Source organism: Pseudomonas sp. P42, from assembly GCF_017973755.1.
Taxonomy (GTDB): domain Bacteria; phylum Pseudomonadota; class Gammaproteobacteria; order Pseudomonadales; family Pseudomonadaceae; genus Aquipseudomonas; species Aquipseudomonas iridis.
The window spans coordinates 624,249-681,919 of record NZ_JACOPU010000001.1; the positions used below are offsets into that span (position 1 = coordinate 624,249).

Genomic DNA, 57,671 nt, shown 5'->3' on the forward strand with positions numbered 1-57,671 from the left:
AGTCGACGATCACTGTTTTGTGGCCGCGCAGAGCGAGGCCGGTACCGATAGCGGCGCTGGTGGTGGTCTTACCCACACCACCCTTGCCGGATGTAACCACGAGAATCTTGGCCAAGGTGTTTCACCCCTAAGGAAGAAGGACTGTTTAGCCCCTGAAAAACATCTCTTGAAAACTACTGCAGTCGGACAGCCTTGGCTGGAATTTGGCTTTTGGCCTTTTTCCTACTTCGTTTGAGCCGTTTTCGCTACGTTTTAGAGATGCTTGGAAAATGCGGCAGTATCCGTTAAAGCCGAATGATGTTCAACACGTCGCCCGACAGGCTGACCTGTACGCCCGAGCCCCACATGGGGTCGCGACGCAAATCTTCGGAAACCTTGTAATGACCGGCGATGGAGATCAGTTCAGCGCTCAATTGCTGACAGAAAATCCGTGCCTTGGTATCGCCCTTCACGCCGGCCAGCGCCCGGCCACGCATTGGGCCGTATACATGGATGTTGCCATCGGCGAGAAGTTCCGCGCCCGGACTGACCGACGAAACCACAACCAGATCGCCACCCTGGGCATATATCTGTTGGCCACCACGCACTGGCGTCGTGATGACACGGGTCGGCTTGATGGTCGGCTCTGGCGGTTTTTCCGGCTTCTTTTTGACTTCGACTTCCGGGGTTTCCAGCGGTCGTTCACGGGCGCCGGACGGCGGCAGCACCGGGATGTCGATGGCGATGGCGGCGGCGATGTCTTCGATGCGGCTGGCGCGAATCGCCAGGGTGCGCAGGCCATGTTGACGGCATATGCGCATCAGCCCTGGCAGATCGACGGCGCCTTCGCCGGGCGGCAGTTTGTCCAGCGCCAGGACCAGCGGTGCATTGCTGAAAAAATTTGGCGCCTGTGCGACTTTGGCGGCCAGTTGCCGATCAAGGCTTTCGAGATCGTTGCGGGACAGCTCCAGCACGGTAATGGCCAGCATGCTGCCCTTCAACTGGAACACGGGATCTTGGTCTGGCGATTGGATTTGGCTCATATCGGCATACAACGGCTTGTCACTAAAAGTGCCGAGACTTATAACGAGAACGCCCGCGAGCCGCAAGCCGGGTCGAACGATGTAGAATGCGCGGCCACTGTATTTACGGAAGCTTTAATGGATCGCCCGCGTTTTCGAAAAGCATTTCTTGCTCCACGCTTCTGGCCGCTCTGGTGCGGTCTGGGGCTTTTGTGGCTGATTGTGCAGTTGCCGTATCCGGCACTGCTGACCATCGGTCGAGTTTTGGGCGCGTTGATGTATCGCGTGGCCGGCGACCGGCGGCGCATCGCCAAACGCAATCTGGAATTGTGCTTCCCGGAAAAGTCCGCCGCCGAGCGCAAGCGTCTGCTCAAGGAAAACTTTGCCTCAACCGGTATCGCTTTTTTTGAAATGGCGATGAGCTGGTGGTGGTCCCGCGAGCGCCTGGCAAAACTGGCGCACATCGAAGGTCTTGAGCATTTGCAGCAGGCTCAGCGCGAAGGTAAAGGCGTGATCCTGATGGCGGCGCACTTCACCACCCTGGAAATCGGCGCGGCGCTGCTCGGCCAGCAACACACCATCGACGGCATGTACCGCGAACACAAGAATCCGCTGTTCGATTTTGTTCAGCGTCGTGGGCGCGAGCGGCACAATCTCGATTCGCTGGCGGTGGAGCGCGACGACGTGCGCGGCATGCTCAAGTTGCTGCGTTCAGGTCGGGCTATCTGGTACGCACCGGATCAGGACTACGGCGCCAAGCAGAGCATCTTCGTGCCGCTGTTCGGCATTCAGGCCGCCACCGTGACCGCGACCAGCAAGTTTGCACGGTTGGGCAAGGCGTTGGTGGTGCCGTTTACTCAGGAGCGTCTGGCCGACGGCAGCGGTTACCGCATGGTCATCCATCCGCCGCTGGAAGGTTTCCCCGGTGAGACCGAAGAGGCCGACTGCATCCGCATCAATCAGTGGGTCGAGAGCGCGCTGCGGGACTGCCCCGAGCAATACCTGTGGGCGCATCGCCGCTTCAAGAGCCGTCCGCCGGGCGAGCCGAAGTTGTACGCCAAACGCGGTTGATTGACCCATCCCCCTAAGCACCATGGAGTGTTGCGATGAGCCCTGTTGAACCGGTCACAGGTTTGATTCTTTCCGGCGGCGGGGCTCGGGCGGCCTATCAGGTAGGGGTGTTGGCGGCGATTGCAGAGTTGCTGCCATTGGGTGCGGACAATCCTTTTCCAGTGATCGTCGGCACCTCGGCCGGGGCGATCAATGCGGTCAGCCTGGCCAGCGGCGCCACCGATTTTCGCGCCGCCATCGAACGCCTCACACTGTTCTGGCAGGGCTTTCGCAGCCATCGCGTGCTGCGCAGTGACTGGCCTGGCGTGATCCATCAGGCCAGTCGGTTTGTCAGCCATAGCTTGCTCGGCATCGGTCGACAAATGCCGGTGGCGCTGCTCAACAGTTCGCCACTGCGCGATCTGCTCAATGAAAAACTGCACCTGCCCGGCATCGCCGAATCCATCGCTCAAAAGCAATTGCGCGCCGTGGCGGTGACCGCGTTCGGCTACGAATCGGGGCAAGCGGTGACGTTCTACCAGGGCGGCGGCGTGATCGATGCGTGGCTGCGTCATCGGCGCATTGGCGTGCCGACGCAGTTGTCGGTGGAGCATCTGTTGGCCAGTTCGGCGATTCCGTTGCTGTTCGCGCCGGTGAAGATTGGCGAGGAGTATTTCGGTGACGGCGCGGTGCGCCAATCGGCGCCGATCAGCCCGGCGCTGCACCTGGGCGCGACTCGCGTGCTGGTGGTGGGCGTCAGCGGCAACCCGCGCGGGGTTGATCCGCAGCAGCCGCTGGAACGCACCTACACCGGTCAGCAGCCGACGCTGGCGCAGATCGGCGGGCACATGCTCAACAGCACGTTCATTGACAGTCTGGAGAGCGACATCGAGTTGCTTCAGCGCTTGAACCAGTTCAGCCATTTGATGCCCGATGGCACGCCGACCCGCGCATTGGGCGTGGCGCCAGTGGAGGTGCTGGTGATTTCGCCAAGTCAGCCGATCGATGAGATCGCGGCGCGGCATCGCCAGGAATTGCCGGCGGCGTTGCGGTTGTTTTTGCGTGGACCGGGTGCGACCAGGACGAGTGGGGCAGGGGTGTTGAGTTACCTGCTGTTCGAGGCGGGGTATTGCAGCGAGCTGATTGATTTGGGGCGGCGGGATGCGTTGGCCAAGCGTGAGGAGCTGTGCCGGTTTCTGGGGCTGTCCGAAGCGGTGGTTCCAGCCTGAGATCGGTGGTGCGGCAATCGCTGGCAAGCCAGCTCCCACAGGGCTTTGCGTCGTAAACAGATTTTGTCTACGCCAAAGAACTTGTGGGAGCTGGCTTGCCAGCGATGGCGTCCTTGCAGACGCCACTTATACCCGCATCAGAAGTGGAACTTCACCAGGAAGTTGGTCACGCTCTGATTGGTCTTGAACGCACCGGTGTCGTCGATCCCGTACTTGTCTTTCCAGTAATCGTATTCAACACCCACATACAACTGCTTCTCGCCATAACTCAACGCCTTGCCCAAGTCGTATTTGACCTGTGGGTTGAAGTGCAGGTTGGCGTGGTAGTCGCCTTTGGAGTTGGAATCGTTGTCGGTCACCCAGTCCATGTAGCCGTCGATCAGGATGTTCGAATTGCCCACCGGCACGGTGTAGGACCACACCGGCGTGATCTGCCAGACGTTGTCACCGGCGCGCGAGCCTTCGGTGTGACGCTGGTAGAAGTTCAGCTGGAAGTAGTCGAAGCCCGGGATGGCCAGGTCGAAGCCCGGACCGATCAGGTAGGACTCGGTGTCACCCTCGCCGAACTCGTAAGTCATCGCCAGCAGGACATCTTTGATCGGGCCGAACTCGATCTTCTGGTCGAGAACCTTGCCCAGCGAGATGCGTGGCTGGAACTCGCCGTAGTAGGTGTTCGGACCGTTGTTGAAGTCCTTTTCACCGTTGTAGAAGATCTTGTCGAGGAAGAAGAAGTTGTCCCCGTACTTCCATCCGTCAGCGTGCTCAAAGGTGACGGTCTGCTGGATGCGCGGGTTGACCTGGAAGTCCTTGCCATAGAGGTAAGTCAGGCTGTTGTCCTGCCATTGCAAGAGGCCTTCGGCCATGGCCTGCCCCCCGGCCAGCAAGGATCCCGCAAGCATCAGGCTGGTGCACATACGTTTCATTCGGTTGCTCCCAAAGTAGGTGTTCCACGTTTATTTTTTTGATCGGCGCTCTGGTGTGGCGCCTTTTTTCGTTGCTGCAAAAAGTCATCCGATCGGTCAGCTTGTTTGCTGTTAGCAAGAGCTGAGCCAAGGCTTTTCGAAAAGCAAAAAAACGCCCGTCGGCTGATGAAAAACAGTCGATTGAGCGTGTTTTCGGGGTGCCTCGGTACTGACCGGGGCCGGGATAAGTTGGCCCGCTGGTCAGGAATTAAATTCGGGCTTTTTTTTAGACCGAATTCAAGAGGCCGCGGAGAATACTGACTCGCAGGCCTCGTCTCAAGTGCCCCGCAACAGAGCACCGACGACAGGCGTGGGGCACGGTTGCGGGCCATCTTAGAAGTGCACCTTCACCAGCAGGCTGGCGGTGTTCTGATTGGTGTCGAAGTTATGGCTGTTTTCGACGCCGTATTTGTTCTTCCAGTAGCTGTATTCGGTGCCGACATACAGCTGCTTCTGACTCCAGCCCAGGGCTTTGCCCAGGTCATATTTGATCTGCGGATTGATGTGCAGATTGGCGTGGTAGGTGCCGCGCGAGTTCTCGTCGTTGTCGACCACCCAATCCAGATAACCATCGATCAGCAGGTCGGAATTGCCCACCGCAATGCTGTAGGACCAGCCGGGCGTGATCTGCCAGACGCCATCGCCGGGGCGTGGGCCTTCGGTCTGGCGGCGGAAGATGTTCAGGGTGACGTAATTGAAGCCAGGCACTTTGAGATCGAAGCCGGGGCCGATCAGGTAGGCCTCGCTTTCACCTTCGCCGTATTCGTAGGTCATCGCCAGCAGCACGTCCTTGATCGGGCCGAACTCGATTTTCTGGTCGAAGATCTTGCCGAAGGAGAAGCGCGGGGTGAATTCACCGTAGAAGGTGTGCGGGCCTTTGTTGCGGTCTTCCTGGCCGTTGTAGAAGATTTTGTCGACGAACAGAAAGTTGTCGCCGTACTTCCACTTGTCGGCGTGCTCGAAGGTCACCGTCTGCTGGATCGACGGGTTGATCGCGAAGTTCTTGCCGTACAGGTAGCTGAGGCTGTTGGTCTGCCAGAGCAATAAATCGCCGGCCATGGCCTGGGATGCGGCGAGCAGGCCGCCGCTCAATAGCAAACTCGATTGCGTGCGAATCATCTGTTGCTCCCTCTTGTTCTTATTTTTCAGGCGCAGAGCTGCTTTCCCCTGTGGGAGCGAGCCTGCTCGCGAAAGCGGTGTATCAGTCAACGAGAGTGTTGAAGCTGATGACGTCTTCGCGAGCAGGCTCGCTCCCGCAGGTTTTGTGGAGACTTCGTTTAGTGCGAGTGCGCGTTACAGTCGTTGATCGCGGCGCGCTCGGCGCCGCCAAGAATGTTGAACAGCAGATTCAGCGTCAGCGCGCTGAGCGTTGCCATGGCGATGCCGCTGTGGGTGATCGGGCTCATCCACATCGGCAGATGTGCGAAGAACTCCGGCCGCACCACCGGGATCAGGCCCATGCCGATGCTCACCGCCACCAGCAACTGGTTGCGCCGGTCACCGATATCGGCTTCCTGAAGGATCTTGATCCCGGTCGCGGCGACCATGCCGAACATCGCAATCGCTGCGCCGCCGAGTACCGCTGAAGGAATCGATGCCACCAGGAACGCGGCTTTGGGCAGCAGGCTCAGGACGATCAGCAAGCCGCCGGCAACGATGGTCACCGAACGGCAGCGCACACCGGTCATCTGCACCAGGCCGATGTTCTGTGCGAATGATGAGTGGGTGAAGGTGTTGAAGAAACCGGCGAAGAACGAGGCGCCGGCATCGCACAGCAAACCGCGACGCAGCATGCGCGGGCAGACTTCCTGACCGGTGATTTTGCCCAGTGCGAGGAACATCCCGGTGGACTCCACGAAGATGATCACCACCACCAGACACATCGACAGGATCGGTGCGAGTTCGAACTTCGGCATGCCGAAATGCAGCGGAGTGACGAACTGAACCCACGGCGCAGCGGCCATGCCGCTGAGGTCGACCATGCCGATCGCGCCGCAAAGCACGTAGCCCAGGCACATGCCGATCAACACGGAGATGTTCACCCAGAAACCGCGCATGAAACGGTGGACCAGCAGGATGGTGGCCAGCACCAGTGCGGCAATGGCCAGATAAATCGGTGAACCGAATTGTTCGGCATCAACGCCGCCACCGGCCCAGTTTACGGCCACGGGGAACAGCGACAAACCGATCGAGGTGATGACGGTGCCCGTCACCAGCGGCGGGAAGAAGCGCACGACCTTGGACATGAACGGCGCGATGATCATGCCGAAGAATCCGGCGGCGATCGTCGCACCGAAGATGCCTTGCAGACCGATACCGGGCATGCCGGCCATGGCGACCATGCTGCCGACAGCGGCAAAACTGGCGCCCATCATCACCGGCATGCGAATGCCCATCGGGCCGATACCGAGCGACTGCACGATGGTGGCGATACCGGCGACCAGCAGGTCGGCGTTGATCAGGAAGGCGATTTCTTCACGACTCAGGCCAGCGGCCTGTCCAATGATCAGCGGCACCGCAATGGCACCACCGTACATCAGCAGAACATGTTGCAAACCGACCAGAATCAGTTGCAAAAGGGGCAAACGCTGAATGGCGGGTGCGTCGGGGATGCGCGCTTTGGACAGCTCGGACATGCAACACCTCGGATCTTTTTATTCTTGTGATTAACAGCTGCCGGGTGGCTCACAGCTGTTTCTTTGCATCAGGTCAATCACGTTGCGGCGAATCGCTGGCAAGCCAGCTCCCACACAGGCAGTGCAAAACCCTGTGGGAGGTGGCTTGCCAGCGATGCTTTCAACGGTTAGTTGGTCTGAGCTCCCTGGGCGATCCATGCACCGATCAGGTCACGTTCCTGCTGGGTCATCTGTGTGATGTTGCCCAGTGGCATGATCTGCGTGGTGATGGCCTGCGCCTGGATCCGCGCCGCGTTCTGGCGGATCTGCTCAGGGGTGTCGAGCATCACACCGGCCGGAGCTGCGCTGAACAACGGGCTGGTTGGTTTGGCCGAGTGACAAACTGTGCAACGCTCTTGAATCACGTTGTGCACTTTGTCGAAGCCTGGGCCGGCGTTGGAGGCTTGCGCTGGTGCTGCTGCAGGTTCGGCAGGTGCAGCAGGTTGCGCCGCTTCAGCCGGTTTCAAGCCACCGCCCACTGCAGTTTCCGGCAATGGCTGGTACTCGATTTTCGCTGGAGCCTTGGCCACTTCCGGTGCGGTAGACATCGGCGCAGGGCCGGTGACGTACGCCAGAGTGATCATGCCCACCGCTGCAACAGGCAGCGTCCAGGCAAACTTGTGGCTGTCGTGACGGGTGTTGAAGTAGTGACGCACCAACACTGCAAACACCGCGATTCCGGCCAGGATCAACCAGTTGTACTGGCTGCCATACGTGCTCGGGAAGTGGTTGCTGATCATGATGAACAGCACCGGCAGGGTGAAGTAGTTGTTGTGACGCGAACGCAGCAGGCCTTTGGCCGGCAGCGCCGGATCCGGCGTGCGGTTCTCGGCAATCGCCGCTACCAGTGCCCGTTGCGCCGGCATGATGATGCGGAACACGTTTCCGACCATGATGGTGCCGATGATCGCGCCAACGTGCAGGTATGCACCACGACCGCTGAACACCTTGCTGAAGCCATACGCCGCGCCGATGATCAGCACGAACAGGATGAAGCCGAGCAGGGCAGGGCGTTTGCCCAGCGCCGAGTCGCAAAGGAAGGAGTAGACGAACCAGCCGACGAACAGAGAGCCAATGCCCAATGCAACGCCTTCAGGGCCGGTAAGGCTGCTGCCCGGTGCCAGCAGGTACAGCGTCGGGTTGTAGTAGAAGACTACGCACAGCAGCGCGATCCCCGACAGCCAGGTGAAGTAGGCTTCCCATTTGAACCAGTGCAGGTTGTCCGGCATGGTCGGGGGAGCCAGTTTGTATTTTTCCAGGTGATAGATGCCGCCACCGTGGATCGCCCACAGATCACCGGCCAGACCGGTTTTCGGGTTGACGCGGTTGAGGTTGTTCTCCAGCCAGACGAAATAGAACGACGCACCGATCCAGGCCACGCCAGTAATCATGTGAACCCAGCGCACGCTCAGGTTCAGCCATTCCAACAGATGTGCTTCCACAGTCTTTACCTCTCGCCTGTCACTCTGTTGTCGAGTGATCAGACCTTCTCTTATTGGTGGGGGGCGAGGATCAAACGCTCATCCTCTTTGAAAAAATGCTCATCGCAGTTATTGCCTGTGCCACTGCGATCAACCACCAGGAAGTCATCCCGCTTTTCGATCGTCAGCACCGGATGGTGCCAAACGCCGCGATGGTAATTAATGCCCTGCCTGCCGTTGGTGACGAAGGCGCGGACCAAGCCTGATACAGGTTCATCGCCAATGGGCGCGACCACGATCAGAAAGGGGTTGCCGAGCAGCGGAATGAAAGCCTGGCTGCCCAGCGGATGGCGTTCCAGCATGCAAACGGTCAGCGGCATGTCCTGCGCGTCGGCGCGGAAGATGCTGATGATCGCGTTGTCCTCCGGCGTGGCCGTTTCGACCGTCGCCAGTTTATGGAAGCGCATGGTCGAACCGTTGTTGATCATGAAGTGATCGCTGCCGTCGGTTTCGATCACGTCACCGAAAGGGGCGAAGGCTTCTTTGCTCAGCGGTTCAATCGTCAGTGTGCGCATGCTGTTCTTCTTATCCGAATTCTGTGTTGTTCAACTTGTCAGTGCGTCTTGCGCGATCCCTGTAGGAGCTGGCGAAGCCTGCGATCTTTTGATTTTGTTTTTAAGATCAAAAGATCGCAGCCTGCGGCAGCTCCTACAGGCTCAGCATTACTTCGCGACCTTGCCCAGTACGCGCAGGCGACTCACACCACCATCCGGGAACACGTTCAGGCGAATGTGGGTGATTGGGCCCAGAGCCTTGATCTGCTCGACGAAGGTGTGTTCGGCGTGCATTTCCAGTTTCTGGCTTGGCAGCAGATCGCGCCAGAACAGCGACTGGGTTTCGATCTGGCTGTCAGTACCGCCCTTGACGAACGCACCCTGAATCGAGCAAGTGTCCGGGTAGTTGCCCTTGAAGTGCAGGGTGTCGACGATGATTTTTTCGATCTCGCCCGGGTGGCCCAGTGCGACGATCACCCAGTCATTGCCCGGCGTGCGACGACGTGCAGTTTCCCAGCCGTCGCCCATGTTGATGCCACGGCCCGGGTTGAGGATGTTGCTCATGCGGCCGAAGTGTTCGTCGGAGCAGGCGAGGGCGCGGCCACCGTTAAGGGCTGCTGCCAGGTCGATTTGCTCGTTGTCGCCAACGGCCGACCAGTCGCGATGCGGCACACCGTACACGCGCAGACGGGCAACACCGCCGTCCGGGTAGATGTTGAAGCGCAGGTGGCTAAACGCTTTGTCGTTGCTGATTTCGTGGTAGTGGTGGCTGTTGCCTTGCAGCTCGACGGCCGACAGCACTTCAGTCCACTGGGTGTTTTCGTCAGGCTCGCCCGACGCCAGGAAGCACGCTTCCAGAGAGGCCGATGGCGGGAAGTTGCCGGTGAAGAATGAAGTGTCGATGTCCACGCCTTTGATCGAACCCGGAACGCCCAGGCGAATCACGGCGCTGTCGAAGCCTTCGAAGCGCTTGCGGCGCGATTCCCAGCCGTCCATCCACTTGCCGTTGTCATCGAACACGCCCTCCTTCCATACGGCCGGGGTCGGTTGGAACAGACGATTGGCGTCTGCGAACCAGTCATCGGTGACCGAGATGATTTTGGTGCCCAGACGGGCATCGGCCAGGTTGACGAACTTCTCGAAAGGTACGGCGTAAGCTTTCATTCTTCTTGTCTGCCTTTAAATAAGTTGGCTGGGGATGCTTGCAAGACCCTGGGCATTCTCCGCGTCTGACATGCTCGGGTCAGGCTTCGCTAGAGGGTCAGTAAACGGAACAGGGCGATCTTGTTGATCTCCGCCAGCGCGCATTTGAATTCGGCTTCCACCGAATTGTGAATACGCGTTTCGAACGCCGCGAGGATCTGATGCCGGTTGCTGCCTTTTACCGCCATGATGAAGGGAAACTTGAACTTGGCTTTGTAGGCGTCGTTCAGCTCGGTGAAGCGCTGGAACTCTTCGGCCGTGCATTGGTGAATACCGGCGCCAGCCTGTTCATTGGTGCTGGCTTCGGTCAGTTCGCCCTGGACGGCGGCTTTGCCGGCCAGGTCCGGGTGAGCGTTGATCAGTGCCAGTTGACTGGCGTGATCGGCGCTCAACAGGATGTCGCTCATGCGCTGGTGCAGGGTTTCGATCTCGTCGATCGAAGCGTCTGCGCCCAGGTCGTAGGCCTTCTCGGCCACCCATGGCGAATGCTCGTAGATGTCGGCGAAGGCTTTGACGAAGGCGTCGCGGCTCAGGGTCGACGGTTGCAGGGTTTGAAAGCGGCTCATTTGGCGGCCTCTTGGTGCGGGTGGGTTTCGTGCCAGTGACGCGCGATGTCGACGCGACGGCTGAACCACACCTGTTCATGGCTTTTGGCGTATTCGATAAAACGCTTGAGCGAAGCGATGCGACCCGGGCGGCCGATGAGGCGGCAGTGCAGACCGATCGAGAGCATCTTCGGCGCTTCAGCACCTTCGGCGTAGAGCACGTCGAACGCGTCTTTGAGGTATTCGAAGAAGTCGTCGCCCTTGTTGAAACCCTGCACCTGAGTGAAGCGCATGTCATTGGTGTCGAGGGTGTACGGGATCACCAGGTGCGGCTTGCCGGTCGGGTTGTTCGGTTCCCAGTAGGGCAGGTCGTCGTCGTAGGTGTCGCAGTCGTAGAGGAAACCACCTTCTTCCATGACCAGGCGACGAGTATTCGGGCCGGTGCGACCGGTGTACCAGCCCAACGGGCGCTCGCCGGTGAGTTCGGTGAGGATGCGGATGGCTTCGAGCATGTGCTCGCGTTCCTGCGCCTCGTCCATGTACTGGTAGTCGATCCAGCGGTAGCCGTGGCTGCAGATCTCGTGACCGGCCTCGACCATCGCGCGGATCACGTCCGGGTGGCGCTGGGCGGCCATCGCGACGGCGAAGATGGTCAGCGGAATATCGAATTCCTTGAACAGCTTGAGGATCCGCCAGACGCCCGCACGGCTGCCATACTCGTAAAGCGATTCCATGCTCATGTTGCGCTCGCCTTGCAGTGGCTGGGCAGCAACCATTTCAGAGAGGAACGCTTCGGATTCTTTGTCACCGTGCAGAATATTGCGCTCGCCGCCTTCTTCGTAATTGAGCACGAAAGACAGGGCTACACGGGCATTGCCCGGCCAGTGTGGGTGAGGAGGGTTACTGCCGTAACCGATCAGGTCGCGTGGGTAGTCAGCGCTCACTGCAGTCTTCCTTCTTGTTCATGACTTATTCAAAGTCGGGATTACGTGGCTGCCTGGCGATGAGATTGCAGGCTGGCGTCACAGCGATGGGCTGATTGTATACAACTTTAATCGCACTTTGTAAGCCTGAATTTTCGCATTTTTCACCGACTGTCATCTTTTGCTGCTATTGGCGTGAGCGTGCAAGAAACCTGCCTGACTAGTCAGTTAATGGATGTAAGGTGCAATGTTCATGCGCTTGCGGGGTAGACCGGGAGAAAAGCCCGGGATGGCGGGGACAAAGCAAAAAATGTCGTTTTTATTGTGTACAATTTTTTTGAAAAGTGTCTTAATCAGTCGCTCGCCGCAGCTTTTCGTGCTCCGAATCGGTGCGGTCTCCTTTTCAACTGACTTCGGGAGGCGCGAAGTCTGACTGCTCCATGCAGGCAGGCGCGCAGAATCAATGGGACGTTTGACTACACACGTTTTGGACGCTGCACACGGTTGCCCGGGCAGCTCGATCAAGGTCGAGTTATACCGCGTTGAAGGTTCGCAGCTGGAATTGGTCGCCAGCGCGACAACCAATAGCGATGGCCGGGTCGATGCGCCGCTGTTGCAGGGCGATGACTACCGTACCGGGGTTTATCAGGTTCAATTCCACGCTGGCGATTACTACCGCGCCCGTGGTGTGCAACTGCCGGAGCCGGCGTTTCTGGATGTGGTAGTGCTGCGGTTCGGCATCTCTGCCGAACAGGATCACTACCACGTTCCATTGCTGATCTCGCCTTACAGCTACTCCACGTATCGGGGCAGCTGACCCCCAAGCGGCTGCCCCTGCCGGGAAGCGACTGCGCATATAGCTTCTTTGGTCTTTCGCCCGCTCACACTGCGGGCTTTTTTTCGTCTGCGAATCGGCCTGCCATGTTCGGTCGCGCGCGCTCAAGGCTCAGACCGGGCAAAGTGCTCATGCCTTCGCCAGTTGGTGCTCGCAGCGATTGAGCACAAGCAAATCTGAATAGCTGATGTCGCGAGACGGGTCGCTGCTCAAGGTCCATTTGCGTTGCGCCATGTTGTACTTCAAGTGGCCTGCGCTGCCATCGGCCATGATCATGTGGCTGACGCGCATTTCCTTGTCGGCAATCCCGGCGAATGCTTCCGGCCAGGGTGATTGGTCATCTTTGGGCGGCTCGAAATATCTCCCGTCCAGACCACCGGGATACACCATGTCAAAGATCAGGTCGACGGTATAAATAATCCCGTGGGCATCGATGACGAAGATCTGGTCCACGAGGTCTTCGCCGCTGTATTCGGGCACATGAATGGTGGTTGAGCCCAGATACAAGCGCGTTCCAAGCAACTCGATGGTGAACTTGCCGAGCTCCCGGGCATCGAGCTCCCACGTGGATGAATAGTCCAGCCTGTGGACGGCATTTGCGAGGCCACCGGGAGTGGACAGGCGGAATATCATTTTTTCGCACAGGTGCACCAGGTAGGTTCCGCCGCTGCCCTCGATGCTGGTGATACGCGATTGCCCAGGAATGTAGGTCAACAGGCTGCAAGAGTTTCTGTCGCCGAGTTCATAAGGTGCCTGTTCAGGCAGCCGGAAGAAGTAGGTGTCGGGTTTCATCTTCAATGGCAGGGCAACGGGGGCGAAGGAGCGCGAGTTGCGTGCGAGACGATACAAGTCTGTTCTCGGCGCCGCAGCCATTTCTTTGGTCAGGGTGACGGTGTGGACCTTGCCGTCCCTGAAGACGAGAGAGTAGCCATGGTTGATCTGGTTATTCACGATCTTCTGCAGCGCGTCTTCCAGCGTCATGGCCTTGTGAGTGGCAAACTTGCTGATCTCCAGAACTTTATCTTCGAAATGGAAATAGTAACTGCAGGTGATGTTGATCTTGTCACTCGGCGATGAATGTTCCCAGTCGATCTCTGTGTCAAAAAAGATGTTCACCGAGGTCAATTCGCTACTGTCGAAATCGAGAAATATACGCGAACCGTAAAGGGCCGCGCTTTGGCCGGAAATGATTGAACTGTGCCGGGTATGACGCTGGACGTAGTAATCGGTGAATGTATTGGCCGGGACATTGCGGGCCAACCGTGCATCGAGGATGGTGACAGGTTCCTGCCCACCTTCACGGGTGACGATTGCCTTGATCTCAACGGATTCGGCTTCAGTAATTTGTTCAGGCAGATCGGGTTTGAGGTGGAACCTGTCCCGAGTGACAACGGTAATTCTGTTATTGATCAACACTCGCACGCCATCTGTCTGTCGGTACACATCGTGGATGTACAGCTTGCTGCGACGAGCGTCATCAAAGTCGAACTTCAATGTGATCTCGAGCGTGGTTTTGACGATTCGCCATGTTTCGATGAGATCCATTCTCCAGTCGAGAACGATCGCGCTTTCTTCAACACCGTCTTCTGTAATTGACAGGTTGTTGGCGGTTTGCGGGAGGTTGTAGATATCCTGTCCCGACCCGCCGAAGGCTGCGGCGCCTTCCTTGTGCAGATGGATCGTGTCGTCACCGTCGCCCGCGTGGATCGTATCCTTTCCTCGCGACACAATGATATCGGCGTCCTTTGAGCCGGTAACGATCGTCGTGCCGTTGCTCAGTGTATGAATCTCGTTGATACGCTCCAGCAGCGCTTTGAAGGAGTACCTGTTGCCCTCTTCGGACGCGGCATCCGGGGTGAAGACATGCAAGGTCCCGGCGGACAGGTCCAGGTCATAGCCGCGGCCCCCAGCCTGCGATGTCTGCGTACCGTCGAACTCCAGCGAATTGCGACCGCCACCCCCTCTGAGGATGGAATGCCGGGTATCGTCGGGGTCAGAGTTGTCGAGCACCTGGGCCGCGTTCTGCATAATGAACCGGTCATTCTCGGCGCCCCCGGTGAGGACTTTCTTGCCGTTCGTGAAGTAGAAAACATTGGGTTTGTTTTCCACGCCTGTGATCGTGTCATTCCCGCCGCCCAGCAGCCACAAAATGTTTTTGCCGTTGTCGGCGCTGCCCAGTTCGGCGCCGGGTGTTTGCGTGGTGACGCCATCCCGCGCGTCTATCAGATCGTCTGCATCGCTGAGGTGCGGGATGTAGACGATTTTCGAGGTTTTCAGACCCCACTGTGTGACGTACTCGCGCCGGGGAAGCAGCGTGACCTCGAATGCACCGTTAACCACCGCCTCCGTGGTGTCTTTCATGGTCTCGTCGAGGTACTTCCTGGCCGTTGTTTTCAATTGGTGAGCATGTTCGGCCCGAGCCTTGGCGCTTTCATAGCGATTGAGAATGTCCTGGTCGGGCTCCATGAATACGAACTTGAACCAGCCGGTACGCCAGCGCTCCTCCAGCGTGAGTTCAATGTAGTCATCGATGTCATCGACCAGGCGCACCGCGCCGTAGATCTGCGCGCCGATGGCCATCATCGCGCCGGCGGCCAGGCCAACCGGACCGGCGAACGAAAATCCTGCCATGGCCGCCGACCCCAGGACTACCGTCATCGCGGCACTGGCGATGTTCAAACCGGCGCCTACATAGTGGTCTGCCGCTTCTTTTCCGGATCGTGCCTCGGCAGACTTCAACTCCCTCACCGCACTCATGATGTCGAAAGGCAAGGTCAGTGCCCCCCCGACGATTCCGCCGGTACGCGACCATCTGAGTCCGGCCCGGGTTTTGGCGAAGTCCTTGAAAGCATTGTTGCCGGCTTCGATCATGCCCTTGCCGATGCGCGTCGTGGCCACGTCGAAAGCGATCGATGCGCCTTCCGTCACCACCCCCAGGCCATTGAAAATGGCCTCGCCTCCATTGTTGACCTGGAGGGCGTCGTGGACTCCGCGCAGGCCCATCAATATGCCGAACAGTTGCAGGCCGACGCTCGCGCCGAGGGTGCCATATTGTCTGATCAGCGCCCAGCGAGGGTAGTTGGCCTTGCCGTCACTGATCAGGCGCAGATCGATCTTCTGGGCTGCATTCAAAAGCTGGATGGTTTTTTTGCGATAGCCACTTTCGTCCAGCGGTGGATTGGCTTCTTCCCTGATGATCGCAAGCGCGTCGGCGGGGCGTGCGATCGCCATTTCGTAGAGAAAGGTTGGAAGCAGGTAGTTGTCGCCGAAGGAGGTGATCTTGATGCGTTTCTCGATTTCGCTGTAATTGAATTGCAGCGAATTGATGAAAGAGCGGCGGGGGTTACGAAACAGCGTGTTATCGCCCGTCAGCGGTTCGCCGTTAACCGTGGCGCCCAGGGCATCGAGTGATCTTCGTGTGATCGAGTAGGCGCCAATCTTCATCGGACCGAATAAAGCGTCGAGGTCTTTTAATTGATTGGGCTTGCGTTGGGTATGGGATGTCTCGTTGTCAGTGGCGGTGTCACGGTCAAAATCAATCGTTGATTCCGTGTAGGGGTTGGCATGATCGCCAAACTCTGTAACAACCACAGCATCCTGCATTGGAAACGGATGTTTCACGGGGCCAGTCATTTGAACTTCCTTGTTCAGTTGCGTTGGGTGTGCGCCGCCATGCTAATTGCAAGTTTTTCAGGTGTATATCGGCGGGAAGTTACCGCCCATTGCGGCAAACTGCTGTCGGTTATTTATTAAAAGGCATGCCAGTTGGAGCAGCATAAGGCTGCTCCAGTTATCTCTGATTCAGTGTTTACCAAGCTTGTTTAAATGAGAGGGTCAACTTTCACGCACGATATAGAGCGCGGGCGACGTACCCGTCAGTTCAATGCCACCCACCAGGTAGATGATTTTCATCTCGCTGACTAGCGTAAGCAGCCTCAGGTACGCCGCCTCGCCCACTACGGCGCGAAATTGCGGGTTGGTAATCTCGAACCCCGGAAGCGTGGCACGGTGCAACAGGTTGTGCGGATCATCCGGAATTTTCAGCACAAACACGGCATCGAGTCCTTCACGGTGAAACACCACGGCGTTCTCGTTGAGTGCCCGACTGCTGGCATACAGGCTGTAGCCATTGTGCTGCAGGACGGTTTTGAACAGGGTCTGCAGGCTGGCGCTGTCAGGGGCCGTCAGATAGGCGCTCCACTCGGGCAGGCGCGAGGGGTCAAAGTTCAGGCGCTGGAACTCGCCGGCAGTGCGGGTCGGGAGTTGGATCCTCCAGTGAGGTGCGGTCGCGCCAAATGTGGTGGGCAGCGTTGGCAGCATCATCAGTGGATCGCTCAGATCGCGACGGGGTGAAAAGGTTTTGGCCCTGTCGCTCCAATGCCGGAAAGTCTGATTGAGTCGCGCCAGTCCGTTGCCGTCAATTGCCCTTTGATAGGCTGCCCGGTCAAATACTTCCCTGGCAATGGCGCTTGCCGAGTCGGGCGCCATGTAATTGAACGAGTTGGCGACTTGCTGCGTCAGCGGTGTCGCGAACGGCATGCGATTTTCCATCACGGCCCAGCCACTCTCGCGCTTGACGGCCCATATCGGTTGCAGCGCAGGTTCTTCCACCAGCATTCGCTCAAATGCGTCAAAACGACCTGGCGAAAATCGTGGGTTTTGCAGATAGACCAGACGTGGATTGGCCTGCAGCGGCTGCGGCACGATCGGATAATGAAGCCCGGCTATTTCTATTGAGGCCTGCGCCGGTTTTTGCGGTTTGCCCCAGTTGCGCCAGTAGCCGGTGGACAGGTTCAATGCGCCGCTGGCATCGAGCAGCAGACGGTCAGCGAACAGGTCCGTATCCGGGGTGAGTCGCTCTTCAGCCTCCAGCCGGGGACGCTTGCTCGGGCCCGGTTCCGGCGAGTCAGGCCTGACAGCGCGCTGATCGACGTCTGGCCGCGAGTGCGCCTGTTCGGCTGTCGTCGCCCGGGGAATTTCTCGCCAGAGTCGGGTGCCTGGAATCTGTTCGACCAGCGGCCCCGAGGGCGTGCGCTCTCCCGCATGGCATTGTTGATAGATGCCATCGGAATTTCTGCGCACCTGGACCGTATTGCTCAGGTTTGAATCTGCCGGTTGCGGGTCTTGCATGTCGACGTACGTGCGTTTTTTTCGGTCAAAGCGAAGTCCCAGGCTCGAGTCGTCCGGATGGGTCAACGTCTCTGCCATTTGCCGTGAAAGGAACAGCGGCGTGGCAGGCCTGGCAGGCGCGCCAGCCGTGGGCGATGAGTCAGAGGGTGGGGCGCGCATCCAGTCTGGCGCCTCGATGCGCCACAGCGCCTGCCCGTCGACTCTTCTGAGCGTCGGGCCGGGCAAATGCGGGGTGGCGAGTAAAGGCACCTGATACTCGCCGACCGCGTTGCGCTCTGCCAGAAAGTAGGTGCCTTCGCCAAGGTGGGCATACGTTCTTGCGTCCTCGCTCGTGAACAGCCCCGGTTCGTTGTCAATGGTGCGCAACGTGGCCACCTGCTCCGGGCGCAACGTAATCATGGCCATGGCTGCCGCCACTCGCTCGGGCGTTGCCCCAGGGAGCGGATTGACGACAACGGCGCTTTCCCGAGGGGTTTCACTGGCGGTGGCTTCGACCGCGTGTTCATCGGTGCCGGGGGCTCGGGTTTGCCTGCTTGATCCCGGCCCGCTCATGACTGCAATGGCATCGGGCCCTTGCGCGGCAGTCGAGCGGGTGGGCAAAGTGGAGCCGTCCGGGGAGGTCGAAGAAGAGGGGATTTTGCGTGGAGGTTTGGCCATGGTTATGTACCGCTGATGATTGAAATCCCATCATCTTCGAAGCGGTTTTTTCACTGGCGGTATCTATATATCGTCCTCAAAAATCGTCACGTCTGCGCCTCCCCGTGTCAGGGCTGACGTCACGCCTCTCTGATGATGAACACACAGTAGCGGCCCAGTCCGTCACTGAGGACACCGCCCTGCAGCCAGACGATTTTGTCCTCCGTCCTGGCTTGCATGAGGGCGGTATAGGCGGGGTCGCCAATCCTTGCCCGCAGCTGCGGATCGGCGAATTCCGTCTCCGGGGAATGGCCCAGCGCAAAAGCGTTGCCGGTGACTTGTCCCACCTTCATGAAATAGACCTTGTCCCGGTTGCTGCCCTGGAAAACCAGCGACGACCAATCCTGAAAGCGGGTGAAGGGCGCCACTTCGTAGCCGCAGCGTCTGAGCACCCCGCTGACCAGCAACCTGAGGCCGGCAAACGTCGAATTGCTGCGGTATTTGGTCCACTCCTCGTGGAAATGCTGCGGGTCGAATGTCAGGCGTTGCAGCGGGCCGTCCACCTCGGGCGGCAGCAGGACGGTGGTTCGGCCACCAATTTGCGCCCGTGGCGCCACTGGCAGCATGTCCACCGGGTCGGCGAACGAAGAAGCCGCGCCCAGTGGCTTGCGCCGCCATTGATCGGTTATCCACTGCAGCTTTAACAGACCGGCGGAGGTGATCGTGCGCGAGTTGTCGGCACGCTCGAACAACATTCTGGCGACGGCTCGGGCAGTGATATCGGAAAACTCGCTGAACATGTCCCTGACCGATTGCGTCAGGGGCTGGGTGAACGATGTCTCGCCGACGCGTACCTTCAATGGCGTATCAGTGCTACGCCAGATCGGCACGGGTTGAAGGGCCGGCGCCTCGCGCAGCATGCGCTCGAACGTCTCGAAATGACTCGGCGAAAAATCCGGATGGCTGAGAAAGTACACGCGTGTGGCGTCGTTCGTCTGGTTGCCTGCCGGCACGATAGGGTAGTGGCGGCCGTTGATGGCAATGGATTCACCGGTTTCCGGCTTGGTTTCCTTGCCCCAGTTTATCCATTGTTCATTCGCCAGCGGCTGTGGCCGTTCTGATCCGTGGGGGCGCGTGCCCGGTTGAGCAATGGCGTCAACGCTGGCGCCATCAGTACTGGCCGAATGTTGACTCGATGCCTGGCCTTCTTCGGCGTTCTGAATGAACCGCCAGATTTTCTGCCCCGCCATTTGCTCCACCATCGGGCCCGTCGGGATGAAGCGGTCAGCGGATTTCTGTTGATAGCTTCCATCCGGATGACGATGAATCATGATGGTGCCTTCGAGTGTATCGACATAGGGCCGGTTGGCAGCGTCGTAACGCAAGCCCTGCGCCGAGTGTTCGCGGGAGGTCAGGGTGGCCGCCAGAAATGGCGGTATGAACCCGAGAGGCTTGGGCCGGGCGTCGTTGCGCGCCACATCTGGGTCGGGTACCGGCTGCGAAGGCAGCCAATCGGCATGCCAGCGGGCTTCGCCTTCGAGTTTTCTGAAACTCAATTCTGCCCCCGGCCGCGTCACTAAAGGACTTCGATATTCGCCATTTGCGCGGCGCTCGACCCACATGTAATTGCGGTCGCCGACGAACGCGTAAATCTGCCCGTCGAAACCTTCGAACAGGCCACTGTCGATCGACACGGGTCGCAGCTCATGGATTTTGTCCTTCGGCCAGTTAGTGGCGCTGATGGCGCCCAGCGTTCGGGCGCGCGACGGATCCGGAATGGCCGTAACGACGACGGCCGATTGCACGTTCGCTCCGCCAGAAGAGGTAGAAGTCGGCGGTGCGGAGGGTGTCGAACTATGAGCATGAGCGGCGCCCATGACGTGAGAGGTTGTGATCGGAACGGGGGGCACTTCCGCACCTGCAACCGGCCTTGAGGCTGGAGAGGCGGGCGGTGTCGTGGTTGCGCTGGTTTTCCTGGGCGGCTTGGCCATAGGTATCTTCCTGAATAAAGGGGGTAGCCATCAGATAGCGAGGCGGTCGGTTTTACGGTGTCATGCGCGCCGCAGAACAAACCGCGCGCCGGACACCGGTTTTCAACGCACTGCCTGAAGGTCAGAGCAGCGCCAGGCAATGTTGCTTCAGCGCCATCAGTTGCTCGGCGGTCACCGGCGGGTCGGCCTGAAGGGCGAACTGCAATAAATCCTGGCAAACCTCAAGCTGGTGGTCGCAACGGTTCAAGACCTGCAGCTGGGTGAACGCGAGCTTGTGCAGCGGCTCGTCTGACGTTGCCCAACTGCGGTCGCGCGGATCAAAAATCGGCTGGGCCAGAGCGTTTTCCCGGACCACGGCATTTTGTACCGCCAGGTGTCGCGCTCGCGCAGGGGTCGCCGCTAACGCGTTGGCGTAGTCGAATTCGGGATCGAAGTAGCGCGCATCAATGTGCTTGACGGAGATCGTTTCGAACTCGATGTAGACGCTGTGCACGATCCCCCCGCGGGTGATGACGTGCACCTGGTCAATCAGATCGTCTGGCTGGCTGTATTGCGGCAGATGAACAATGACGTCGCCGATGCGCAGCAGATGATCGGCGAGGCTGATCTCGACTGCGCCCAGTTGCGTCGCGTCGAGCTCCCATACGGATGAATAAGGCAACTGCGCCGGGGCGTCGGCCAGTGCGCCGGGGGTCGAGATACGCAACGTTATATTGCGCGTCAGGTGCACGAGGTAGGTGGATCCCTCGCCGACGAGGTGCTCGATTGCGCGTTGCCGCGGCAGGCTTTTCAACCCGATGCAGACGTTGCTGGCGCGCAGCTGATGCCCGGGATTGTCTGCAGGCCGATAGAAAGGGTAGGTGCCGGCGCATGGTTTGAGGGGAAGCGCGACGCTGGTTTTCCAGGCGTTGGAGGTGCTGTTGCGAAACGTTTCGTTGGCGAAAAAATCGTCGGCCATGGGCGGTTGTTCGAGCCGCCATGACACGCCGTCGTTCATGACCAGAATGATCGGCTGATTCACCGCCAGGGCCGGTCGAGTCAAGCGCTCACTGATGGCGATAGTGCCGACACTGTGAGAACTGGCGAGGTTTTTGATGAGCAATTCATGTTGGCCGAAGCGCAGGGACAGGCCGCACTCGGTATACATGATGCGGTCGAACGCCAGCTCGGGTTTGATCGTGGCGTTGTAGTACGCCTCGATGCTGGAGATTTCCTGGCTGGCGTAATCCAGGTAGACCATGCTCAGGGCTTTCGGTGAGTGCTCGGTAATGCGCAGCGTGGTGAGGCGTTCGCCTCGGGGAATGTAGTAACGCTCAAGCTTTTTCCGCGGGTCCGTCTGTTCATCTTCGTAGACAATCACCGGGCCGGCTGCGCTGCCCGGTCGGATGATCGTCACCTGCAGAGTGATCGGCCCTGGGGTGTCGAGCGTGGCGGGCAGGTCCGGTACCAAGTGGAAACCATCGCGGGTGATGAACAGCAATTTCGCATTTTGCAGCACGCGTTGCTCGCCGCGCTGTTGGTAGACATCCTTGATCCTGACGATTCGACTCAGGTCGTCATCCAGATCAAACCGCGAGGTGATGACCAGGTGTGCGCCTTCCAGCGTCCAGCTGACAATCAGTTCCTTGCGCCAGTCCAGACCGATGATGCTGTCTTGCGCGCCATCCTCGATGATCGACACATGACCGGCCACGTGAGCAATGCTGTAGGTATCGCTGCCGGCTCCTCCGTGCACTGTGGCATGAGCGCCGAACACATCGATGCGGTCATCGCCCTCGGCGGCCTGGATATCGTCGTCTCCCCACGCCTGGATAATGTTGGCTGCTTGCGTGGCGATGACTTCATTGCTGGCGCCGGCAAGGGTTGTCACATTCTCGATGCTGGTCAGGGACGTGTGCGGCTCGAGTTCTCGCTGATGGGTGGAATCGTCGAGGCTGATCACCGACATCAGCCCTGCCTTGAGGTCTACGTGGTAGCCCAGCCTGCCTGCGCCTGGTTCGGCAATGGCATCGGCCAATGACAATGTGTCGTTGCCTTCACCACCGTCGAGTGCCGATAGCCGACCCTGCGCCGAGGCGTTCTTGAGTTGATTGGCCGCGTCTTTGAACACGAACTGATCGCTGCTGTTGCCCCCGGTCAGCTTCTTGGTGCCGCTCCTGTAATGAAACACGTTGGGTTTGTGTTCGACGCCGCGGATGTCGTCGTCGCCGCCCCCGATAAACCACAACACGCCCTTGTGCTCGCCGGCAGTGCCGAGTGACGCCCCCGGGGTTTGCTCATTTACCCCGCCACGGGCGTCCAGCGTGTCATCGGTGTCATGAATTTGCACACGGCTGACCGTGGCGTCTTCCATGGTTTCCCGCGACCAGTTGTAGAAGCGGATTTGCACCGGGTTCGATTCCGCGACAAAGCTGCCATCGACCACGGCTTCAATCTGCTCTTTGAGCGTTCCGTCGAGCAGTCGTCGCGCGGTGGTTTGCAGCAACCTCGCATGCTCAGCCGTTGCCTTGGCGAGGTCATAACGATTCTGCACCGCGGTGTCGGGGTCGACGCCCCAGAAGGCAAACCAGCCGGTGCGCAGTCGCTCATGGGTGGTGAGTTCGATGTAGTCATCAATGTCATCCACGGCGCGCACTCCGGCCCACACGCGGGCACCGGCCACCAGAAACAGCCCGGCCAGAAGACCCACCGGGCCTGCCGCGGAGAAACCTGCCAACGCCGCGAAGCCCAGCAGCACGGTCATGGCGGCGCTGGTGACGCTCAGGCCGGCCTCGACGTAGTGGTCAACCGCTTGCTTGCCGGTGGCCTTGGACGCTGCATCAAAAGCGTCGACGGCGGCGATGATGTCGAAGGGCAGGGTCAGGACGCTGGCGAGCAATCCGGCCGAGCGTCCGAGCCGTACGCCGATCCGCGTGTGGGCGAAGCCTTTGCAGGCGCTGCGACTGGCTTGAATCATCAGCGTTGCTTTTTTGGCCACGGACACTTCAACCACCATTGAAGCCAGCTCACCGGCGACGCTGGCACCGTTGAATATCGTTTCGTATTCATTTTTGTTGCGGATGGCGTCATGCAGGCCGCGCAGGCCGCTGTAGACGCCAAATGACTGCAGCCCCATGCCCATGCTGGCCATGCCCGCACTCTTCGCGTGATTGACCCAGCCGGACAGGCGTCCGGACGCTTGTCCGGGCAGTTGCGTGTCGCCGATATCGAGCCGTTGCGCAGCGTTCAACAGCTTGCCCAGCGCATGGCGGTATTTGCGCGGATCAGCGAGCGACGGATCGGTTTCCCTGAGCATCGCCGGGGCAGTCAGGGGGCGCATGCTCGCCAGTTCGAACAGCAGCGAAGGCAGCAAATAATCGTCTGCGCCCGTGGTCAATTTCATCTGCGCTTCGATGGCTATCGGGTCTAACTGGAGCTGGTTCAAGAAGGATTGTTTCGGCTCTCGGAAAAAAGTGTTTTTTCCGTTCAGCTGTTCTCCTAGCAGGGTGGCGCCCAGAGCGTCGAGGGATGTCCGGGTGACGGAATAAGGGCCGATGTGTAGCGGGCCGAAGAGCTCGTCGACGATGCGCAACTGCGAGGCTTTGCTGTTGCGCCTGGCCTGCGCAGGCGTGCTCTCGGTGGCGCTGATGTCGAGTGTCGACGGCGTTTTCTGATTGGCGCGCAGGCCAATGTCGGTGACGACGACGGCGTCATCCAGATGGATATTCGTGGAAGACTGAGTGCTAGGCAATTTGAGCATCCTTGTTCATTTTTGCTGGCTGTTGATCGGTCGTTGAAAAAAAGGCAGGGCGGGCGCGCAGCCTTGCAGCGCAGGGGCACGCTGCCAGGCTGGCGTCGCTTACGGATTTCAGCGCTCTCGGATAATGAACACGGACTCAGGCTTCGACCTGACGTTGAGCACGCCGCCCAGAAGCCAGATCAGCTGATTCTTCGCATGGGCCGCCTGTACTGCGGCATACGCTGGCTGGCCAATGCTGGCGGGCAGGACCGGGTCCAGCAATTCGGTGCCGGCCTGGGTATGAAGGGCAATGGCATTCCCCTCGACCACCCCCAGTTTCAAGATGAACACGTCATCGGTGGCTGGACCGCGAAACACCAGCGTGGGCCGTTGATGGTGAGGCGTCAGCGGGAAGACGTCATAACCGGCACGCACCAGCAGGCCACCGGTCAACTGCTTCAAGGCCTGGTTGGAAAGGGTCCTGAGGTAGTAACTCCAGTCTTCGGGAAAACGCTGCGGATCAAAGGTCAGGCCATGCAGTGGCGCGTCCGGCGCGGCGGTCAGCGGTAGCAAGGTTCGCCCGTTATGTTCGACACGCGGGGCCTCTCGCAACATGAGCATGGGATCGCCGAGTGGCGGCACGCCGGAGGTGGCTCGCCAGTTCCACTGCGTCAGTACCTGATAAATATGGTGCAGGCCGGTGGAAGTGATTTGAGCGGAATTGTCAGCGCGTTCGAACAGGGTATTGGCGACCGTCTGTGCCGTCCCTTCGGAGAAATCGGTGAAGCGCTCGGCGACTGATTGCGACAAGGGTTTGTGGAAAAGCTTCTGCGCCGGTCGCACTTCCAGCGGGTCGTTGCTGTAGCGGTAGATGGCTGCCGGCTGGAGGGCCGGCGTCGCTCGCATTACGCGCTCGAATTCGTCGAATCGGCTGATTGGAGATTCGGGGTTTTGCAAAAAAATCATTCGGGGCAAGCGATTGGCAGCCGAGCCTGGTGGCACGATCGCGTAGTCAAATCCGCCCAGCTTTGTGGACGGGCCTGGAGGCGGGCCGTCGTAATGTCCCCACTGCATCCAGTAATAAGGACTTTCAACGGTCTCTCGGGATACTCGCGGTGCGGTGTCCAAGCCTTCAGCCGGTCCGGATGGCTCGGCACTCTCCTCCAGCCGGGGTCGTTTAGCCGGGCGGGTGCCGGTGTCTGTATCAGTGTCGGGCGACTCGTGGATATACAGTCGCGGGCTCTGCGGGGACGATTGCCGTTCGGGGATTCGCCGCCAAAGATCCGTGCCGGGGATGCGCTCCACCGACGGGCCCGAGGCAAACCGCTCGTTGAAGTCGCTGGCCTGATATTCGCCGTCGCTGTTCTTGCGGATCAGCACCGTACCTTCGTCCGCAATATCTGCGTAGGTCCTGCCGGTTTTGTCGTAACGAAGGCCATCCTGCGGCCGTGCGGGCTCCAGCAGTTTCGCCAGTTCGGGGGATAGAAATTCGAACGCTGGCGCAATTTCGCGAGGCGGTGTCTGCGCGGCTTTTCTTACCCAGCCAGGACGCTCGATGCGCCAATGCGGTTCACCGTCGATCCTGGCCAGAATCGGCCCTGGCACGCCGGGCACGAAGGGGAAGGGCACCTGATATTCGCCTTGGCTGTTGCGCTCGACCATTGTCTTGCCCAGGCCTTTCAAATCGGCAAACAGGGTGCCGTCGTTGCTGGTGAACAACCCTGAATTGCCTCTGAATGGAACCAGTTCGTCGAGGCGCTCTTTCGGCCACGTGATCATATTGATCGCCGATTCGACGGTGAGGGTCGCAGCTCGCGCAGGCGATCCCGGAATGTCCGTGATGATGACCGCTGAAGAGTGTGGTGTTTCAATCAGAGTGTCAGGGCTGGCGCGTCGGGCAGCATCAGCATCGGGAGTATTGATAGATAAGTCCGCAAGCTGATTGTGAGCGCGGGTAGCGGCGTTTGAACTGTTCGCCGCTTTACTTGCGCTGGAAGTATTGTCGATGTTTGAGGTGTTGATTTTTTTCGTCGGCTTTAACATTTATACACTTCGGGTTTAATTATTAATGTTGGTTGATAAACAGGTTTGTAGTGTTTGGCGCGCAGGGCGACCACGACACATCGCAACGGGCGTGCGTCGGGTGTTATGCGGTTTGGTAGCGGCGATCGGTCGGGCTGCGCTGGAATACAGGCCGGCCGAGAGCGCTAGGGACAGGGGGATACGGGCGAGCAAATGTCGGCGGCCAAACAAGCGTTGGTTGCCGGGATTTCGGAGTTGGTTTTAATCGTGCGGATGTGTAGACGCTGGGCCATATAGAACTTCCTTGTTCTGGCGTTGATGGTCAGTTGCGCGGCTATATTAGAGAGGGAGTTTGATGGGTGTATATCGAAGTGTTGTTGCCTGGTGTTGCAAATTGCGCGGGATGAAATGATGTAACTTTTTAAACTGATTTAGTTTGATTCATTCACGGTTGTCACTGCTGCAATCCGTGCACACGGATCAACAGCAGTGCCAAACCCGTCACCCGATTGCCGTTCTCAGGAATGGCTGCCAAGCAGGGACGCCGCGCCCGCTCCGCCAAACAATCCTGCGCTGATCCGGTTGAACCAGCTCTGTCCCTTGCCGCTGCGCAGGTATCGAGCTGCACCGTGGGCACTCAATCCGTAGGCCAATTTGCACAGCAGATCCAGCACCGTCCAGGTCGCGATCATGACCAGCAGTTGCGGGAGAAACGCTTGCTCGGCGCTGAGGAACTGCGGGAGGAAGGCCGCAAAGAACAGAATGTCTTTCGGGTTGCTGGCGCCCAGTACGAAGGCGCGACCGAACAAGGCGCGGAATCTGGGAACCGGCGCGGCTTGCGGCACTTCGGTGGCCACCGAGGGCTGACGCGATTGCTGCCAGCTCTGCCAGGCGAGGTAGAACAGATAGATCGCGCCGACGATTTTCAGCGCGCTGAAAAGTTTTTCCGATGCCAGCAGCAGGGCGCCCAGACCCAGCGCAGAAGCACTGAGCAAACAGATCGAGGCAAACACGCCGCCGAGAAACGCCGGGTAGGAACGACGCAAACCGTAATTCAGGCTGTTGCTGATCATCAGCAACGACAGTGGCCCCGGAATAAGGATCACCACCAGCGCAGCGCCGCTGAACAGCAGCCAGGTTTCCAGACTCATCATTTGCTCCTTTTTGTTGTATTCACGAATGTGCAAAAGCCCCACCCGCGAGGGTGAGGCCGTTTTGAAGCCTGAACCGCGTGCCGCTTACAGGAAGATGAACTTGGCGAAGAAGATCGCGCAGAGCACCCACAGGCTGACGGAGATTTCCTTGAACTTGCCGGTGCCGGCCTTCAGCGCCACATAGGTGATGAAGCCCAGCGCAATACCATCGGCGACCGAAAACGTCAGCGGCATCATGATCGCGGTGACGATGGCCGGAATGGCATCGGTGGCTTCATCCCACTCGATGTGGGCCATGCTGCCCATCATCAGCATTGCAACGTAGATCAGTGCACCGGCGGTGGCGTAGGCGGGAATCATGCCGGCCAGCGGTGCAAAAAACATCGCCGCTATAAATAGCACACCTACGGTGACGGCGGTAAGACCAGTCCGACCACCAGCGGCCACGCCAGCGGCACTTTCCACATAACTGGTGACGGGCGGAACACCCACCACGGCGCCGAATACGCTGGAAGCACTGTCGGCTTTCATGGCACGGGAGAGGTTTTCGATGCGGCCGTCAGCGTTCACCAGATTGGCACGCTGGGCAACACCCATCAGAGTGCCGGCGGTGTCAAACATGTGCACGAAGAGGAAAGCGAGGACCACGCTGATCATGCTGACGTTGAATACACCGGCCACATTCATCGCCATCCAGGTCGGTGCCAGGCTTGGCGGGGCGGACATGATGCCTTGATAGTGCACAAGGCCCAGGCCCCAACCGGCCAAGGTGACGGTGATGATGCTGATGAGGATCGCGCCAAATACGCGGTGGTAGCTGAGAATTGCGATCATCAGGAAACAGACCGCGGCGAGCAGTGGGCCAGCTTCATGCAGGGAGCCCAGTTTGAGCAGAGTCGCCGGGCTATCGACAACGATGCCAGCGGTTTTCAAACCGATCAGCCCGAGAAACAAACCGACACCGGCGCCCATCGCGTGGCGCAGGCTGACCGGAATGCTGTTGAGCAGCCATTCGCGAATTCGCGAGAAGGTCAGAATCATGAACAACACACCCGAGACAAACACCGCACCGAGGGCGGTTTCCCAGTTGTAGCCCATGGTGCCGACCACGGTGTAAGTGAAAAATGCGTTGAGGCCCATGCCCGGTGCCAGACCCACCGGCCAGTTGGCATACAGGCCCATTAGCAGGCAGCCCAGTGCAGCGGCGATACAGGTGGCGACGAAGGCGGCGCCGTGGTCAATCCCGGCATCGGCCATGATGTTGGGGTTGACGAAAATGATGTAAGCCATGGTGATGAAGGTTGTCAGACCGGCAATCAGCTCGGTCTTCACCGTGGTGCCATGCAAGCTGAGTTTAAACAGGCGCTCAAGCAAGCCATTGCGTAACGGCGGCGAGAGATCCAGCGTCGATGCTTCGGATTTGCGGCTTTCCACAGCGAGTACTCCTCAAGAGTTTTATTGTTATTTCCAGGGCCGGACCCATGAGGGGTGGCAGCGACCCTTTGAGGCATACGCGAATTTGTTGACCATGCGGTCAGGAACTCGCACGCTGTGGATTATGCTTTTGTGTACAAATAAAGCAAATATTGTTTTTGATTTTGTTTACGAGAAGTCCGTCGATAGGGATATATCGACTTTTTCGACCTCATCGCAGGCAAGTCAGCTCCCGCGATGATCGGGGTTTACACAAATGTGCAAACGACTCCAACCCTGTGGGAGCTGGCTTGCCAGCGATGAGGCCAGAACAGTCAATCGAAAGCCGCCCGACTGTCCCCCAACGCCAGATTCACCGCCAACCAGCCATTCACCGCAGCCTCCCCAGCCTCGGCAAACACCCGCTCCAGTAACTTCACCTGCTCACGCCGTAACGCCTGTTCAAACTTCGCGCCTTCGGCGGTCAACGCCAGCAGGCGCTTACGCTTATCCGTCTCGGACGCGACGCTGTCCACCAGGTGCATTTCCTGCAACTGGCGCAACGGCATGTTCAGCGCCTGCTTGCTCACGCCCAGCAAGGCCAGCAGTTCCTTGACGCTCAGATTCGGGTAGCGGGCGATGAAAAACACAATGCGCTGATGCACCCGTGACAAGCCTCGGCGCTCGAGCATTTCGTCAGCCTTGGCGGTGAACGCCTGATAACCGAAAAAAAACGCTTCCATGGCCTGCTGCTGACTGCTGGGGTTTTTAAGGTCAATCATGTTGACGTACTCGCTCAAGCTGTCGTAGTTTCAGTCAACAAGTTTGACTCATTTTTCACACGCCTTGCTACCGGTGACCTCCATGGTTTTTTCCGAACGTGTCTCGCGCCTTAAAAGTTCTCTGATCCGTGAAATCCTCGCCGCAGCCCAGCGCCCGGAAGTGATGTCGTTCGCCGGCGGCCTGCCGGCAGAAGCGATGTTGCCGAAAGTCGAATGGGCCGACATGCCCCTGTCGCTCGGTCAGTACGGTATGAGCGAGGGAGAGCCAGCATTGCGTGAAGCCTTGGCGGCAGAGGCGAGGGCGTTGGGGCTGGCTTGCGACGCAAGTCAGGTGCTGGTGGTCAGCGGCTCACAGCAAACGCTGGATCTGGCGGCAAAGCTGTACATCGACAAAGGCACCGAGATTCTGCTGGAGGCGCCGACTTACCTGGCGGCATTGCAGATCTTCCAGCTGTTCGGCGCTGATTGCCTGACTGTGCAGCAGGAGGCCGACGGCCCGAACCTTGCGCAACTGCGCACTCGCCTGGAACAGCATCGTCCGGCGTTCATCTACCTGATCCCGACGTTCCAGAACCCGTCTGCCGTGCGCTACAGCGAAGCCAAACGCGCAGCGGTCGCCGCTTTGCTCGACGAATTCGGCGTGACCCTGATCGAAGACGAGCCGTACCGCGAACTGACGTTCGACGGCGGCAGCGCCAAGCCGATCGCCGCACGCCTGAAGACCTCCAGCTGGATCTACACCGGCACCGTGTCGAAAACGCTCCTGCCGGGTTTGCGCGTCGGCTACCTGATCGCCAGCCCCGACCTGTTCCCGCATCTGCTCAAGCTCAAGCAATCAGCGGACCTGCACACCAATCGCATCGGCCAGTGGCAGGCGTTGCAGTGGATCGGCAGCGAGAAATATCAGCAGCATTTAAGTGAGTTGCGCGGCTTCTACCGTGAGCGTCGCGATGGCTTTCAAGCGGCGCTGCAAATGCACTTTGCCGATCTGGCCGACTGGGATGTGCCGCAGGGTGGGCTGTTTTTCTGGCTGACGTTGAAACAGCCGCTGGACACGCGCACGTTGCTCAACCAAGCGTTAGCCAATGATGTGGCGTTTATGCCGGGCGAGCCGTTCTTCCCGGAGCCGGACAACCATCATGGGCATTTGCGCTTGAATTTCAGCCACATCGATCCGGCGCGACTGGATGAAGGGCTGAAGCGATTGGCGGCGGTGGTGCGCCAGGCGCAGATAGAAAAAGCGGCCTGAAAAACAAATAAACCGGCTCGAGGGCCGGTTTATTTTTGTCTGAAGTTTGCGGTGTCTTAACTTGCCCCATCGCTGGCAAGCCAGCTCCCACAGTGATACGTGGCGTTCACAGAACCTGTGGGAGCTGGCTTGCCAGCGATGAGGCCATCAGCGACACCAAAATCCATCAGACCGCTGCAAACCGCTTGTCCAGATAATCAATAATCACTTTGGACTCATACATCCAGGTCGTCTGCCCATTCTCTTCAATGCGCAGGCACGGCACTTTGATCCGGCCGCCCTGTTCCAGCAGCGTCTGGCGATCCTGCTCGTTGTTCTTCGCATCCTTCAACGCCACCGGCACGTTCAAACGACGCAGGGTGCGACGGGTTTTTACACAGAACGGGCAGGCGTGGAATTGATACAGGGTCAGGTCTTTGGCCGCCGCATCGACTTGCGCCTGAGCAGCGGCAGGGCGCTGTTTCTTGCCTGGACGGGTGATGAAGTCGACGAAAATAACCAGTTGGCCGAGGCCGACACGAAGCGCTTTGACGAACACGTTGAAAGCCTCACGGTGCACATAGAGAAAGGCGCGCAGCTTACCCGATTTTTCACGGGCGAAAAAAAACCGGCGATCAACGCCGGTTTTTTTGTGTGACGAATTACTTGATCAGGCTGAGGAATTCGCTGCGAGTCGCTGCGTTTTCACGGAACTCACCGAGCATCACCGAAGTGATCATCGACGAATTCTGTTTCTCGACACCGCGCATCATCATGCACATGTGCTTGGCCTCGATCACCACTGCAACGCCCAGGGCGCCTGTGACTTGCTGCACCGCGTCGGCGATCTGGCGGCTGAGGTTTTCCTGAATCTGCAGGCGACGGGCGTACATGTCGACAATGCGCGCAACCTTCGACAGGCCCAGCACTTTGCCGCTCGGGATATACGCGACGTGAGCCTTGCCGATAAACGGCAGCAAGTGATGTTCGCACAGCGAGTACAACTCGATGTCCTTGACCAGCACCATTTCGCTGTTGTCGGAGCTGAAGAGGGCACCGTTGGTGACCTCTTCAAGCGTCTGTTCGTAACCGCGGCAGAGGTACTGCATGGCTTTGGCGGCACGCTTTGGCGTGTCGAGCAGGCCCTCGCGGGAGACGTCCTCGCCCAATTGGCCGAGAATCGCGGTGTAATTCTGTTCCAGGGACATGAAACTACCTGTGGGGATTTTCGCAAAGAGCAAGGGTACGGTGGCGGACACGCCCCTGCAAGTTCGGTGTAACGCGATTATTCGTCGCGGCCTTCCATCATGGTGCGTTTGAGCATCACGTAAACCGCGCCGGCGCCGCCATGTTTGGCCTGGCACGAGCAGAAACCCAGCACTTGCGCGTGCTGGCGCAACCAGGTGTTGACGTGGCTTTTGATCATCGGCCGCTTGCCGTCCAGCCGCACAGCCTTGCCGTGGGTGACGCGCACGCAGCGAATTTCGAATTTGGTCGCCTCGGCGACAAACGCCCATAGGGTTTCCCGGGCCTTTTCCACGTTCATGCCGTGCAGGTCGAGGCTGCCTTCGAACGGGATCTGCCCGATCTTGAGCTTGCGCATCTGACTTTCCTGAACCCCGTCCCGGGACCACATCAACTCGTCTTCCGGACCTACATCGATCACGAACTGATCCGACAGACCGTCAACGGTCGCCTGGTCGGTGCGCACGGTAGCCGACTGGCGCAGCTTGGCGATCTGTGCGCGGTCAGTCTTGGGTTTGCCGGTGTCGGCGCGATCGTGCTTGATCGGCTTGACGCCGCGCAGCTCGTTTTTGAACAGGGAAAAATCGTCGTCTTGCATGTCAGCCTCCGCGAAGGGCGGCCAGTTTACCCAAGTCGAAACAAAACGGCCCGGCAAAAAGCCAGGCCGTCGATCAGTCGTGTTTTTTCATCAGGTGCGGGGACATGTTCAGTTCCCTCGATTGCCGTGCGCGACGGCGGCAGCGACGCCACAGGGCGACACCGAAATACAGAAACAGCAAACCGACCGCCAGAATGATCGCCGAGCCCATGGGCGTGGCGTTCAAGTCACCGAGCGCCGGCGGGCGTCCCAGCAGGCTGGCAGCACCGGCCATCGCCAGCAGCACGCCAAACGTCGCCAGAATGGCGGCGAATGCTGCACCGAAACGAAAACGCCAGTTGCTTTGGCCCTTGGGCCGCAAGCGGCGTGCGTCAAATCCATCGGATAACTTCATTCCGACCTTCCTCAATGGGTATCGGCCCTTCGACCGGGAGTTGACCGGGTTGTTCCTGAGGCTATGGCATTTGCGGCAAATGAGAGGCTTTTGCGGATGAGCGGCGGCATGAACCGCTCATCAAGCGGCGATCAGATCAGGTCTTGAGTCAAGGCGAGGGTGGCGAAGTTGTCGGCCATGATCGCCATTTCCGCCTCCTGCACGCGTTCGGCGCTCAGTACACGGCCCTTGAAGGGCAAGTCACGGGTGGCGCAGGCATCTTCAACCAGGGTGCAGCGGAAACCCAGGTTCTTCGCTGCACGCACGGTGGTACTGACGCTGGAATGGCTCATGAAGCCGCAAACGATCAGGTCCAGCGAGCCAAGGTTTTGCAGGCGATCGAGCAATTCGGTGCCGTGAAATGCGCTCGGCAGCAGTTTGCCGATGATGGTTTCGTCACCTTGCGGCTCAAGGCCGGGGATGAATTCGCCGCGTTCGCCTTGCGGGTCGAACAGGCCACCAACGGTGCCAAGGTGGCGCACGTGCACGATAGGCCGACCGGCTGCACGGGCGGCGGCGACCACTTGTTTGATGTTTGCGACGGCCGCGTCCATGCCGCTCAGGGCCAGCGGGCCACTGAGATATTCTTTCTGGGCATCGATGATGACCACGGTCGCATGGCTCAGTGTGGCCGCTGCGTAACCGCGACCGCTGAGTTGAAACATCGTTTTTGGAACGGACATTCTGGGGCTCCTTGGGGTGGGGCTTTTGCGGCATTGTCCTCTGGCTGAGCGGTTCTGTGAATCGCTACCATCGTAGGCACCGTCGTTATTGGCCTGCAGCCTTGTCAAGTTACACGTTCTGTTCAATAGCTGATAAGAAAAACAGAACAGTCCTACGGTCGGCCCGGTGTTTTTCCTGCGTCGTCGCGAGGCGTTTTGGCTGGTAGAATCCCCAGTCGTTTTTTCTGGAGTTCTGCCCCGTGATCACTTCCCGACTTCGTACCCTGCGCGACCATATCCGTTGGGCCGTCAGCCGCTTCCATGGGGAGGATCTGTTTTTCGGCCATGGCACCGACAACGCGTGGGATGAAGCCCGCCAGTTGGTGCTGGGCGCTTTGCACCTGCCGTGGGAAATCGCCGACAGCTATCTGGACTGCGCGCTGGAGGACGATGAACTGGTTAATCTGCAACGCCTGCTCAAACGCCGCATCGAAGAACGCATTCCAACCGCATACCTGTTGGGTGAAGCGTGGTTCTGCGGCATGTCCTTCATTGTCGATGAGCGTGTGTTGATTCCGCGTTCGCCGATTGGCGAGCTGATCGAAAACCGTTTTGCGCCGTGGTTCGGCGACGAGCCGGCGCGAATTCTTGACCTGTGCACCGGTTCCGGTTGCATCGGTATCGCTTGCGCTTACGAGTTCCAGAACGCTGAAGTCGTGCTGGCAGACCTGTCGTTCGAAGCGCTGGAGGTGGCCAATCAGAACATCGAGCGTCACGGCGTCGATGAGCGCGTGTACACGGTGCAGGGCGATGGCTTTGATGGATTGCCGGGTCAGCGTTTCGACCTGATCGTGTCGAACCCGCCTTACGTGGATGCCGAAGATTTCGCCGACATGCCGGACGAATATCAACACGAACCGGAGTTGGGCCTGGCCTGCGGTGATGACGGTCTGAACCTGGTACGACGGATGCTCGCCGAAGCGGCGGATCATTTGACCGAGAAGGGTTTGCTGATTGTTGAAGTCGGCAATAGCCAGGTGCACGTTGAGGCGCTGTACCCGGAAGTCGATTTTGCCTGGCTGGAATTCGCGCGCGGCGGGCATGGCGTGTTCATGCTGACCGCGGAGCAGTGCCGCGATCATCAGGCGCTGTTCGCTTCCCGCGTTTAACCCGCTAAAAGCTTCCCGAGCAGGCTCGCTCCCACCTTTGGAATGCATTTTCCTGTGGGAGCGAGCCTGCTCGCGAATGGCCGCACCGCGGTATCAAGCCATCAGCGATGTGTCGCAATCCAGATCAACAACCCCGCCTGAAACACCGCAAACGCCACCAGACAAGTAATGGTGAACCGCAGCCCGGCGTCTTCGCGCTTGAACTTGCTGACCTTGTCTTCCTGCTTTTTGAGCTTCACTTCCTGCTCGGCCAGATTCTGCTCAGCCTGTTGAAGCATCTGCGCCGCTTCAAGAATTTCGACGACTTGCAGCTTTTCGCTGTTCCAGTCACCGAGCAAGTCTGCGACCTGCAACTCCTTGACGCTGCCCTTCAAATGCTGCGCATCGGCGTACGCCACGTCAAAACCATGCACGCGCAGGAAATGATCGCGACGCAGGCGAGTGTCCTCGTTCAACGCGTCCTTGTTGTTCAAGTCCATGCCATCGACGGTGTAGGTGGGCCAGCGTTTTTTCGCCCAGTTGATGCCTTGCGCAGCGACGAAACGGCCGATGCCACGGTTCAACGGTTCGATCTGCAAGCCGCTGTCCGGGCCAAAATGCACACGCTTGGTGGTGTGATTGACCCATACGTCGAGGTGATTCTGTTCTTTGCGCACGCGCTGGCCAGGCAGTTTGATCGCCATGCGCATCAGGCTTTGCTCTTTGCTGTTGCGCTCGGCGTAACCGAATTCGACAAAGCGCAGCGGCCGGCCACCGGTGTGGCGATCAGTCTGTAGCGGGGCCAGGCGGAGCATCTTGTGGTGCTCGGCGTGGACATCCGCCCACGGCAGCTCGACCGCTGGCGGTACGTCTTTTTCAGCGGTGGTGTCGGGTGAAGTCTGCGTATCAGTCATAACGGCGAGATCCTGTCCAAGCCCTGCTTGTCCCCAGCGATTGCGCTGGCGACAAAGGCTTATCGGCCGTTTTCTGCAGGACTGGAGGGGTATCAGGCTGGAAAACTGCCTGAAACGCCCCCCAGTTGAGGCTTAACGGGCGCGAAGTCCGTCAATAAAGTCGATGATTTGCGAGCCGAGTTCTGCCGCCAGTGGCAAATTCGGGTCCTTGTAGGAGGCCAGTTGGCGCTTCATGTCGTTGTGCACGATGCGCAAGACATGGTTCATGCCTTCGATCACCACCAGTTTGGCGTCCGGTTTGGCAGCCTTGAGCAATTTCGCGTCTTCGGTACCGACCTGCATGTCATTGCTGCCCTGGACAATCAGCGCCGGCATTGGCAATTGCGCGAACGCTTTCGCGGGATCCTGACGGAACAGCGAAATCAGATACGGCTGCACGCTCGGACGGAATATCACTTGCAGTTGTGCCGGTACGTTGTCATCGACGTGACCGGCCTTGAGGCTGTCGAGCAGTTCATTGCTGCGCATCATCAGGGGCGGCGGCAGGCTGCGGGCCAGCTGTTCACGAATCACCTGATCGACCGGGCGGGCACTGCCGGACAAGGAAATCACCGCTGCCGCGTCTACCTTTGGCGCAGCGAGGGTGGCGATCAGCGCGCCTTCACTGTGACCGAGCAGAATCAGTTGACCGAAACGCGGATCCGCCTTGAGCTTTTGTCCCCACGCCACCGCGTCGGCCGCGTAGGCCTCGACTGACAGATTGCGCTCATCCGGGGTCGCGGCCAGGCTCGCGGCCACGCCGCGCTTGTCGTAACGCACGCTGGCGATGTTGTGTTTCGCCAGCACCCATGCCAGCCGTTTGAGACTGTCGTTGCGCCCGCCGTCGGGGTTGTTTCCGTCACGATCCGTAGGACCTGAGCCAGAAATGATCAGGACAACCGGTACAGGCTTGTCGGATTTTGGCAGCAACAGCGAGCCGAAAAGTTCGCCGCTGCCGGTGTCCAGAGACATCGGGCGCTGTAGGACAGTCGCCTGGGCAAAGCCAGTAAATAGGGTAAGACTCAAGATCAGAACTCGCAGCATCATCACGCCATCATTCGCCAAGATGCCGGTTGGACTCGCCAGCACCACTAAGGTTCGAGGATGAACTACTCGGTTAGCCTGCGTATACTGGCGCGCATCACGAATTTGGGTTTGATTTCACGGAGCGTCCTGCATGTCCGGCAATACCTACGGCAAGTTGTTCTCTGTCACCACCGCTGGCGAAAGCCATGGTCCGGCGTTGGTCGCCATTGTCGACGGCTGCCCGCCGGGCCTGGAGATTTCTGTCGAAGACTTGCAGCGCGACCTTGATCGCCGCAAGCCCGGCACCAGCCGCCACACCACCCAGCGCCAAGAGCCCGACGAAGTCGAAATCCTTTCCGGCGTGTTCGAGGGGCGCACCACCGGTTGCTCGATTGGCCTGCTGATCCGCAACACCGACCAGAAGTCCAAGGACTACTCGGCGATCAAGGATCTGTTCCGCCCGGCCCACGCCGATTACACCTACCACCACAAATACGGCGAGCGCGATTACCGTGGCGGTGGCCGCAGCTCGGCGCGCGAAACTGCGATGCGCGTGGCGGCGGGGGCGATTGCGAAGAAATTCCTCGCCACTCAGGGCATCGTCATTCGTGGCTACATGAGTCAGCTCGGCCCGATCGAAATCCCGTTCAAGACCTGGGATTCGGTTGAGGAGAACGCTTTCTTCAGCCCCGACCCGGATAAAGTCCCCGAGCTGGAAGCCTACATGGACCAGTTGCGCCGTGATCAGGACTCGGTCGGAGCGAAAATCACCGTGGTCGCTGAAGGTGTGATGCCGGGTCTGGGCGAGCCGATTTTCGATCGTCTCGACGCCGAACTGGCCCACGCGCTGATGAGCATCAATGCGGTCAAAGGCGTGGAAATCGGCGCCGGTTTCGCCTGCGTTGCCCAGCGCGGCACCGAGCATCGTGATGAAATGACACCGCAAGGTTTCCTCAGCAACAACGCTGGCGGCATCCTCGGCGGTATCTCGTCCGGTCAGCCGATCGTTGCGCATCTGGCGTTGAAGCCAACGTCGAGCATCACCACCCCGGGCCGTTCGATTGATGTCGATGGCAACCCGGTCGATGTCATCACCAAGGGCCGTCATGACCCGTGCGTGGGGATCCGCGCCACGCCGATTGCCGAGGCGATGATGGCCATCGTGCTGATGGATCACCTGTTGCGTCACCGTGGGCAGAACGCCGATGTGCGCGTGAGCACGCCGGTGCTGCGTCAGCTTTGATGGCAGATATCAAAGCCGCTGCGGCTTGACGGGCGTGGCGGCGCTTCCTTACTGGCGGCTGTCCAGTTTTTATCTGTTCTATTTCGCCTTGCTCGGTTCGACGGCGCCGTTTCTGGCGCTGTACTTCGATCACCTCGGATTCAGCGCCGCGCGCATCGGCGAACTGGTGGCAATCCCGATGTTGATGCGCTGTGTGGCGCCGAACATCTGGGGCTGGCTGGGCGACTACACCGGCAAACGCCTGGCCATCGTACGTTTCGGCGCGGTGTGCACGTTGCTCACGTTCTCGTTGATTTTCGTCAGCAAGAGCTACGCCTGGTTGGCGATGGTCATGGCGCTGCATGCGTTCTTCTGGCACGCGGTGTTGCCGCAGTTCGAAGTCATTACGCTGGCGCATCTGCAGGGCCAGACCTCGCGTTACAGCCAGATCCGCCTGTGGGGCTCGATTGGTTTCATCATCACTGTGGTCGCTTTGGGGCGCCTGTTCGAATGGCTCAGCCTCGACATCTACCCAGCGGCGCTGGTGTTGATCATGGCCGGCATTGTCCTCAGCAGCTTGTGGGTGCCGAACGCGCAACCGGCGCAGGGCAACCGACCGGGCGGGGATGGCTTTCTCAAACAATTGCGCAGCCCCGGTGTGTTGGCGTTTTACGGCTGCGTGGCGCTGATGCAAATGAGCCATGGCCCGTATTACACGTTTTTGACTTTGCACCTGGAAAAACTCGGTTACACACGAGGCGTGATCGGCATGCTCTGGGCGGTCGGTGTGGTCGCCGAAGTGCTGATGTTCATGGCCATGAGCCGGATTCTGGCGCGGTTCTCAGTACGCCGGGTGCTGCTGGCCAGTTTTCTGCTGGCGGCCCTGCGCTGGTTACTGCTAGGTTCGTTCGCCGAGTTTCTCTGGGTGCTGCTGTTCGCACAGATTCTCCATGCGGCGACTTTCGGCAGTTTTCACGCCGCTGCCATCCAGTTCGTGCAACGTAGCTTCGGTGCGCGCCAACAGGGGCAGGGCCAGGCGCTGTATGCGGCACTGGCCGGCACCGGCGGTGCGCTGGGCGCGTTGTATTCCGGCTACAGCTGGAATGCCCTCGGGGCGACATTGACCTTTAGTATTGCCAGTCTCGCGGCGCTTGCTGCTGCCGTTATCATTGCCACACGTATGCAAGAGGACAGGCCATGAGCCTTACCCGTGAACAACTCGCCCAGCAAATCGTCGACGCCGGGCGTTTCCTTTATGGTCGCGGCTGGTCGCCGGCCACCAGCAGCAATTATTCGACGCGCCTGTCGGCCAGCGAAGCGTTGTTGACCGTGTCCGGCAAGCACAAGGGCCAGTTGGGTGTGGACGATGTGCTCGCCACCGACCTTGCCGGTAACAGCCTGGAACCGGGCAAAAAGCCGTCCGCCGAAACTCTGCTGCACACCCAGCTCTATAGTTGGCGCCCGGAGATCGGTGCGGTGCTGCACACTCACTCGGTCAATGCCACGGTGCTGTCGCGCGTGACCCCGCAAGACTTTATCGAGTTCGAAGACTACGAACTGCAGAAAGCGTTCAGCGGCATCTCGACCCATGAATCCCGGGTGCGCGTGCCGATTTTCGACAACGACCAGGACATTGCGCGCCTCGCTGCCAAGGTGCAGCCTTGGCTCGACGCCCATCCCGATTGCGTCGGTTATCTGATTCGCGGTCACGGCCTCTACACCTGGGGCGCGCAGATGAACGACGCGTTGCGCCAGATCGAAGCCTTTGAATTCCTGTTTGAATGCGAGTTGAAAACCCGCAGCGTCATGAACCGCCAGGGCTGACTTCACCCGAAGTCGCCCATTTGCCTGATGAAATGCTGTGCCCGACCGGTCTGCAAGAACCGGACGGCAAGGCCGATACCGAGGAATTGCCCCAATGAGCAGCCTGTCCGTCTATCACGTTTCCAGCCCTGACATTCCGAACAAGGTGCTGACCCATCTCGAAGACATCGCCTCGACTCTGGCCGAGCAAGGTGTGCGCTTCAACCGCTGGCAAGCCACCGCGAAGATCCAGCCCGGCGCCACGCAGGAAGAGGTGATCAGCGCTTACCAGGAGCAGATCGACAAACTGATGACTGAGCGCGGTTACGTCACCGTCGACGTCATCAGCCTTAACAGCGACCACCCGCAAAAAGCCGAACTGCGTGCCAAGTTCCTCGAAGAACACCGCCACGGCGAAGACGAAGTCAGATTTTTCGTCGCCGGCCGTGGGCTGTTTACTATGCACATCGACGATTACGTCTACGCCGTACTCTGCGAGAAGAATGACCTGATCTCGGTACCCGCCGGCACCAAGCACTGGTTCGACATGGGCGAGCATCCGCACTTTGTCGCGATTCGTCTTTTTAACAACCCGGACGGCTGGGTTGCCAATTTCACCGGCGAAGACATCGCCGGCCGATTCCCGCGTCTGGAGGACTGAGCCCATGTCGATCAAAGTCATCCTCACCGACATCGAAGGCACCACCAGCGCCGTCAGTTTCGTTTTCGACGTACTGTTTCCTTACGCGGCCAGACACCTGCCGGACTTCGTACGCCAGAACGCTGAGCGTGCCGATGTCGCAGAGCAAATCGACGCCGTACGCCGTGACAGCAACGAGCCGCAGGCCGACGTTGAACGGGTTGTTGAAATCCTTTTGAGCTGGATTGCCGAAGACCGTAAAGCTACGCCGCTTAAAGCGTTGCAAGGCATGGTCTGGGGGCAGGGTTATCAGGCCGGGCAGTTGAAAGGGCATGTTTATCCGGATGCTGTTGAAGCACTTCAACGCTGGCACGCGGCCGGTTATCAACTGTTTGTGTACTCGTCGGGCTCGATCCAGGCACAGAAGCTGATCTTCGGCTGCTCGGAAGCAGGGGATCTGACGCCGCTGTTCAGCGGATATTTCGATACCACGTCGGGACCGAAACGAGAGGCGCAGTCTTACACGAACATTCAACAGGCGATCGCGGTTGAACCTGCGCAGATCCTGTTTCTGTCGGACATCATCGAAGAGCTCGATGCCGCTCAGTCAGCGGGCCTGAAAACCTGCGGTCTGGCCCGCGATGGCGGAGAACTGGCGGGCCACGTTACCGTCGACAGCTTCACCGGCATCGAACCGGAAGCGTTCTAACGTCTACGCAAAACCCTGCATAAAGTCCGGGCACAAAAAAACAGGCCGTGAAGCGAAAGCTCCACGGCCTGTTTTGTTTAACGAGTTCTTAAGCGTTTACAGCGAGTGATACGTCGGCAGGGCAAAGCGCTGCTGGCTCTGCAGCATCGCAATTTGCGGCAACTCGCTGGCCTGTTCGGCCAGGTCACGGCGAATCGCACTGATTGCCCAGGACAGTTGGTCGCCGGCATGCAGTTGCTGATACGACAGTGCACGTTTGAACACTTTGCCGTCGGCACTACGCAGGGTCAGCAAAATCCCGCCATCGGGACGCGGCGAGGTGGTGACGTCGAAGTTGGAGAACAGGGAGGTAAATTTTTCTTGAATCAGGCTCATGTTTTTCAGCTCCGTATGCACTTGAATGGCAAGCATGCATAGGAGGTTGCAGTGATTGTGCCAGCACCGGATAAAAATAAAATCGTTATAAATCAATAGCTTAAAAATAAGATGATTTTGAGATGTCGTGCAAACTGCATGAATGGCCATCGTGCATCCTGCATTTTGCGGGATCATTGAGCAATTAACGGAACCAATCGGGCTTTTCTGAATCATCGACATCGCCGCCGCCCGGGCGGATACAAAACATTGCAAAAACCGCGTGTACAGCCTGAGAAGGGCTGACGTACTTTCAGTCTCGACCCTCGCTCGAATGCGACGGTTGCACTAGCCCGACAATAAAAAAACATCGGCCACCACGCCAAGGTCGAACGGGGAGCTTTCATGAGTCACGCGCCAAGCGACACGATTACCTGGGGCATGATGCTCCGCAAGCTGCCGATGATTGCCAAGGCCATTCCCCGAGTGGTCAAGGGCATGAAGGTCGCCAACGTCACGGATCCGACCCAAAGCTGTGGCCTTGGCTGGACGTTCGAACAAGCGACTCTGCGCAACCCCGATGGCCCGGCGCTATTGCAGGGCGAGGTTTCGTTGAACTATTCGCAGGTCAACCAGTGGGCTAATCGCATCGCCCACTATCTAAGCGAGCAGGGCATCGGCAAGGGCGATGTGGTCGCGGTTTTTATCGAGAATCGCCCGGAGTTACTGGTGACGATTCTGGCACTGGCCAAGCTCGGTGCCGTCAGCGCGCTGCTCAATACCTCGCTGACCCGTGACACGCTGATTCACAGCGTGAATCTGGTCACGCCGGTGGCGATTGTTGTCGGAGAAGAACTGCTGCCGGCGTTCGCTGCGGTGCGCGATCAGGTCTCGATTGCGCCGCAACGCAGCTGGTTTATTGCCGATCAGGACACCTGCAACCATCCGGGCATTGCGCCCGAAGGCTACGTCAACCTGATCAGCGCCAGTGTCGATGCCTCCAGTGAAAATCCGCCAAGTAGCCAACAGGTATTTTTCGACGACCCGTGTTTCTACATCTACACCTCCGGCACCACCGGCCTGCCAAAGGCCGGGGTGTTCAAGCATGGTCGCTGGATGCGCAGTTCGACCAGCTTCGGCATGATCGCGCTGAACATGCGCCCCGACGATGTCGTCTATTGCACCTTGCCGCTGTACCACGCCACGGGTCTGTGTGTGTGCTGGGGCTCGGCGATCAATGGCGCATCGGGTTTTGCGATACGCCGTAAATTCAGTGCCAGTCAGTTTTGGAGCGACGTGCGCCGCTATCGCGCGACCACCATTGGTTACGTCGGTGAGTTGTGCCGCTATCTCGTCGATCAACCGGCCAGCGCCGACGACAACCGTCACGGCGTGCGCAAGATGATCGGCAACGGCTTGCGCCCCGGCGCCTGGGCCGAGTTCAAGACACGCTTTGCCGTCGAGCACATCTGCGAGCTGTATGCGGCGAGCGACGGCAATATCGGGTTCACCAATATTCTCAACTTCGACAACACCATCGGTTTTTCGCTGATGGCCTGGGAACTGGTGGCTTACGACCATGACAGCGGCCAGCCGGTGCGCAGTGCTGACGGTTTCATGCGCAAGGTCGGCAAGGGCGAGCAGGGCTTGTTGTTGGCGCGGATCGACGAAAAGGCGCCACTGGACGGTTATACCGATCCGCAGAAGACCGCCAAGGTTGTGCTGCACGATGTGTTTAGCAAAGGCGATCGCTTTTTCAACACCGGCGACCTGCTGCGCAACATCGGTTTCGGTCATGCCCAGTTTGTTGATCGCCTCGGCGACACCTACCGCTGGAAGGGCGAAAACGTCTCGACCACAGAAGTCGAAAACCTGCTGCTGCAACATCCGCAGATTTGCGAAGCAGTGGCGTATGGCGTGGAAATCCACAACACCAACGGCCGCGCCGGAATGGCGGCGATTACCCCGGCTGAATCCTTGGCGACGCTGGATTTCGCCGAATTGCTGGCATTCGCACGGCAACGCCTGCCGGCCTATGCGGTGCCGTTGTTTCTGCGGGTGAAGGTGAAAATGGAAACCACCGGCACCTTCAAATATCAGAAAACGCGCCTGAAAAACGAAGGCTTCGACCCTGGCCAGACAGGCGATGATCCGATTTTCGCCTGGCTACCCGGCACGCAAACCTACGTGCAGGTTACCGATGAAGTGTTGGCTGAAATCCATCAGGGCAAACATCGTTATTGATTCTGGCTATGGGCAATTTTCAGAAAAAGGGGGTGACAGCTATCGTCAGGCTCGGGAAACTGTCGACTTTCCGATAGACCGAAGTGGAGTTGCCCCATGTCCGACCAAAGCCGCCAGATGACCCCTGAGGAAGCTGCCGAATTCACCGAGCAGGTTTTCAACAAGGCGCGCGACGGTGATGCACTGATGCTCGATCGACTGGTCAGCGCCGGTCTGCCGGTGAACCTGAAAAACAGCAAGGGCGATACCTTGCTGATGCTTGCCAGCTATTACGGCCATGTCGATGCCGTGCAGGTGCTGCTTAAACACAAGGCTGATCCCGAGTTGCGCAATGCCAACGGCCAGAGCCCGATTGCGGGTGCGGCGTTCAAGGGCGATCTTGCGGTGGTCAAGGCACTGGTTGAAGCCGGTGCGGAAATCGAAGGCTCGTCCTTTGATGGCCGGACTGCACTGATGATGGCGGCGATGTTCAACCGTGTTGAAATCGTTGACTACCTGATCAGCAAGGGCGCCGACCCGAAAGCCAAGGATGCCAATGGCGTTACTGCGCTCGACGCTGCCCGGACCATGGGTGCAGTGGATACCACGGTGCAGCTGGAAAAATTGCTGGGCTGACGATCTTTTACTTTGTGCGCTATCCTCCGCGCCCTCAAAAACCATCTCGCCACAGGATCCGCCCTCATGAAAGCCGCGCTCGTCGAACTCATCAGCAAAATCAGCTCCGGCTGCATGGGCGAGGACGAGATCCTGAAGGTGGCCGACGAAGCCGCGCAGGCCTACGCCGATGCCGATGCTTTTCTGGCTGCCAACCCGGACATCAACTACGACGACACTTTCCCGATCGCACTGGGTGAGTGGGTTGTGGTCGGCAGCCTGCCGGAGACCGTGTTGTTCCAGGCTGACACCTACGTCGACCTGTTCGCTCAGATCGTCGCCTCGTTCGGCCCGACCGTGGACTTCAACCTCAAGCCCAAGCAACTGGCCAAAACCGAAGCGCTGACCGCCCTTAACCGCATTCAGGTGCAGATGAGCAGCCTGAACAAGGAAAACGGCGGTTACACGCTGATGAACTTCAGCCAGTTGCTCGATGATGAGTTGCAAGTGGTGCTGGTCTACGGGAATGACGTGCCGCGAGTCCTCGAGTTGTGTGCACAAATTGGCATCGCCGCTGCGCCTTCGCTGGAAGCCTTGAAGGTCGCCGTTCACGTTTGAGCACAATAAAAGGGAACCCTGCACGCGACCGTCTATCCTAAAAGTGCATGCCACTATTCTGGAGCGACACCATGGGTTCCACGTTCAACGGTCTGATTGGCCTGATCATTCTTGCGCTCGATATCTGGGCCATCATCAATGTGCTGAAAAGCGGCGTCTCCACCGGGATGAAAATCGTCTGGGTGCTGCTGATCATCCTCCTGCCAGTGCTTGGCCTGATCATCTGGGCAATCGCAGGGCCGCGGGGCAACGTCCGCATCTGACCGCTACATTCGAAACCATCCCGAACCTTGTGGGAGCTGGCAAGCCAGCTCCCACAAGGTTCTGTGGTTTGCAGATAAAGTGAGGTTCGACCTGTCATCTTCGGCAACGTAGAATGCGCGCCTTTCCCGGGCAATCGTCTCCACGATCCAGGCCCGCGCATTCATCGGAGCACTTGACCATGACCGTCACCAAAACCAGCGAATACCTGGAAACCCTGTACGAAGGCTACGGCCAGCGTTTTCGCATGGAAAAACTGCTGCACGAAGTGCGCACTGAACACCAGCACCTGGTGATCTTCCAGAACCCGCGCATGGGCCGTGTCATGGCGCTTGACGGTGTGATCCAGACCACCGAAGCCGACGAGTTCATTTACCACGAAATGCTCACCCACGTACCGATCCTCGCCCATGGCGCCGCCAAGCGTGTGCTGATCATCGGTGGTGGTGACGGTGGCATGCTGCGCGAAGTGACCAAGCACGCTGGCGTCGAGCACATCACCATGGTCGAGATCGACGGCACCGTGGTCGAGATGTGCAAAGAGTTTCTGCCGGAGCATTCCAAGGGTGCCTACGATGATCCACGACTGAACCTGGTGATCGATGACGGCATGCGCTTCGTCGCCACTACCACCGAAAAATTCGACGTGATCATTTCTGACTCCACCGACCCGATCGGCCCGGGCGAAGTGCTGTTCTCGGAAAACTTCTACCAGGCCTGCCACCGTTGCCTGAACGAAGGCGGCATCCTCGTGACCCAGAACGGCACGCCGTTCATGCAGATCGAAGAAGTCAAAACCACTGCCGGTCGCCTGCGCAGCCTGTTCCCGGACTGGCATTTCTATCAAGCGGCGGTGCCGACTTACATCGGCGGTTCGATGACCTTCGCCTGGGGCTCGACCAACACGTCGTACCGCAAACTGAGCCGCGAAACCCTGCAACAGCGCTTCATCGGCAGCGGCATCGTCACCCGCTACTACAACCCGGAAATCCACATCGGCGCGTTTGCAATGCCTCAATACGTATTGCAGGCGATCAACAAGCCAAGCAACGACTAATAGAACACGGCAAACCCCTGTGGGTGCGAGCCTGCTCGCGAAAGCGCACTGTCAGCCAACACTTTTGCTGGATGGACAATCGCCTTCGCGAGCAGGCTCGCTCCCACAACAGCTTATCTGCACCGTCAATGATGTTTTTTTCATGGTCGCGCGCTGCATCCTTTTGAACGATCAATCACGCCGAAAGTCGAGATAGAGGTAAGCCCATTTGCGGGTTTGATTGAGGAGGCTCCGATGCAAAAGTGGAAAGTCACTTTCGTGGATGATCATGGTGAATCAGTCGACGAAGTCTTCGAGTGCGAGGAATGCCCGAATCACGAGCACGCCGCCAAACTCATCAAGGAACGGTTCCTGCCCGTCGCCGCCAAACTGGATCTCAACGATCTGGAAGGGCGTACGCCCGATGCGGCCGTCAAAAGCCTCAAAACCCAGAACGGTATAGAAATCATCAGCATCACTCCTGTCTGAAAATTTCCTGTCACTTCAATCACCAGGCCTTGGCAGCGGCTCTATCTTGGGGCTACTCTGCAAGCGAGATCAGCGAACGGATCGCTAAGGTCTGGTCTTGTCAGCTACATGCTTGTTTCCCGCAGCAACCACGTTGCAGTAGTGCTTTGGCCTGTCAGGCCCGGGGCGGGAATACGGAAAGTCTATCCATCTATCCGAGGGGGACGATTCATGAGCACAGCCTATCAAGAAGACATCAGCAGCAATGTTCTGCGCCGCATGAAAGAAGGCGGTTTCGATTTTTCCCGATTCCATCCCATCGAGTTCTACGCGATTTTCCCGGACGAGGAGCGGGCGCGCAGGGCAGCAGGAAAATTTCGCGGTGAATCCATCAATGCCCAGGTCAGCGCGCGCGACGACGGTGCGTGGTCTCTGGAATTAAGCAAAGTGATGTACGCAACCTATGACGATATTGGCGATTTCGAGCAGGGCTTTTCTGCCGTGGTCGAGCCATTGGGCGGCATCATCGAGGGCTGGGGCGTGAAGCAGGAGGTGCGCAGTCGCTACCGTCTGAACTGATCTCATGCCTGAACGTAAGCAACGGCTGGCCTTTGGGTCGGCCGTTGTTGTTTTTGACAATCAAAAGATCGCAGCCTTCGGCATCTCCTGCAACCCGTCACCTGTAGGAGCTGCCGAAGGCTGCGATCTTTTGCTTTTGCTTTCAAAACGTTTCAAACAGGCAAAAAAAAGCCACCGGAGAGGGTGGCTAAAGGGAAGACCGATAAGGAGAGGAAACCGGTCAGGGTCAAGGCTTTGCGGCTGCGTTGGCAGTGCGGATCAGTGGGGCTGAAGACTTCTGCGTAGGAGTTTGTTCAGCGAATGCGCGGATTATCCGTAGCTGACGCCGAGCAGTGAAATCAACTCTGACTATGCTGGTGATAGGCGATGCAGTGCGTCGCAATGAAGCGGGGGCGATCAGGTGGGGGCATTTGCCGCACAGGAATGGTGCGGCGCCTGCGACGTGAATATCCAACCGATTGATATCAAAGCGTTTATGCCGATGGCACGGGCCTTGCGAAGGCCTGTAGGTCCGGGTGACAAGGAGTACGGCATGATCCGCACCTATTTTGATGAGATGTACGATGCCGGCGGCCAGGTTCGCCCGCATTACCGGGAATTTGCCCGTTGGCTGGCCGACACGCCTGATGAGCTGCTGGCACAACGGCGACGCGAGGCCGATCTGCTGTTCCATCGCGCCGGGATTACTTTCACGCTCTATGGGGACGAGCAGGGCACAGAGCGCCTGATTCCTTTCGACACCATTCCGCGCAGCATTCCCGCCAGCGAATGGCGGATCGTCGAGCGCGGCTGCATTCAGCGGGTCAAGGCGTTGAACATGTTCCTCGCCGATCTCTATCACGAGCAGCGCATCATCAAGGCCGGGATCATTCCCGCCGAGCAGGTGCTGGCCAACGAGCAGTATCAGTTGGCGATGCAGGGGCTGGATCTGCACCGCGACATCTACTCGCATATTTCCGGCGTCGATCTGGTGCGCGATGGCGACGGCACCTATTACGTGCTCGAAGACAATTTGCGTACCCCGAGCGGCGTGAGCTACATGCTCGAAGACCGCAAAATGATGATGCGCCTGTTCCCGGAACTGTTCGCCGCCCAGCGCATTGCGCCGATCGACCATTATCCGAACCTGTTGCTCGACACCCTTAAAAGCTCCAGCCCCATCGACGACCCCAGCGTGGTGGTGCTGACGCCCGGGCGCTTCAATAGTGCGTTTTTCGAGCATGCGTTTCTGGCGCGAGAGATGGGTGTTGAACTGGTGGAGGGCGCGGATCTGTTCGTGCGTGACGACAAGGTCTTCATGCGCACCACCGACGGCCCTAAAGCCGTGGACGTGATTTACCGCCGTCTCGACGATGCGTTTCTCGATCCGCTGGCGTTCAACCCGGACTCGATGCTCGGTGTGCCGGGACTGCTGTCGTCCTATCGCTCCGGCAATGTGGTGCTGGCCAACGCCATCGGCACCGGCGTGGCGGATGACAAATCGGTCTACCCGTTTGTCACCGACATGATCCGTTTTTATCTCGATGAAGAACCGATCCTGAAAAACGTGCCGACCTGGCAATGCCGCAACCCGTCTGAACTTTCCCACGTGCTGGCCAATCTTCCAGATTTGGTGGTCAAGGAAACCCAGGGCTCCGGCGGTTACGGGATGTTGGTGGGGCCGGCGTCGACGAAGGCGGAAATCGACGCCTTTCGTGAGCGGATCAAGGCCAAACCTCACGCCTATATCGCACAACCGACGCTGTCACTGTCGACCTGCCCGACTTTTGTCGAAAACGGCATTGCGCCACGTCATATCGACTTGCGCCCGTTTGTCTTGTCGGGGCGCGAAACCCGGGTCGTACCCGGTGGTTTGACCCGTGTCGCGCTGCGTGAAGGCTCTCTGGTGGTGAATTCCTCCCAGGGCGGCGGAACCAAGGACACCTGGGTGGTCGAGGATTGAAGGAAGCTTGCCATGTTAAGTAGAACTGCCTCGGATCTGTATTGGATGTCGCGTTACCTGGAGCGGGCGGAAAACCTCGCACGGATGCTCGACATCAGTTATTCGCTGTCGCTGATGCCGCAGGACGGCCGCGGCGACGGTCTGCACGAACTGGCGATGCCACTGTTGATCACCGGCACGCTTGACGATTATCTGGAGCGTCACGGCGCGCTGCATGCCGAACGCCTGCTGCATTTCTTCGCCCTTGATGCGGCCAATCCGGCGAGCATCTACAGCTGCCTCGGCGCGGCGCGGGCCAGTGCTCATGCGGTGCGTGGGCGCATCACTGCGGACATGTGGGAAAACATCAACGCCACGTGGCTGGAAATTCGCGGGATCGCCGAGCAGGGTCTCAGCCGTTATGGCATGAGTCGTTTCTGCGAGTGGATCAAGGAGCGTTCGCACCTGTTCCGCGGTGCGTCCTACGGCACGATCATGCGTAACGATGCGTTTCGTTTTATTCGTCTGGGCACCTTTATCGAGCGCGCGGACAACACGTTGCGGCTGCTCGATGCGCGCTACGAAATGGCCGGCGATCAGGCCGAAGCTGTCAGTGACGGCACTGCCCACGCGTATTACCAGTGGAGTGCGTTGCTGCGAGCGTTGTCATCATTCGAGGCTTACACCGAAATCTATCGTGACGCTCCGGGGGCCCGGCATGTCGCCGAGCTGCTGCTGTTGCGTGCCGACGTACCGCGTTCGCTGCGTGCCTGCACCGAGGAGATCGACCAGATTCTCGCGCAGTTGCCCGGTGCCAACGGGCGACCGGCCCAGCGCCTCGCCGCAGAAATGGACGCGCGCCTGCGCTACACCGGCATCAACGAAATTCTCGAGGAAGGCCTGCACGCCTGGCTGACAGAATTCATCCCGCTGGTGCGCCAGTTGGGTAACGCCATTCACAGTTCCTACCTGGAGGCTGCATGAGACTTTCGATTAGCCACGAGACCACCTATCACTACGAGGATCAGGTGCGGGCGAGCATCCAGTACCTGCGGCTGACCCCACACGACAGCGAGCGTCAACACGTGCTGAGCTGGCAGCTCGACCTGCCGCGCCCGGTGCGCGCGCAACTCGATCCGTTCGGCAACATCCTGCATGTGCTGACCATGGACGAGCCACATGAAGCGATCATCATTGGTGCGCGTGGTCAGGTTGATATCGACGAATTGCGCGAGGCCGAACACGAGAGCCAGTCGGCGCTACCGTTTCTGCGCTTTACCCGGTTGACCGAGGCTGACGAGGCACTGCGCGGGTTTGCGGAAAAATCCTGCAAGCAACGCCGCGACCGCACGGCACTCATCGATTTGATGCACGGTCTGAATCAGCACATGACCTATACGCCCGGTTCTACCGCGGTCGACACCAGTGCCATGCAAGCCTTCGCCGGACGGGCGGGCGTCTGCCAGGATCACACTCATGCGTTTCTGGCGTGCGCACGCAGTCTCGGGATTCCCTCGCGGTATGTCTCGGGGTATCTGTACAGCGAGGATTGCGAACACCTGGCCAGCCACGCTTGGGCCGAAGCCTGGCTGGATGACGCCTGGTACAGTTTTGACGTGACCAATGAGCTGGCGCGACCGGAGCGACACCTGAAGCTGGCGGTGGGTCTGGATTATCTGGACGCCTGCCCGGTGCGCGGGATGCGCCGGGGCGGTGGGTGCGAGCAGATGCATGCGAAGGTGTTCGTATCGCCTACCCCAGTGATCTCTGTCCAACAGCAGTAGGATTCACACAAATCTCCTGTAGTAGCTGCGGCACGCTGCGATCTTTTGATCTTTAAAACAGGATCAAAAGATCGCAGCGTGCCGCAGCTCCTACAGGGTTTTGTGCGGAACAGTTGATCAGTGCTTAACCTTGCGCCCCACCATGTGTTTCAGATACCCCACTAACATCTGCAAATCCTCCTCTGGCAGCACCTGTGCCGAAAACCCTGGCATCTTCGCCTGAGGCCACTGGCGCAAACTCTGCGGATCGCGGATGTATCGCTTTAAGAAGTCCGCACCGAAATACTCGGTCGGGTTGTACGGAATATTCAGATCCGGCCCAAATTGCGCATCCCCCGCGCCGTTCAAGCGATGGCAGGCCAGGCAGTTCTTCTGAAACAGCGCGAACCCCTGATTCACAGGGTCATCTGCTTTCAACGCAGGGTCCGGCAACAGGGCCGGGAAGCGCTCAGCCACGGGCGCCATGCGCTTGATGCTGGCGACCTCGAACGGCCATTGCTCAGGGCTGATGTTGCCGGCCTGTGGATCGGTCCACACCAGATAGAAAGGCCCGGCGCTGTGCTTGCCCGCCGACAATGGCGGCCACGGATGCGCGGGGTCTTCAATCGCCAGCCAGGCACGCGAGCCTTGGGTGTTGAGCAGCGGCGCAGCTGCCAACTCGGCGGCAAAGCCATCCAGCGCCACCGCTTGCAGATGATCCTCAGGTTTGATTCCGTCCAGCAACGCCGCCACGGGCACGGCGCGATACGTCATGTCCTTCTTGTAGGACACATCGTCTTTTACCGTGATGGTTTGTACCTGAGGATGCTTGAGTAGCTCCTCGGTCTGCCAGATGCGGGTGTTTGCGCCCAGCTGTAAATCCAGCTGTGCGGCTGACAAGGGCATGCTTAGCAGCAAGGCCCCGAACACAATGAGCGCTTTCAAATAATCGCCGTCCATGCCGTGCAAATGTGCAGAGATTGGCACAGCCACGCTGGCCCGGGTAGCGGGCCAGGGACATTTTCCAGTGGCGATAACCAGCAACTGTTTCTTGATTCAGCCGATCACCTTGGTCAGATTCGGCAAAATCAGCAACAGTGTCGTGGCGAAAAGAATGAGCCCTGCTTGACGAACTTTCGGTTGTTTGAACATGGCTTGACCGCCTTTTTGTTATTTCCTGATGCCTGCCTGCATATCCATGACGGCAAGCGATGCACTTCCTGTTAAAGAACGCCTGCCTCGGCAAAACCCGACGACCACGACGTACATGTTCTACCTTAGGGCCCGCGTCACGCTTGGCTTAGATCCATTTAATATGGGGCTGCAGCTAACAGCGATTAAAAAGGTATGAGGCGTATTGCCAGCTCCGTCGCCGCCCGCTTGCTAGACAACTCGCCGACCTGAACCGGTTCACCCGATGCCTGATGACCGTCCGTCTGAGCGTGCGCGTCAACACCATTGAGCGCTGTGGTCATTGAATCCTTGAGCGCGCAGGCCAAGAGTGGGAGCACAAGAATTCACTCACCGCACAGGTTCGAGGACGTCATGACCCAAGCTTTGATTTTCGATGCATTACGCACGCCGCGCGGCAAAGGCAAGGCTGATGGTGCCCTGCACAGCGTCAAACCGGTCACTCTGGTGGCCGGCCTGCTGACTGCGTTGCAACAGCGCACGGCGCTGGACACCAGCCAGGTCGATGACGTGGTGCTGGGCTGCGTCACGCCGATTGGCGATCAAGGCTCGGACATCGCCAAAACCGCCGTGCAAGTGGCCGATTGGGACGTCAGCGTGGCGGGCGTGCAGATCAACCGTTTCTGCGCCTCGGGTCTGGAAGCGGTGAACCTCGGCGCGATGAAAGTGCGTTCGGGATTCGAAGACCTGGTGGTGGTCGGCGGCGTCGAGTCGATGTCACGCGTGCCGATGGGCAGCGACGGCGGCGCCTGGGCGCTGGATCCGCAAACCAACCTGCAGGGTCACTTCACTCCGCAAGGTATCGGCGCCGACCTGATCGCCACCCTTGAAGGCTTCAGCCGTCAGGATGTCGATGCCTACGCGCTGCACTCGCAACAGAAAGCGGCACGGGCACGGGCCGATGGCTCGTTCAACAAATCACTGGTGCCGGTGCAGGATCAGAACGGCGTCATCCTGCTCGATCAAGATGAATTCATTCGTGCCGAGTCGACCCTGGAAGGTTTGGCCAAGCTCAAGCCGAGTTTCGAAATGATGGGGCAGATGGGTTTCGACGCGACAGCGCTGCGGGTTTACAGCCATGTCGAACGGATCAATCACGTACATACACCTGGCAACAGTTCCGGGATCGTCGATGGCGCGGCGCTGATGCTGATCGGTTCCGAGGCCAAGGGCCGGGCGCTGGGCTTGCAGCCACGGGCGCGGATTGTCGCCACGGCGGTGACCAGCACTGATCCAACCATCATGCTCACGGGCCCCGCGCCGGCCACCCGCAAGGCACTGGCGAAGGCTGGCCTGCGCGTGGAGGACATCGACCTGTTCGAGGTCAACGAAGCGTTTGCTTCGGTGGTGTTGAAGTTCATCAAGGACATGGCCGTCGATCCGGACAAGGTCAACGTCAACGGCGGCTCCATCGCGATGGGCCATCCGCTCGGCGCCACCGGGTGCGCGATCCTCGGCACCTTGCTCGATGAACTGGAAACCCGGCGCCTGCGCTATGGCCTGGCGACGCTGTGCGTCGGCGGCGGCATGGGCATTGCCACCATCATCGAACGCCTCTGAACCCCGAATTCAAGGAACCTTGTTATGAGCGAAGCCATTCGTTACGAAAAAGGTCAGGACGGCATTGTCGTCCTCACCATCGACATGCCGGGCCAGAGCGCCAACACCATGAACGCCGCGTACCGCGAGGCAATGGCCGCCTGCGTCGCCCGGCTTGTGGCTGAAAAAGAAAGCATTGCCGGGGTCATCATCACGTCAGCGAAGAAAACCTTCTTCGCCGGCGGCGACCTTAATGAGTTGATCAAGGTTGGCAAGCCTGAAGCCAAAGCCTTCTACGACATGGTGCTGACCCTCAAAGGGCAATTGCGCACGCTGGAAACCCTCGGTAAGCCAGTGGTCGCGGCCATCAACGGCGCGGCACTCGGCGGCGGATGGGAAATCTGTCTGGCGTGTCATCATCGGGTGGCACTGGACGATGCGTCGGTGCAACTTGGTCTGCCGGAGGTGACCCTCGGCTTGCTGCCGGGTGGCGGCGGGGTGGTGCGCATGGTGCGCATGCTCGGCATCGAGAAGGCGCTGCCGTATTTGCTCGAAGGCAAAAAGGTCCGTCCGCAACAGGCTTTGCAGGCCGGATTGATTGATGAGCTGGCGGCCGATCGCGATGAGCTGCTGGCCAAGGCGCGTGCCTGGATCGTTGCCCATCCGACGGCGGTACAACGTTGGGATGTGAAGGGATATCAGATTCCTGGCGGCACGCCGTCGAATCCGAAAGTCGCGCAGATGTTGGCCATTGCGCCGTCGATCCTGCGCACCAAAACCCAAGGCACGTTGCCGGCGCCGGAGAAAATTCTCTGCGCGGCGGTAGAAGGCGCGCAGGTGGATTTCGATACGGCGCACTTGATTGAAACCCGCTACTTCACAGAATTGACCACCGGCCAGATCTCGAAAAACCTGATCGGCACGTTCTGGTTTCAGCTCAACGAAATCAACGCCGGTGGCTCGCGGCCGCAGGGCTTTGCACCGGTCGTTACGCGTAAGGTCGGTGTGCTCGGCGCCGGGATGATGGGCGCGGGGATCGCTTTTGTCAGCGCCTCGGCGGGTATCGAAGTGGTGCTCAAGGACATCAATCTGGCTGCTGCCGAAAAGGGCAAAGCGCATTCGGCGGCGTTGCTGGACAAGAAAGTCGCCCGTGGTCAGTTGGATGCCGCGCAGCGTGAGGCAGTGCTGGCGCGGATTCATACCAGCGAAAACGATGCTGACCTGTCCGGTTGCGATTTGATCATCGAGGCGGTTTTTGAAGATCGCGAACTCAAGGCAAGGGTCTCTTCTGCGGCGCAGAAAGTGGTCGGCGCCGACGCCGTGATTGCCTCCAACACTTCGACCTTGCCGATCACGGGGCTGGCGACGGCGGTACCGGATCAAAGCAAATTCATCGGCCTGCATTTCTTCAGTCCGGTGGAAAAAATGCCGTTGGTGGAAATCATCAAAGGCGCGCAGACCAGCGACGAAACCCTCGCTCGCGGGTTTGATTTCGTCCTGCAAATCAAGAAAACGCCGATCGTGGTCAACGACAGTCGCGGCTTCTTCACCTCGCGGGTGTTCGGCACGTTCACCAATGAAGGCATCGCCATGCTCGGTGAAGGTGTGAGCGCGCCGATGATCGAGACCGAAGCGCGCAAGGCCGGGATGCCAGTCGGGCCTCTGGCAATCTCCGACGAAGTTTCCCTCAGCCTGATGAGCCATATCCGCAAGCAAACCGCCAAGGACTTACACGCAGAAGGGAAACCGCTGATTGAACACCCGGCGTTTGCCGTGATTGACTTGCTACTCAACGAATACAAGCGTCCGGGCAAAGCCGCAGGTGGCGGTTTCTACGAGTACCCGGCCGGTGGGCAGAAACATTTGTGGCCTGAATTGAAGACGCGCTTCGAGAAGGCTGACGGGCAGATTTCGCCGAAGGACGTGCGTGACAGGTTGCTGTTTGTGCAGGCCATCGAAACCGTGCGCTGTGTGGAGGAGGGCGTGTTGACTTCGACGGCGGATGCCAACATAGGATCGATCTTCGGCATCGGTTTCGCGGCATGGACTGGCGGTGCGTTGCAGTACATCAACCAGTACGGAGTAAAGGATTTCGTCGCCCGGGCGCAGTATCTGGCCGAACAATATGGCGAGCGTTTCGCACCGCCTGCGCTGCTGCTGGATAAAGCGGCAAAAGGTGAGATGTTCTAAGGGCGACGAGCATTCCGGGGCTTGCCTTGCCAGGGTATTTCAAGGCAGGCTCTGAGGTGTTCATTATTCCCATCACGTGTCAGGTATTTTTTATGTCGCTACGCATCTGCATTCTGGAAACCGACATCCTGCGTCCAGAACTGGTCGATCAATATCAGGGTTACGGGCAGATGTTCCAGCGCCTGTTCTCGCAGCAGCCGATTGCCGCCGAGTTCACGGTGTACAACGTGATGCAGGGCGAATACCCGAGCGACGACCTGACATTCGATGCGTATCTGGTCACTGGCAGCAAGGCCGATTCCTTCGGCACCGACCCGTGGATCGAAACCCTCAGGGAATACTTGCTGAACCGCTACGAGCGTGGCGACAAGCTGCTTGGCGTGTGCTTCGGCCATCAACTGCTGGCGCTGTTGCTGGGCGGCAAGAGCGAACGCGCCACGCAAGGTTGGGGCGTCGGCACCCACAACTACAAACTCGCGGCAAAGGCTCCGTGGATGAGCCCGGTGCGTGAAGAGCTGACGCTGTTGATCAGTCATCAGGATCAGGTTACCGCACTACCGGAAAACGCCACGGTGATCGCATCCAGTGATTTCTGCCCGTTTGCGGCGTATCACATCAATGACCAGGTGCTGTGCTTCCAGGGGCATCCGGAATTTATCCACGACTACTCGCGCGCGTTGCTGGATTTGCGTCAGGAAGCCTTGGGTACGCAGATTTACAGCACGGGCGTGGCGAGCCTGGCGCAGGAACACCATGGTGCTACGGTCGCGGAATGGATGATGCGGTTTGTGGCGCACAAGCCTGAAACTGCTTAACTGCGGATCAAAAGATCGCAGCCTGCGGCAGCTCCTACATCGGGATAAAGTACAACCTGTAGGCGCTGCCGAAGGCTGGGGCCGTGATCGGACGATCTTCTGCTTTTACAACCACCCCGATTTCTTGAAACTCGCCCACAAACTCACACAACCCACCGTGATAAACCCCAGCACGCCAAAATAGCCGTAATGCCAGCTCAGCTCCGGCATGTTCTGGAAATTCATCCCGTAAATCCCCGCCACCGCCGTCGGAAACGCCAGAATCGCCGCCCATGCGGCAAACTTGCGCTGCACCACGCTCTGCCGTGACGCTTCCAGCAACACGCCAATCTCGATGGTCTGGCTGGCAATGTCCGCCAGTGTCGTCAGGTCTTCCATTTGCCGCGTCACATGGATCTGCACGTCGCGGAAATACGGGCGCATGTTCTTGTCGATGAACGGGAAGCTCAGTTTTTGCAGTTCCTCGCTGATCTCCACCATCGGCGCGGCGTAGCGGCGCAGACGCACTACATCGCGACGCAATCCGTGAAGCTTCTGAATGTCGTGCTCGTTCAACGCGCTGCACAGCACGTTGCGCTCCAGCTCATCAATCTCGGCGTGGATCGCTTCGCCCACGGGCTGATAGTTTTCGATGACAAAATCGAGCAGCGCATAAAGTACGAAATCTTCCCCATGCTCCAGCAATAGCGGACGCGCCTCACAACGTTGGCGGACATGGGCGTAGGACGCCGAGTGACCGTTGCGGGCGGTAATGATGTAGCCCTTGCCGGCGAAGATATGGGTTTCGATGAACTGCAGGATCCCGTGTTCACGAATGGGCGAGTAGGTGACGATAAACAAAGCGTCGCCGAAGGTTTCCAGCTTCGGTCGGCTATGTTTTTCCAAGGCATCTTCGATGGCCAATTCGTGCAGGTTGAATTGGCGTTGCAAATTGGACAGTTCCTGAGCGTCCGGCTCTTCCAGACCGATCCACACAAAGTGACCGGTCTTCGCGGCCCAGGCCGCGCCTTCATCAAGGGTAATATTGGTGACTTTTTTGCCCTCGCTGTACACCGCAGCAGCAACAACTCGACCCATGGTGGTGATTCACTTCTTCTTGGCAGATGACTGGGAGACCAGGCTTCAGCTTAGCCTTGTCGCTGCTTGAGAGTCAGTGAAATCTGCACAGTTCACCCGGCAAAAGAAAA

The 57,671-nt window shown here is 58.9% G+C and carries 51 protein-coding genes (1 of these 51 only partly in view); 23 read left to right on the top strand and 28 right to left on the bottom strand.

Annotation, left to right across the window (positions count from 1 at the left end; genetic code table 11):
• Positions 1-115: the 5' portion of a septum site-determining protein MinD gene (gene minD, locus H8B20_RS03020; protein ID WP_042558418.1), read on the bottom strand. The gene continues 698 nt to the left of window position 1, outside the view; only the first 115 of its 813 coding nucleotides appear in the window; it begins with the start codon at positions 113-115; the stop codon falls past the left edge of the window.
• Between the two features lie 169 nt (positions 116-284).
• Positions 285-1,022 (bottom strand): septum site-determining protein MinC, encoded by a 738-nt coding sequence (gene minC / locus H8B20_RS03025; RefSeq protein ID WP_042558419.1) that lies wholly within the window; start codon positions 1,020-1,022, stop codon positions 285-287.
• Positions 1,023-1,139: 117 nt separating this feature from the next.
• On the opposite strand from minC, the gene H8B20_RS03030 reads away from it, so the two are divergent.
• Together H8B20_RS03030 and H8B20_RS03035 are read left to right on the top strand one after the other, a co-directional pair.
• Positions 1,140-2,072, top strand: coding sequence for a lipid A biosynthesis lauroyl acyltransferase (locus tag H8B20_RS03030; RefSeq protein ID WP_210622305.1), 933 nt, complete (start codon positions 1,140-1,142; stop codon positions 2,070-2,072).
• Between the two features lie 35 nt (positions 2,073-2,107).
• Complete coding sequence (locus H8B20_RS03035; RefSeq protein WP_210622306.1) at positions 2,108-3,280, top strand: patatin-like phospholipase family protein; 1,173 nt, start codon at positions 2,108-2,110, stop codon at positions 3,278-3,280.
• A 137-nt stretch (positions 3,281-3,417) separates the two neighbouring features.
• Here the strand turns inward: H8B20_RS03035 and H8B20_RS03040 are convergent, their stop codons facing one another.
• The 8 genes from H8B20_RS03040 to puuE form a co-directional block, all read right to left on the bottom strand.
• Positions 3,418-4,203 carry an outer membrane protein OmpK gene (locus H8B20_RS03040; protein ID WP_042558422.1) on the bottom strand — a complete coding sequence of 262 codons (786 nt, stop codon included), beginning with the start codon at positions 4,201-4,203 and terminating at the stop codon, positions 3,418-3,420.
• 372 nt (positions 4,204-4,575) lie between these two features.
• Positions 4,576-5,361, bottom strand: a complete 786-nt coding sequence (locus H8B20_RS03045; RefSeq protein WP_210622307.1) for an outer membrane protein OmpK — start codon at positions 5,359-5,361, stop codon at positions 4,576-4,578.
• Between the two features lie 158 nt (positions 5,362-5,519).
• Complete coding sequence (locus H8B20_RS03050) at positions 5,520-6,878, bottom strand: nucleobase:cation symporter-2 family protein (RefSeq protein ID WP_042558424.1); 1,359 nt, start codon at positions 6,876-6,878, stop codon at positions 5,520-5,522.
• Between the two features lie 167 nt (positions 6,879-7,045).
• Positions 7,046-8,359 carry a urate hydroxylase PuuD gene (locus H8B20_RS03055; protein WP_047300351.1) on the bottom strand — a complete coding sequence of 438 codons (1,314 nt, stop codon included), beginning with the start codon at positions 8,357-8,359 and terminating at the stop codon, positions 7,046-7,048.
• A gap of 50 nt (positions 8,360-8,409) precedes the next feature.
• Positions 8,410-8,913, bottom strand: coding sequence for an ureidoglycolate lyase (locus H8B20_RS03060; protein WP_150595646.1), 504 nt, complete (start codon positions 8,911-8,913; stop codon positions 8,410-8,412).
• A gap of 147 nt (positions 8,914-9,060) precedes the next feature.
• Positions 9,061-10,056 carry an allantoicase gene (alc, locus tag H8B20_RS03065; protein WP_210622308.1) on the bottom strand — a complete coding sequence of 332 codons (996 nt, stop codon included), beginning with the start codon at positions 10,054-10,056 and terminating at the stop codon, positions 9,061-9,063.
• Positions 10,057-10,145: 89 nt separating this feature from the next.
• A complete protein-coding gene (gene uraD, locus H8B20_RS03070; RefSeq protein WP_210622309.1) occupies positions 10,146-10,661 on the bottom strand; it encodes a 2-oxo-4-hydroxy-4-carboxy-5-ureidoimidazoline decarboxylase in 516 nt (171 codons plus the stop codon).
• Positions 10,658-11,584 carry an allantoinase PuuE gene (puuE, locus tag H8B20_RS03075; protein WP_042558428.1) on the bottom strand — a complete coding sequence of 309 codons (927 nt, stop codon included), beginning with the start codon at positions 11,582-11,584 and terminating at the stop codon, positions 10,658-10,660. The genes uraD and puuE overlap by 4 nt, the downstream gene beginning before the upstream one ends.
• Before the next feature lie 442 nt (positions 11,585-12,026).
• Here puuE and uraH point away from each other — a divergent pair, with 442 nt between their 5' ends.
• A complete protein-coding gene (uraH, locus tag H8B20_RS03080) occupies positions 12,027-12,380 on the top strand; it encodes a hydroxyisourate hydrolase (RefSeq protein ID WP_042558430.1) in 354 nt (117 codons plus the stop codon).
• Between the two features lie 147 nt (positions 12,381-12,527).
• On the opposite strand, the gene H8B20_RS03085 is transcribed toward uraH, so the two are convergent.
• From H8B20_RS03085 to H8B20_RS03120, 8 genes are all read right to left on the bottom strand, one after another.
• Positions 12,528-16,031, bottom strand: coding sequence for a calcium-binding protein (locus H8B20_RS03085; RefSeq protein ID WP_210622310.1), 3,504 nt, complete (start codon positions 16,029-16,031; stop codon positions 12,528-12,530).
• Positions 16,032-16,232: 201 nt separating this feature from the next.
• Positions 16,233-18,185, bottom strand: coding sequence for a hypothetical protein (locus H8B20_RS03090; protein WP_210622311.1), 1,953 nt, complete (start codon positions 18,183-18,185; stop codon positions 16,233-16,235).
• A 119-nt stretch (positions 18,186-18,304) separates the two neighbouring features.
• A complete protein-coding gene (locus H8B20_RS03095) occupies positions 18,305-19,969 on the bottom strand; it encodes a hypothetical protein (protein ID WP_210622312.1) in 1,665 nt (554 codons plus the stop codon).
• Positions 19,970-20,276: 307 nt separating this feature from the next.
• Positions 20,277-23,894 (bottom strand): calcium-binding protein, encoded by a 3,618-nt coding sequence (locus H8B20_RS03100; protein WP_210622313.1) that lies wholly within the window; start codon positions 23,892-23,894, stop codon positions 20,277-20,279.
• Positions 23,895-24,002: 108 nt separating this feature from the next.
• The gene (locus H8B20_RS03105) at positions 24,003-25,916 is read right to left on the bottom strand and encodes a hypothetical protein (protein ID WP_210622314.1); all 1,914 of its coding nucleotides are present in this window, start codon (positions 25,914-25,916) and stop codon (positions 24,003-24,005) included.
• Positions 25,917-26,413: 497 nt separating this feature from the next.
• Positions 26,414-27,046 (bottom strand): LysE family translocator, encoded by a 633-nt coding sequence (locus H8B20_RS03110; RefSeq protein WP_042558435.1) that lies wholly within the window; start codon positions 27,044-27,046, stop codon positions 26,414-26,416.
• 87 nt (positions 27,047-27,133) lie between these two features.
• Entirely contained in the window at positions 27,134-28,483 is a 1,350-nt protein-coding gene (locus H8B20_RS03115; protein WP_042558436.1) for an NCS2 family permease, read from the bottom strand.
• 314 nt (positions 28,484-28,797) lie between these two features.
• Complete coding sequence (locus tag H8B20_RS03120) at positions 28,798-29,244, bottom strand: MarR family winged helix-turn-helix transcriptional regulator (protein WP_210622315.1); 447 nt, start codon at positions 29,242-29,244, stop codon at positions 28,798-28,800.
• Between the two features lie 82 nt (positions 29,245-29,326).
• Here H8B20_RS03120 and H8B20_RS03125 point away from each other — a divergent pair, with 82 nt between their 5' ends.
• Positions 29,327-30,493, top strand: a complete 1,167-nt coding sequence (locus tag H8B20_RS03125) for an aminotransferase-like domain-containing protein (protein ID WP_210622316.1) — start codon at positions 29,327-29,329, stop codon at positions 30,491-30,493.
• A gap of 166 nt (positions 30,494-30,659) precedes the next feature.
• On the opposite strand, the gene H8B20_RS03130 is transcribed toward H8B20_RS03125, so the two are convergent.
• From H8B20_RS03130 to H8B20_RS03150, 5 genes are all read right to left on the bottom strand, one after another.
• Positions 30,660-31,031: a glutathione S-transferase N-terminal domain-containing protein gene (locus H8B20_RS03130; protein WP_115148227.1), complete on the bottom strand. Its 372-nt coding sequence runs from the start codon at positions 31,029-31,031 to the stop codon at positions 30,660-30,662.
• A 103-nt stretch (positions 31,032-31,134) separates the two neighbouring features.
• Positions 31,135-31,680 carry a GTP cyclohydrolase I FolE gene (gene folE / locus H8B20_RS03135; RefSeq protein ID WP_003204506.1) on the bottom strand — a complete coding sequence of 182 codons (546 nt, stop codon included), beginning with the start codon at positions 31,678-31,680 and terminating at the stop codon, positions 31,135-31,137.
• A gap of 77 nt (positions 31,681-31,757) precedes the next feature.
• Positions 31,758-32,315 carry a Smr/MutS family protein gene (locus tag H8B20_RS03140; protein WP_210622317.1) on the bottom strand — a complete coding sequence of 186 codons (558 nt, stop codon included), beginning with the start codon at positions 32,313-32,315 and terminating at the stop codon, positions 31,758-31,760.
• A 73-nt stretch (positions 32,316-32,388) separates the two neighbouring features.
• A complete protein-coding gene (locus tag H8B20_RS03145) occupies positions 32,389-32,709 on the bottom strand; it encodes a hypothetical protein (protein WP_042558444.1) in 321 nt (106 codons plus the stop codon).
• Positions 32,710-32,840: 131 nt separating this feature from the next.
• Positions 32,841-33,431 (bottom strand): cysteine hydrolase family protein, encoded by a 591-nt coding sequence (locus H8B20_RS03150; protein WP_008080919.1) that lies wholly within the window; start codon positions 33,429-33,431, stop codon positions 32,841-32,843.
• Between the two features lie 239 nt (positions 33,432-33,670).
• Between H8B20_RS03150 and prmB the strand changes: the two genes are divergently transcribed.
• On the top strand, positions 33,671-34,579 hold the full coding sequence (gene prmB / locus H8B20_RS03155; RefSeq protein WP_210622318.1) for a 50S ribosomal protein L3 N(5)-glutamine methyltransferase: 909 nt from the start codon (positions 33,671-33,673) through the stop codon (positions 34,577-34,579).
• Between the two features lie 101 nt (positions 34,580-34,680).
• Here prmB and H8B20_RS03160 read toward each other — a convergent pair whose 3' ends face one another.
• Complete coding sequence (locus H8B20_RS03160; RefSeq protein WP_210622319.1) at positions 34,681-35,472, bottom strand: hypothetical protein; 792 nt, start codon at positions 35,470-35,472, stop codon at positions 34,681-34,683.
• 132 nt (positions 35,473-35,604) lie between these two features.
• Positions 35,605-36,558 (bottom strand): alpha/beta hydrolase, encoded by a 954-nt coding sequence (locus H8B20_RS03165; RefSeq protein ID WP_042562007.1) that lies wholly within the window; start codon positions 36,556-36,558, stop codon positions 35,605-35,607.
• A gap of 130 nt (positions 36,559-36,688) precedes the next feature.
• Here H8B20_RS03165 and aroC point away from each other — a divergent pair, with 130 nt between their 5' ends.
• The 5 genes from aroC (at position 36,689) to mtnC (ending at position 40,911) form a co-directional block, all read left to right on the top strand.
• Positions 36,689-37,780: a chorismate synthase gene (aroC, locus tag H8B20_RS03170; RefSeq protein WP_210622320.1), complete on the top strand. Its 1,092-nt coding sequence runs from the start codon at positions 36,689-36,691 to the stop codon at positions 37,778-37,780.
• 34 nt (positions 37,781-37,814) lie between these two features.
• Complete coding sequence (locus tag H8B20_RS03175; RefSeq protein WP_042558449.1) at positions 37,815-38,960, top strand: MFS transporter; 1,146 nt, start codon at positions 37,815-37,817, stop codon at positions 38,958-38,960.
• The gene (locus tag H8B20_RS03180) at positions 38,957-39,583 is read left to right on the top strand and encodes a methylthioribulose 1-phosphate dehydratase (RefSeq protein WP_210622321.1); all 627 of its coding nucleotides are present in this window, start codon (positions 38,957-38,959) and stop codon (positions 39,581-39,583) included. The genes H8B20_RS03175 and H8B20_RS03180 overlap by 4 nt, the downstream gene beginning before the upstream one ends.
• A 94-nt stretch (positions 39,584-39,677) precedes the next feature.
• A complete protein-coding gene (locus H8B20_RS03185; protein WP_210622322.1) occupies positions 39,678-40,223 on the top strand; it encodes a 1,2-dihydroxy-3-keto-5-methylthiopentene dioxygenase in 546 nt (181 codons plus the stop codon).
• A 4-nt stretch (positions 40,224-40,227) separates the two neighbouring features.
• Positions 40,228-40,911, top strand: a complete 684-nt coding sequence (gene mtnC / locus H8B20_RS03190; protein WP_210622323.1) for an acireductone synthase — start codon at positions 40,228-40,230, stop codon at positions 40,909-40,911.
• Positions 40,912-41,007: 96 nt separating this feature from the next.
• On the opposite strand, the gene H8B20_RS03195 is transcribed toward mtnC, so the two are convergent.
• Complete coding sequence (locus H8B20_RS03195) at positions 41,008-41,286, bottom strand: DUF3509 domain-containing protein (protein WP_042558453.1); 279 nt, start codon at positions 41,284-41,286, stop codon at positions 41,008-41,010.
• Positions 41,287-41,670: 384 nt separating this feature from the next.
• Between H8B20_RS03195 and H8B20_RS03200 the strand changes: the two genes are divergently transcribed.
• From H8B20_RS03200 to H8B20_RS03245, 10 genes are all read left to right on the top strand, one after another.
• Positions 41,671-43,509 carry a long-chain-acyl-CoA synthetase gene (locus tag H8B20_RS03200; protein ID WP_210622324.1) on the top strand — a complete coding sequence of 613 codons (1,839 nt, stop codon included), beginning with the start codon at positions 41,671-41,673 and terminating at the stop codon, positions 43,507-43,509.
• A gap of 96 nt (positions 43,510-43,605) precedes the next feature.
• A complete protein-coding gene (locus H8B20_RS03205) occupies positions 43,606-44,124 on the top strand; it encodes an ankyrin repeat domain-containing protein (RefSeq protein ID WP_210622325.1) in 519 nt (172 codons plus the stop codon).
• A 66-nt stretch (positions 44,125-44,190) separates the two neighbouring features.
• Positions 44,191-44,721: a hypothetical protein gene (locus H8B20_RS03210; RefSeq protein ID WP_150596954.1), complete on the top strand. Its 531-nt coding sequence runs from the start codon at positions 44,191-44,193 to the stop codon at positions 44,719-44,721.
• A gap of 71 nt (positions 44,722-44,792) precedes the next feature.
• Positions 44,793-44,984 carry a PLDc N-terminal domain-containing protein gene (locus H8B20_RS03215; protein WP_042558457.1) on the top strand — a complete coding sequence of 64 codons (192 nt, stop codon included), beginning with the start codon at positions 44,793-44,795 and terminating at the stop codon, positions 44,982-44,984.
• A gap of 179 nt (positions 44,985-45,163) precedes the next feature.
• Positions 45,164-46,039 (top strand): polyamine aminopropyltransferase, encoded by an 876-nt coding sequence (speE, locus tag H8B20_RS03220; protein ID WP_042558458.1) that lies wholly within the window; start codon positions 45,164-45,166, stop codon positions 46,037-46,039.
• Positions 46,040-46,273: 234 nt separating this feature from the next.
• Complete coding sequence (locus H8B20_RS03225; protein ID WP_200610606.1) at positions 46,274-46,507, top strand: hypothetical protein; 234 nt, start codon at positions 46,274-46,276, stop codon at positions 46,505-46,507.
• A gap of 210 nt (positions 46,508-46,717) precedes the next feature.
• Complete coding sequence (locus H8B20_RS03230; RefSeq protein WP_042558460.1) at positions 46,718-47,065, top strand: ribonuclease E inhibitor RraB; 348 nt, start codon at positions 46,718-46,720, stop codon at positions 47,063-47,065.
• A gap of 532 nt (positions 47,066-47,597) precedes the next feature.
• Positions 47,598-49,007, top strand: a complete 1,410-nt coding sequence (locus H8B20_RS03235) for a circularly permuted type 2 ATP-grasp protein (RefSeq protein ID WP_007914061.1) — start codon at positions 47,598-47,600, stop codon at positions 49,005-49,007.
• 12 nt (positions 49,008-49,019) lie between these two features.
• Positions 49,020-49,970, top strand: coding sequence for an alpha-E domain-containing protein (locus H8B20_RS03240; RefSeq protein ID WP_007914063.1), 951 nt, complete (start codon positions 49,020-49,022; stop codon positions 49,968-49,970).
• The gene (locus H8B20_RS03245) at positions 49,967-50,770 is read left to right on the top strand and encodes a transglutaminase family protein (protein ID WP_042558462.1); all 804 of its coding nucleotides are present in this window, start codon (positions 49,967-49,969) and stop codon (positions 50,768-50,770) included. Before H8B20_RS03240 ends, H8B20_RS03245 begins: the two co-directional genes overlap by 4 nt.
• Before the next feature lie 117 nt (positions 50,771-50,887).
• Here the strand turns inward: H8B20_RS03245 and H8B20_RS03250 are convergent, their stop codons facing one another.
• A complete protein-coding gene (locus H8B20_RS03250; protein WP_210622519.1) occupies positions 50,888-51,709 on the bottom strand; it encodes a c-type cytochrome in 822 nt (273 codons plus the stop codon).
• 585 nt (positions 51,710-52,294) lie between these two features.
• On the opposite strand from H8B20_RS03250, the gene H8B20_RS03255 reads away from it, so the two are divergent.
• From H8B20_RS03255 to H8B20_RS03265, 3 genes are all read left to right on the top strand, one after another.
• Positions 52,295-53,500 (top strand): acetyl-CoA C-acetyltransferase, encoded by a 1,206-nt coding sequence (locus H8B20_RS03255; protein WP_210622326.1) that lies wholly within the window; start codon positions 52,295-52,297, stop codon positions 53,498-53,500.
• Positions 53,501-53,524: 24 nt separating this feature from the next.
• On the top strand, positions 53,525-55,669 hold the full coding sequence (locus H8B20_RS03260) for a 3-hydroxyacyl-CoA dehydrogenase NAD-binding domain-containing protein (protein ID WP_210622327.1): 2,145 nt from the start codon (positions 53,525-53,527) through the stop codon (positions 55,667-55,669).
• A 92-nt stretch (positions 55,670-55,761) separates the two neighbouring features.
• A complete protein-coding gene (locus tag H8B20_RS03265; protein WP_042558466.1) occupies positions 55,762-56,484 on the top strand; it encodes an amidotransferase in 723 nt (240 codons plus the stop codon).
• Between the two features lie 105 nt (positions 56,485-56,589).
• On the opposite strand, the gene H8B20_RS03270 is transcribed toward H8B20_RS03265, so the two are convergent.
• On the bottom strand, positions 56,590-57,561 hold the full coding sequence (locus tag H8B20_RS03270) for a magnesium and cobalt transport protein CorA (protein ID WP_042558467.1): 972 nt from the start codon (positions 57,559-57,561) through the stop codon (positions 56,590-56,592).
• Positions 57,562-57,671: the final 110 nt, after the last annotated feature.

What these genes read in the sequence shown, in the direction of transcription:
- minC (WP_042558419.1), bottom strand. Translation starts at nt 1,022, where the DNA reads ATGAGCCAAATCCAATCGCCAGACCAAGATCCCGTGTTCCAGTTGAAG.
- H8B20_RS03030 (WP_210622305.1), top strand. Translation starts at nt 1,140, where the DNA reads ATGGATCGCCCGCGTTTTCGAAAAGCATTTCTTGCTCCACGCTTCTGG.
- H8B20_RS03035 (WP_210622306.1), top strand. Translation starts at nt 2,108, where the DNA reads ATGAGCCCTGTTGAACCGGTCACAGGTTTGATTCTTTCCGGCGGCGGG.
- H8B20_RS03040 (WP_042558422.1), bottom strand. Translation starts at nt 4,203, where the DNA reads ATGAAACGTATGTGCACCAGCCTGATGCTTGCGGGATCCTTGCTGGCC.
- H8B20_RS03045 (WP_210622307.1), bottom strand. Translation starts at nt 5,361, where the DNA reads ATGATTCGCACGCAATCGAGTTTGCTATTGAGCGGCGGCCTGCTCGCC.
- H8B20_RS03050 (WP_042558424.1), bottom strand. Translation starts at nt 6,878, where the DNA reads ATGTCCGAGCTGTCCAAAGCGCGCATCCCCGACGCACCCGCCATTCAG.
- H8B20_RS03060 (WP_150595646.1), bottom strand. Translation starts at nt 8,913, where the DNA reads ATGCGCACACTGACGATTGAACCGCTGAGCAAAGAAGCCTTCGCCCCT.
- alc (WP_210622308.1), bottom strand. Translation starts at nt 10,056, where the DNA reads ATGAAAGCTTACGCCGTACCTTTCGAGAAGTTCGTCAACCTGGCCGAT.
- uraD (WP_210622309.1), bottom strand. Translation starts at nt 10,661, where the DNA reads ATGAGCCGCTTTCAAACCCTGCAACCGTCGACCCTGAGCCGCGACGCC.
- uraH (WP_042558430.1), top strand. Translation starts at nt 12,027, where the DNA reads ATGGGACGTTTGACTACACACGTTTTGGACGCTGCACACGGTTGCCCG.
- H8B20_RS03085 (WP_210622310.1), bottom strand. Translation starts at nt 16,031, where the DNA reads ATGACTGGCCCCGTGAAACATCCGTTTCCAATGCAGGATGCTGTGGTT.
- H8B20_RS03090 (WP_210622311.1), bottom strand. Translation starts at nt 18,185, where the DNA reads ATGGCCAAACCTCCACGCAAAATCCCCTCTTCTTCGACCTCCCCGGAC.
- H8B20_RS03100 (WP_210622313.1), bottom strand. Translation starts at nt 23,894, where the DNA reads ATGCTCAAATTGCCTAGCACTCAGTCTTCCACGAATATCCATCTGGAT.
- H8B20_RS03105 (WP_210622314.1), bottom strand. Translation starts at nt 25,916, where the DNA reads ATGTTAAAGCCGACGAAAAAAATCAACACCTCAAACATCGACAATACT.
- H8B20_RS03110 (WP_042558435.1), bottom strand. Translation starts at nt 27,046, where the DNA reads ATGAGTCTGGAAACCTGGCTGCTGTTCAGCGGCGCTGCGCTGGTGGTG.
- H8B20_RS03120 (WP_210622315.1), bottom strand. Translation starts at nt 29,244, where the DNA reads ATGATTGACCTTAAAAACCCCAGCAGTCAGCAGCAGGCCATGGAAGCG.
- H8B20_RS03125 (WP_210622316.1), top strand. Translation starts at nt 29,327, where the DNA reads ATGGTTTTTTCCGAACGTGTCTCGCGCCTTAAAAGTTCTCTGATCCGT.
- folE (WP_003204506.1), bottom strand. Translation starts at nt 31,680, where the DNA reads ATGTCCCTGGAACAGAATTACACCGCGATTCTCGGCCAATTGGGCGAG.
- H8B20_RS03140 (WP_210622317.1), bottom strand. Translation starts at nt 32,315, where the DNA reads ATGCAAGACGACGATTTTTCCCTGTTCAAAAACGAGCTGCGCGGCGTC.
- H8B20_RS03145 (WP_042558444.1), bottom strand. Translation starts at nt 32,709, where the DNA reads ATGAAGTTATCCGATGGATTTGACGCACGCCGCTTGCGGCCCAAGGGC.
- H8B20_RS03150 (WP_008080919.1), bottom strand. Translation starts at nt 33,431, where the DNA reads ATGTCCGTTCCAAAAACGATGTTTCAACTCAGCGGTCGCGGTTACGCA.
- H8B20_RS03160 (WP_210622319.1), bottom strand. Translation starts at nt 35,472, where the DNA reads ATGACTGATACGCAGACTTCACCCGACACCACCGCTGAAAAAGACGTA.
- H8B20_RS03165 (WP_042562007.1), bottom strand. Translation starts at nt 36,558, where the DNA reads ATGATGCTGCGAGTTCTGATCTTGAGTCTTACCCTATTTACTGGCTTT.
- aroC (WP_210622320.1), top strand. Translation starts at nt 36,689, where the DNA reads ATGTCCGGCAATACCTACGGCAAGTTGTTCTCTGTCACCACCGCTGGC.
- H8B20_RS03180 (WP_210622321.1), top strand. Translation starts at nt 38,957, where the DNA reads ATGAGCCTTACCCGTGAACAACTCGCCCAGCAAATCGTCGACGCCGGG.
- H8B20_RS03185 (WP_210622322.1), top strand. Translation starts at nt 39,678, where the DNA reads ATGAGCAGCCTGTCCGTCTATCACGTTTCCAGCCCTGACATTCCGAAC.
- mtnC (WP_210622323.1), top strand. Translation starts at nt 40,228, where the DNA reads ATGTCGATCAAAGTCATCCTCACCGACATCGAAGGCACCACCAGCGCC.
- H8B20_RS03195 (WP_042558453.1), bottom strand. Translation starts at nt 41,286, where the DNA reads ATGAGCCTGATTCAAGAAAAATTTACCTCCCTGTTCTCCAACTTCGAC.
- H8B20_RS03200 (WP_210622324.1), top strand. Translation starts at nt 41,671, where the DNA reads ATGAGTCACGCGCCAAGCGACACGATTACCTGGGGCATGATGCTCCGC.
- H8B20_RS03205 (WP_210622325.1), top strand. Translation starts at nt 43,606, where the DNA reads ATGTCCGACCAAAGCCGCCAGATGACCCCTGAGGAAGCTGCCGAATTC.
- H8B20_RS03210 (WP_150596954.1), top strand. Translation starts at nt 44,191, where the DNA reads ATGAAAGCCGCGCTCGTCGAACTCATCAGCAAAATCAGCTCCGGCTGC.
- H8B20_RS03215 (WP_042558457.1), top strand. Translation starts at nt 44,793, where the DNA reads ATGGGTTCCACGTTCAACGGTCTGATTGGCCTGATCATTCTTGCGCTC.
- speE (WP_042558458.1), top strand. Translation starts at nt 45,164, where the DNA reads ATGACCGTCACCAAAACCAGCGAATACCTGGAAACCCTGTACGAAGGC.
- H8B20_RS03225 (WP_200610606.1), top strand. Translation starts at nt 46,274, where the DNA reads ATGCAAAAGTGGAAAGTCACTTTCGTGGATGATCATGGTGAATCAGTC.
- H8B20_RS03230 (WP_042558460.1), top strand. Translation starts at nt 46,718, where the DNA reads ATGAGCACAGCCTATCAAGAAGACATCAGCAGCAATGTTCTGCGCCGC.
- H8B20_RS03235 (WP_007914061.1), top strand. Translation starts at nt 47,598, where the DNA reads ATGATCCGCACCTATTTTGATGAGATGTACGATGCCGGCGGCCAGGTT.
- H8B20_RS03240 (WP_007914063.1), top strand. Translation starts at nt 49,020, where the DNA reads ATGTTAAGTAGAACTGCCTCGGATCTGTATTGGATGTCGCGTTACCTG.
- H8B20_RS03245 (WP_042558462.1), top strand. Translation starts at nt 49,967, where the DNA reads ATGAGACTTTCGATTAGCCACGAGACCACCTATCACTACGAGGATCAG.
- H8B20_RS03250 (WP_210622519.1), bottom strand. Translation starts at nt 51,709, where the DNA reads ATGGACGGCGATTATTTGAAAGCGCTCATTGTGTTCGGGGCCTTGCTG.
- H8B20_RS03255 (WP_210622326.1), top strand. Translation starts at nt 52,295, where the DNA reads ATGACCCAAGCTTTGATTTTCGATGCATTACGCACGCCGCGCGGCAAA.
- H8B20_RS03260 (WP_210622327.1), top strand. Translation starts at nt 53,525, where the DNA reads ATGAGCGAAGCCATTCGTTACGAAAAAGGTCAGGACGGCATTGTCGTC.
- H8B20_RS03265 (WP_042558466.1), top strand. Translation starts at nt 55,762, where the DNA reads ATGTCGCTACGCATCTGCATTCTGGAAACCGACATCCTGCGTCCAGAA.
- H8B20_RS03270 (WP_042558467.1), bottom strand. Translation starts at nt 57,561, where the DNA reads ATGGGTCGAGTTGTTGCTGCTGCGGTGTACAGCGAGGGCAAAAAAGTC.